The organism is Methylobacterium sp. Leaf94, from assembly GCF_001426045.1.
Classification (GTDB): Bacteria; Pseudomonadota; Alphaproteobacteria; order Rhizobiales; family Beijerinckiaceae; genus Methylobacterium.
The window spans coordinates 1-57,421 of record NZ_LMRM01000034.1 but is presented as its reverse complement, the minus strand read 5'-3'; the positions used below and the strand labels follow the sequence as shown (position 1 = coordinate 57,421).

Here is a 57,421-nt window from a genome sequence, read left to right as displayed (position 1 = left end):
GGGGGTGCTGGCGGGCTGGTACGCCATGCGCAGCGGCAGCCAGCCGATGCGGCTGTTCCTCGCCACCGGCGTCCTCGGGGGCTTCACCACCTTCTCGTCCTATGCCCTCGAAGGCATCCTCCTGTTGGAGCGCGGCGAGATGGCGGCGGCCATCATCTACATCCTGGGCTCGGTGGTCCTCGGGCTCGCCGGCCTGCTCCTCGGCCTGATGGTCATGCGGATGATCCTGTGAGACCGGCCGGGCCGTCGCGATGCTGAGCGCGCTGCTGCTCTCCTGGCGGTTCTGGGCCCTGCTCTCGGCCGTCTTCGCCGCGCTGACCGCCATCCTGGCGAAGGTCGGCGTCACCGGCGTCCCTCCCGACGTGGCGACCTTCGTGCGGACCGTGGTGATCCTCGCCCTCACCGGCGCGATCCTGTTCGCCACCGGGCAGGTGCCGGGCCTCGCGGCGATCCCGGGCCGCAGCGTCGGCTTCCTCGTGGCCTCGGGCCTCGCCACGGGCGCCTCCTGGCTCTGCTACTTCCGCGCCCTCGCCCTCGGGGATGCGGCGCGGGTGGCGCCCCTCGACAAGCTCAGCGTCGTGCTCGTCGCGATCCTCGGGGTGATTCTCCTCGGCGAGAGCCTCACCCTGCCGAACTGGATCGGCGTCGTCCTGATCGCGGCCGGGGCCATTCTGGTGGCCTACCGGGGCTGAGAACCGCCCGGCCCCGCGCTGTCGCAGGATCAAGCCCCGGCCAGGACGCTGCTTTTCCCGACGTATGGAATTCTTCCAAATCGAAGACAGTAGATCCTCCGCCGAGCGCAAGATTCAACCTATTCCAATGTTTCGAGAATTGCTTGCCAAGCGGAGACTCAGCTTTCAAACCTCTCTCCAGAACGCGGATCGCGAGAGGAGAGCGGAATCATGGAACGCACGCTGGACTGGCTGCGCGGCACCGTGCGGATCGCCTGGTGGGACGGCTCGGCCCTCGACCTGCGGCTGCATCGCTTCGCCGACCTCATCGACGCCCTGGCGGGCGCTCCGGAAACGGATCCCGCCCTGGTGCCGGCCCACTGGCGGGAACGCCTGTCCGACCGGACCTCGGGAGCCCGGGCATGAGCGGGCAGGACGAGCGGATGGATGCCCCACCGCACCCCGCGCCGGCCTGCGCCGAGCCCGCGTCGCCCGAGGCCCATCTCGACGAGGCCCTGCGCCGCGCCTTCTGGCAGAGCCTGAACCGGGCGCCCCTGCCGGCCCTGTCGGCGCTGGAGGTGGCGGCCCGCGTCGTCGGTGCCCTCTATCGACAGGTGGCCCAGGCCCATGAGGGGCCGCAGGGCTGCCGCTGCGGCTGGGAACCGGATCCCGATTGCGACCTCATCGTGCTGGAGGCCAACCTCGCGGCGGCCCTGATGCAGCCGCCCGAGCCCGATCTCGCCCGCATGATCCCCCTCGGGCGCGCCTGATACGGGCTCCGCTCGATCAACGTGGAGCCCGTATCCGGCAAGCCCTCGCGGCGTTTGAGCGAAGTCCAAATCCGCCATCCGGAAGGGATCAACCGGCCAGCCCTCAGGTCCAGGATCTGGTATGAGCCGGGATGGTTACGATTCCCTCATACTCCCGGCCGACCATGGTGGTGCGAGCCCGATCTCGGCCTCGCGTCGGCGCACCGGGAGTGTGGGATGGACGGGTTCTATCGCGGCATCGAGACGAGCCTCCTGGCCTTCAGTCTCGTCCTCGGGCTCGGTGCCCTGGTCCTCTCGCACCGTGCCCTGCCGCGCCCGACCGTGGCCCAGCTCGCGGTCAGCCTGCCGATGATCTCGGTCTCGGCGCTGCCCTGAGCATTCATCCGGGCCGTACACCGAATCCCGCTCAAGGATTCATGATCGGCCGGTCCTCGCGACTGCAACCCTTCCGGCCCCTCGCGACTTAACAGTTCAAGAGGCAACGCACGCCGTTGCACGATCCTGACACGTTGAGGGCACATCCCCCGAGGGATGTGCGAGCGAGACTTTTCGATGGTAGCGAATCGACTGCGCGTATCCGCCATCGCGGGTACTCTTGTCTTGGCCGGGACATTCCTGACGGGTGCCGGTTTCTCGGGCGCTTTCGTCTCCGGCGCCCTTGCGGCTCCGGTCGCCGACCAGGGTCCGGGCAAGGCCTCCGTGGTTGCACCCACCGTCACCCCCGTCGCGGCCGTGACCGAATCGGAAGACGAGTCGGTCAATTGCAGCCGCTCGCGCAAGCGCCTCTGGGTCGAGGGCGAGGGCTGGATCGTTCGTCGCGTCACCACCTGCCGCTAGCGCGAGACCGGGGGCGCCGCGGCGAACCCGACCCTGCCGCGAGGCAGGGTTTTTCGTATCGTGAGCCTTGTCCCCTGCCTGCCGAGGCTGCTCCGTCCCGCTCGGGGGCCCGCCTAAGCACTCTTCGACGCTGAAGGCCGCCGGGATTTCGGGAACGACGGAGGCGTCCGCCGGTTCTCGTTCGAATCGGCCAGCGTGGGAGTCCGGCGTCGCATGACCACTCGTTCGAAGATCCTGTGGCGCAGGGGAATCTCCCTCGGCATGGCCGGCCTCGCCGGTGCTCTGGTGCTCTCCGGCCTGGCCGGCACGGCGCAGGGCCAGGACCTCGCCTACGGCAGCTATCCCTATGACGGCTACGAGAACGGCTATGGCGGGCCGCTGATTCATGGCGACTATGTCGGTGCGCCGCTCACCCGTTTCCCCCGCCCGAGCGAACTCGTGCCCAGCGCCTGGGGCTACGGGACCTACGGCATCCCCACGGTGGCGGGGATCCGCAGTGCCTCGGTCGGCACGCCGACGGTCTACGTCATCGAGGGGCAGCCCTCCGCTTCCCGCGCCGCAGCCCCCGGCCGCTCCCGGGTTCTGACGCGCGGCCGACAGGGGCGCTGGTCGGACGCTGCCGGGCCCACGCGAGCCAGGGGCCCCGGCGGCCCGTTTCAGGCTGCCGCCCCGGTTGCCGAGACGAGCGGAGGGGCCCGCGTCATTCCCGTCCGGGTTTCGCCGGCCCAGATCACGCAGCGTTAGGGCGCAGCGCCGGAAGAAGACTCCGCGCCGACTTTCGCAAGCGGTTAATCTGTTCGTGCCACCTTCTGGTCAAGAACCGTGAAGGTGGTCAGGCCGCGCCATGCATATCGTCCTCGTCGACACCAGTCGGGTCGTCCTCAAGATGATCGCGGCGCTGCTCGAGCCCAACGGTCACACCGTCTCGGCCTTCACCGATTCCGCCGAGGCCCTCAACTTCGTGGAGAATACCGGCTCGGTCCGGGTGCTGATTACCAGCCTCGAGGTCCGGCCGCTGGGCGGCCTCGAACTGTGCTGGTCCGCCCGCCTGCTTGCCGAGGCCAATCGCCCCCTCTACGTCATCACCATGTCCTCGGCCCGGAACGCCCGGAACTTGGCCGAGGCCCTCGATAGCGGCGCCGACGACTTCATCGAGAAGCCGCCGGGACCGGAGGAGCTGCATGCCCGCCTGCGGGCCGCCGAGCGCCTCACCACGATGCAGAGCGAACTGATCCGCCTCGCCGACACGGACTCGCTGACGGGCCTGCTCAACCGGCGCGCCTTCCTGCAGAAATCGCGGGATGCCGCGGAGCGCGTGGGGGATCACGGCAGGATGTCGGCCATTCTCCTCGACATCGACCACTTCAAGGGCATCAACGACGAGTACGGCCATGACGTCGGCGATGCGGCGATCCAGGCCGTGTGCCGGGAACTCGCCCTCGATGGCATCGTCGGCCGACTCGGCGGCGAGGAGTTCGGCATCATCCTGCCCCACCGCTCCGGCACGGAGGCCGAGGGTGTGGCGACCCGCCTGCGCCGCTCGATGGAGGCCCTGCGCATCCGCGGCGGCCGGGTCCCGATCCGCCTCACCTGCAGCTTCGGCGTCAGCGAATGGTTGGAGGGCGACACCATCGAGGGTCTGCTCAAGCGGGCCGACATCGCCCTCTACGAGGCCAAGACGACGGGACGCAACCGCGTCGTGAGCGCCGCCTCCGACCTCGTGCTGGCCCGCGCCGGCTGAGCCGAAACCTGTCTCGAATCGAGGGGGAACCCGGCAGCTCCCCTGTGCCGTTGCGAAACGCCCGCATTCCCGACCCGGTCGCGCGATGCGGCCGTTTACCAAAGTACCGCCGGATTTCCCGTGGGTTTTGGTCAATGTTCGGGGGATTGCACCAGAATCCAGATTGAGCCTTGGCCAGTAAAACCCTGGAACGAAACTTGATCTGAACCTCCCAGGGAACGCCGCGGTGTGTCGCGGTGGGACAATGGGGAGGGTAGCGGCATGAATGACGCCGTGGGAGTTTTGATCGTCGGCGAGCCCCTCGGGCTCGAGCCCGCGTTTCGCGCCGTCATCGAGCATGAGCCGCGCCTGCAGACCTTGAGCGAAGGGGAACTCTCGCCCGGGTCGGACGGACCGTCACGCAAGGTCGCTTTGCTGTTCGTCGGGGCGGAGCCCGAGCCGGGCCTTGCCGGCCGGATCGCGGCGCTCAAGGGTCGGGCGCCGGGCCTCGCCGTCCTCGTCGGCTTCGAGGTATTGCGGGCGGGCCTCCTGACCCGGCTGGTGGAGGCGGGCGCCGATGCCTTCATCGCCCGCTCGGCGACGCCGCGCGACATCTGCCGCGCCCTCCTCACCCTTGCCGCCAGCCCGACCGAATCGTCCTGGGACGAGGCGGCACCGGTGGCGCCGGCCCCCGCCGATGGCCTGACGCCGCGCGAAGCCGAGATCCTGCGCTTCCTCAGTGCCGGTTTCAGCAACAAGGAGGTGGCTCGCCGCCTGAACCTGAGCGTGCGCACGGTGGAGACCCACCGCCTCAACCTGCGCCGCAAGACCCAGACCGGGCGCCTCAAGGACCTCGTCGCCCTGGCCCGCCACCTCGGCCTCACGCCGGTGGTCGATGCCGCGCCGGTCCGTTCGACGGGCGGCGACCGCCCCCGGGGCCTGCACGCGAGCGAGTCCGTGGCCCGGCTCTGAGCCGGGCCGCGACGCCCCTCAGGCGGGCAAGACGTTTCTCAGGCGAGCAAGACGTTTCTCAGGCAGGAGTCAGACTTTCGTTGACTGCGGAGAGGGGACGCTTGGGCTTCTGGGCCACGTCGCCGCCGCGCATGGCCTCCTCCAGCGGCTCCGGACCCTTGCGCAGGAGCTTGGCCAGATAGTAGCTGCCGAACCCGAAGATGAAGGCGTAGGCGATCAGGAAGGCGACCAGGGAGGTCGTCACGGCGTTGACCGTCAGGGGCGAGTGGGCGTCCGCCGTGCGCAGCTGCCCGTAGACGATGTAGGGCTGGCGCCCGATCTCGGCGGTGAACCAGCCGAACAGGACCGCGCCGAAGCCGGACGGTGTCATCAGCATCGCCGCGTTGAGGAACCAGCGGTTCGAGAAGAGCGTGCCCTTCCAGCGCAGGTAGAGGCTCCACAGGCTCAGGCCCAGCATCGCCATGCCGATCGCGACCATGATGCGGAACGAATAGAAGACCGGCCAGACCGGCGGACGCTGGTCGCGCGGCACGTCCTTCAGGCCCGGCACCACGCCCGAGAAGTCGTGGGTGAGGATGAAGCTGCCCAGCCGCGGGATGCCGATCTCGAAGTCGTTCTTCTCCGCCTCCATGTTGGGGATCGCGAAGAGCAGCAGGGGCATGTTGTCCTGCCGGTCCCAGTTCGCCTCGATCGCCGCGAGCTTGGTCGGCTGCAGCTTGAGCACGGCCAGCCCATGGGTGTCGCCGACGAAGATCTGGATCGGCGTGAAGATCACCGCGAACCAGAGCGCCATAGAGAGTGAGAGCCGGGCGCCCGCCACCTTCTCGGCCGGCTCCTTGCGCGCCCGCAGGATCATCCAGGCCGACATGCCCGCCACCGCGAAGGCCGTGGTGAGGAAGCAGCCCAGGACCATGTGGGCGTAGCGGATCGGGAAGGAGGGGTTGAAGATCACCTTCCACCAGTCGGTGGCGATGGCCCGGCCGTTCTCGACGACGAAGCCGTCGGGGGTCTGCATCCAGGAATTGGCGGACAGGATCCAGAAGGCCGAGATCAGGGTGCCGATCGCCACCATGCAGGTGGAGACGAAGTGCAGCCGGTCGCCGACCCGGTCCCAGCCGAACAGCATGATCCCGAGAAAGCCGGCCTCCAGGAAGAAGGCGGTGATCACCTCGTACTGGATCAGCGGCCCGAGCACGTTGCCGGTGAAGTCGGAGTAGCGCGACCAGTTGGTGCCGAGCTGGTAGCTCATCACGATGCCGGAGACGACGCCGAGGCCGAACGAGACCGCGAAGACCTTCACCCAGAACCGGTAGAGGTTCCGGTACATCGGGTTGCCGGTCCAGAGCCACTGCGCCTCCAGGCGGGCGAGGAAGCTCGCCAGCCCGATGGTGAAGGCCGGGAAGATGATGTGGAAGGCCATGGTGAAGCCGAACTGGATGCGCGAAAGCAGGAGCGCGTCGACGTCCATGGCAAACCCTCATGCGATGTGGGGCCCCCGATGGGAGGGGACCCTGGAACAGCTATAGCGTGAAGACGCCGAAGCTGCATCCGGTTCGCGGCGGGCGACCGGGTCGCAGGGTTGTGCGGCCTCGGGGCGGCTCAGCGCCGCGGCAGCAGGCGGCGCGGCGCGCGGGCCAGGGTCGCGACCCCGAACAGCCCGAGAGCCACCACGCCCGTCAGGCCGGCGACGAGGAGATCGCGGTCGCGGCTCGTCCAATAGGCGCTGCGCGTCGTCTTGGTCCGGTCCGAGAAGCGCCCGTCGATGCCCACAGGGCCGGGCACCGGGGCGAACAGGTTGCCGGCCTTGTCGGGGGCCGGTTCGTCGGTGAGCTGGGCCGACCACATCGTGGCGGCCTTCGCATCCGCGTAGCCCGGCATCAGCGCCTGGGCGGCGGCCATCATCACCGTGCTGTGGCCGACCCAGACCTCCCGGCTCGGGTTGTCGGCCGTGGCGACGATGGCCTCGGCGCAGAGGCGCGGATCGTAGACCGGATCGGGGGCGTACTGGCCGTGGCCGGTGCGGTTGCGGGCCCAGTTGAACTGCGGGGTGTTGACGGCGGGCAGGTAGACCACGCTGAGGGAGACCTTCACGCGATCGTGGATCAATTCGGAGCGGAGGGCGTCGGTGAAGCCCGAGACCGCGAACTTCGCCGCGCAGTAGGGCGCCTGGAGCGGCGCGGCGCGGATGCCGAGGCCCGACGAGACCTGGATGATGGCGCCGCGGTCGCGCGGCTTCATGTGGCGCAGGGCCGCCAGCGTCCCGTAGACCTGGCTCAGGTAGGTCGTCTCGGTGACGCGCCGGTACTCCTCGGGCGTGATCCGGTCGGCCGGGTTCACGATGGTCGCCATCGCGTTGTTGACCCAGGCCCGGATCGGGCCGAACTCCCGCTCGATCCGCTCGGCGGCGGCATCGATCGCCTCCGCGTCCGCGACGTCGGCCGAGATCCCCAGGACGGGGCGGCCGTAGGCGGACAGGTCGGCCTCCGTGTCGCGCAGGCGGTCGGCATCGCGGGCGATGACAGCCACGGCCCAGCCCCGCCGGGCGAAGAGATGGGCGGTGGCGAGCCCGATTCCGGCGGTTCCCCCGGTGACGACCGCAACCTTCATGATGTTTCATCCTTGGTGAGCGCGTGGCGCCAACGGGTTCGGGGGCGACCTGGTGTCGGCGGGGATGCGTGCCCAAACGACACGGGGGAAGCGGGGTCGTCATGGCTGATGCCCTCCGCGACTCTCCCTCTCCCGCAGAGGGGGGGGAGGGGGATGCGTCGAGGCCAAGCTGTCTTCGAGCGTCGACTCAGGCGGCCTGACCCTGTGGGGATTCCGATGCCGTCGCGCGCCGCTTCCCGGCCGTCTTCCCGGCCCGCGCGCCCGAGAGATCCCGGCCCTTGCCGTCCTTCACCTCGGCGAGGCGTGCCTGGAGCAGGCCGAGCACGGCCGCCTCCTCGGGCTTCAGCCCGGCGAGGTCCTCGCGCAGCTCGTCCTCCACCGCGTCCTTGATCTGCAGCAGGAGCGCGCCCTCGAGGTAGCAGTCGAGCACCTGAGGGTGGATGTAGCACTTGCGGCAGATGGTCGGCGTGTTGCCGAGCCGGGCGGCGACGCCCTCGATGGCGGCGCGCAGGTTCTTCTTGGCCTTGGCCTCGCTGTCGAAGGCCTCGAATTCCTGCAGCGCCAGGGCGGCCAGGACGGTCCCGGCCCAGGTCCGGAAATCCTTGGCGGTGATGTCCTGGCCCGTGATCTCGCGCAGGTAGGCGTTCACGTCCGCCGAGGTCACGTCGCGCACGGTGCCGTCGGCGTCGCGATATTGGAACAGCTCCTGGCCGGGCAGGTCCTGGCAGGCCTTGACGATGCGGGCGACGCGCCGGTCCTTGAGGCCGAGGTCCCAGGTCTTGCCGCTCTTGCCCTTGAACCGGAAGGTCAGCGCCGAACCCTCGATCCGAGCGTGCCGGTCGCGCAGCGTCGTGAGGCCGAAGCTCTTGTTGGTGCGGGCGTAATCGTCGTTGCCGACACGGATCAGCGTGGTCTCCAGGAGGTGGACCACGGTGGCCAGCACCTTTTCACGGGGGAGGTCGCGCCGGCCCATGTCGGCATCCACCCGGGCGCGGATGGCCGGGAGCGCGTCGGCGAAGGCCATGACGTGCTCGAACTTGGTGAGGTCGCGGGCGGCGCGGAAATCCGGGTGGTAGCGGTACTGCTTGCGCCCCTTGGCGTCGCGGCCGGTCGCCTGGATATGGCCGTTGGCCCGCGGGCAGATCCAGACGTCGGTATAGGCCGGCGGGATCGCCAGGGCGCGGATGCGCGCCAGCGTCTTCGCGTCCCGCACCGGCTGGCCCCGGGCGTCGCGATAGGCGAAGCCCGTCCCGCTCTTCCGGCGCGTCAGCCCCGGCATCGTGTCCTCGACGTAGCGCAGGCCCGCCTCCTCGGCGGCGTCGCGCGGGTCGGCGACCGTGCCCTCTTCGTCGCGCGCCGTGGCCATGCTCCGGTTCCGTCCCTCACGGTGTCTCGTTGGCCGTCAACGGGGCCGCGCCATCCCCTGTTCCGCCATCCCCTGTTCCGCCATGGGCTGTTCCGGCGGGGGCGTGCTACAGCGCGTCCGATGGATCATCCCGCTTCCGGCACCAGGCCCCGGCGCCTCGTCCTCCTCGCCCCCGACGATGCCGGGTTCGCCGCCCGCGACCTCCCCCTGGTCGCGGCGGCCCGGGCCGCCGGGCTGTCCGCGACGGTGGTGACGCGGGTGGACGCCCATCGCGGGGCGATCGAGGCGGCGGGCGCCCGGGTGGTGCCCTTCGCGCTGGGGACCTCGCGCATCAACCCGATGGCGGCGGGCTACGAGGCGGGCCAGCTCGCCGGGATCCTGAAGGCCCTGGAAGCCGACCTCCTCCACGCCATCGGCCTCCGGGCGATCGTGGTCGGCGGCACGGCCGCGGCCATGTCGGGGATCGCGGCGCGGATCTACCAGCCCGACGACCTCGCGGCCCTGAACGCCCGCACGGATGCCGCCGGGCGCCTGACGCGCTTCGCCCTGCGCCAGGCGCTGCGGGGCCCCCTCGCCACCCGGACCACCCGATACCTCTGCGCGACCGCGGCCGAGGCCGCCGCCCTGGGGCTCGATCCGGCCGATACGGCGCTGGCACTGGCGGGCGCGGACGGGCTCGCGGCCGCCGCCGGCACCCTCTACGGCGAGTTCGCCCGGGCATGAAATGCCAGGAGGAGCGCGCCAGCATGAGCACGCCAGCATGACGCCGTCGGCCGATCCCCTCGCCTTCATCCGGGCCAACACCCGGCTGCGCCCGGTGCCGCACGCACCCGAGATCATCCTGCACGTGGCCGACGAGGCCACCGAGCTGTGGCAGAAGACCGAGGACGAGCTGGAGGCGATCGGCCTGCCCCCGCCGTTCTGGGCCTTCGCCTGGGCCGGCGGGCAGGCGCTCGCCCGCTACATCCTCGACAACCCCGGCCTCGTGGCGGGCCGCCGGGTGCTCGATTTCGCCTCGGGCTCGGGCCTCGTCGCCATCGCGGCGGCGCGGTCCGGCGCGGATCATGTCACGGCCAGCGACCTCGACCCCTTCGCGATCCCGGCCATCGGCCTCAATGCGGCGGCCAACGGCGTGGCGGGGCAAATCGAGGCGGTGTCGCGGGACCTCATCGGCACCGATCCGGGCTCCGCCGTGGTGCTCGCCGCCGACATCTTCTACGAGCGGGATCTCGCGGCCCGGGTCACGGACTGGCTGTCCGGCCTGCACGCGGGCGGCGCCACCGTGCTGGTGGGCGATCCCGGCCGCTCCTACCTGCCGCGCGACCGGCTCACCGAACTCGCCACCTACACGGTGCCGGTGAGCCGCTCCCTGGAGGATGCCGAGATCAAGCGCAGCAGCGTCTGGCGCTTCAGCGCCTGAACCGCCTTCAGAACCGGCCGCGGCGCTGCGCGTCGAGGCTCCAGGGGCCGGCGCCGGCGGCGGCGAGGTAGAGGAAGACGAAGCAGAACAGGATCGCGGCATCGCCCCCGTTGAGCGCCGGGAACGGGCTCTTGGGGTGGTGGGCGATGAAGTACGCGAAGGCCATCTGGCCCGAGAGCAGGAACGCCACCGGCCGCGTGAACAGGCCCAGGATGATGAGCGCGCCGCCCAGGGTTTCGAGGATGGCGGCGAACCACAGCAGCGACATCATCGCGGGGGCCGCTCCGCCCCCCATCCGCACGGGAAAGCCGAACAGCTTCTGCGTGCCGTGCTCCAGGAAGAGCAGGCCTGCCACGATGCGCAGGATGCTGAGGAGGCGCGGGGCCCAGGTCGTCGAGAGGCTGGCGAGGGACATGGGCGAGGGGTCTCCGGCGATGGGCCCGCCGCGCGGACGGCGCCCGCGCGAAGCCGTCGAGCCATAGCGCGGGGCAGGGGACGGGGCGAGCCTCGGAGGGCAATCCCGCGGGGATATCCGGCCGCGTGGCCCTGCCTACAGGCCGTCGTCGAAGTCCGGCGGGCCGAGGCGGCGCCAGGCGGCGGCGATGCGCTCGGGCTTGGTGTCGAGGGCCTCGGCGCAGGCGAGGAGCGTCGCCTCGTCACCCATGATATGATCGAGGATGCCCGCCAGGAAGCCGGGATCCTGTGCACTGGCCCGCAGGGTCTCGGGCGTCGCCCCGGTGGCATTGAGGAAGGCGAACAGGCGCTCGTCGTCGGTGGCCATCCAGGCGAGGGCCGCCAGGGCCACGCCCTCGGCGGAGTCGTCTCCGCCATTGGGTTTGCGTTTCGTCAACATGTATCCGCTAAATCTCCTGAGGCGGGGCATGCGTCGAACGACAATGGGCCGTCCACGCACCGGGAACAACGGGCCATGAAGAAGACCGTGCTCATCGTTGAGGACAACGAACTCAATATGAAGCTCTTCAACGACCTGTTGGAGGGCCATGGCTACGCGACGCTCAAGACGGCCAACGGCATCGAGGCGATCGAGCTCGCGCGAGCGCATCGCCCCGACCTGATCCTCATGGACATCCAGCTTCCCGAGGTCTCCGGCCTCGAAGTCACGAAGTGGCTCAAGGAGGACGACGACCTCAAGGCCATCCCGGTGATCGCGATCACGGCCTTCGCTATGAAGGGCGACGAAGAGCGCATCCGCGAGGGCGGCTGCGAAGCCTACCTGTCGAAACCGATCTCGGTGGCGAAGTTCCTCGCCACCGTCCGCCAGTATCTCGGCGACGCCAGGACCGCCTGACCCGTCCACCTCGCTCATAGCCTTCCCGATGGCCCGTAGTACGACCCTGCGCGAGGACCGATGTCGGCCCGAATCCTGATCGTCGATGATCTCTTTCCGAACGTGAAGCTCCTGGAGACGAAGCTCTCCATGGAATACTTCGACGTTCTGGCGGCGATGAACGGCCCCGACGCCCTGACGATCTGCGAGAAGGGTCTCTGCGACCTCGTCCTCCTCGACGTGATGATGCCCGGCATGGACGGGTTCGAGGTCTGCCGCCGGCTCAAGAGCAACCCCAACACGGCCCACCTGCCCGTCGTGATGGTCACCGCCCTCGACCAGCCCTCCGACCGCCTGCGCGGGCTCGATGCGGGCGCCGACGACTTCCTGACGAAGCCCATCGACGACACGGCCCTGTTCGCCCGCGTGCGCAGCCTCGTGCGCCTCAAGGCGGTGACGGACGAGCTGCGCTCCCGCGCCATGGCCTCGCGGGATTTCGGGATCGGCGACCCCCTGGCCCTCGCCGCCGCCGAGACCGGCCTCAACGCCTCGATCCTCCTCGTGGAGGACCGCCCCGGCTCGGCAGACCGCCTCGCGGCGGCCCTGGGCCAGCACCACACGCTCACGGTCGAGCCCGACCCGCACAAGGCCCTGGTGCTGGCGGCGGAGGGCACGTTCGACCTGACCCTGGTCAGCCTCGACATCCAGGGCTTCGACGGCCTGCGCCTGTGCAGCCAGCTGCGCTCCCTCGACCGCACCCGCCTGATGCCCGTGATGATGATCGCCGAGGAGCACGACCGCGCCCGGGTGATCCGGGGCCTGGAATTCGGCGTGCACGACTACCTGATGCGGCCCGTGGACCGGAACGAGCTCGTGGCCCGGGTGCGCACGCAAGTGCGCCGCCGCCGCTTCTCGGAGGCCCTGCGGGGCGCCGTCCAGGCCTCGATGGAACTCGCGGTCACCGACGGCCTCACGGGCCTGCACAACCGGCGCTACCTCGACAGCCATCTCGGCGCGCTGTTCGGCGAGGCGGCCCTGCGCAACCGTCCGGTGGCGGCGCTGATGCTCGACATCGACCGCTTCAAGTCGATCAACGACACCTACGGCCACGAGGCCGGCGACGAGGTGCTCAAGGCCTTCGCCGAGCGCATCCGCACCCATACGCGCGGCATCGACATCGTGGCCCGCTACGGCGGCGAGGAGATCGTCATCATCCTGCCGGATGCCGAGGCCGAGGGGGCCTACGCCATCGCCGAGCGCATCCGCGAGCGGATCGAGGCGGTGCCGTTCTCCATCCAGCGCGACACCCGCACCGTTCCGGTGACCGTCTCCATCGGCGTGGCCTGGCGCCGGGCGGAGGATGCCGGGCCGGCCGACATGCTCAAGCGGGCCGACCTCGCCCTGTACCGGGCCAAGAGCACCGGCCGGAACCGCGTCGAAGCGGCGGCGGCCTGAAGCCGGGCCGCGCGCCGCCCGAGGCCCTGAAGCCCGCTACTGCAGCTGGTGGCCCTTCTTGGCCATCTCGGCGCGCACCCGGACCATGATGTATTCCGAGACGTCCTGGGTCCAGGTCTGCATCGCCTGGACCATCTCGTCGAGCACCTGCGGCTGGGTCTCGACGTAGCGCTTGCCGGCGGGCGAGCGGAAGAAGGTCGCGATCTCGTTCAGCTCGGCCTCGGACAGGCGCGAGGCGTAGATCCGGGCGGCGGTCTCGATCATCGCCTGCTTCTGCAGCTCCATCTCGGGCTCGAGGGAGGCCAGCACCGTATCGAGGTCCTTGGTGATCTCGGGCCGGGTCACGGCGCCTTGGCGGATGCGGTCGCTGAAGGCCGGGATGATCGAGTCGAACGAGCGGGCGATGCCGGAATTCAGCATGACCTCGCGGGCGAGGGCCAGGTGGTTGGCCGAGTAGGCCGGCGTCTGCGCGGCGGGGGTGCTCGGCGCCGGCGCGGCGGGCGGCTTGGCGCCGGGCTTGGCCGCCGGCGGCTTCTGAGCCGGGGCTTGGGCGTGCACTGGGGCCAGGGCGCCCAGGGGGGCGCTGGCGAGGACGAGGGCGGCCAGGGCGGCGAGGCGGCGGGACATGGCGGACGCTCCGGGAGGGGTTCGGCGAAGGGGAAGACGGAAAGGGAGAGGATGGGGGCGATCGCCCTCAGACGATTCCGAGCCGGCTCACCACCGCCTGCCCGTCCCGTGCCTCGGCCAGGATGGCTCCGGTGGCGAGGCCGAGGAACAGGCCGTGCTCGACGACGCCCGGCACGGCCCAAAGGGCACCCGACAAGGCCTCGGGGTCCGGGATGCGTCCGAGATGGGCGTCGAGGATGTGGTGGCCGCCATCGGTGACGAAGGGCGCGCCGTCCCGGGCCCGCAGGACGAGCTCGCCGGTGCAGCCGCTCGCCCGCAGGGCGGCGCCCACGGCCCGGCGGGTGGCGCCGAGGCCGAAGGCGTTGACCTCGATCGGCAGGGGAAACGCCCCGAGGGTCTCGACGCGCTTGGCGGCATCCGCGATCACCACCATCCGGTGGCTGGCGAAGGCGACGATCTTCTCGCGGAGCAGCGCGCCGCCGCCGCCCTTCACGAGGCGCATCGCTCCGTCGATCTCGTCGGCGCCGTCGATGGTCAGGTCGAGTTCGGGCAGCGCTTCCAGGGTGGCGAGGCGGATGCCGGCGGCCTCGGCCGCGACCCGTGTCGCCTCGGAGGTGGGCACGCCGACGACGTCGAGGCCGGCCCGGACGCGGGCGCCCAGAAGCTCGACGAAGACGTTGGCGGTGGACCCGGTCCCGATCCCCAGCCGCATCCCGGGCGTGACCAATCCGACCGCGACCTCGGCCGCCGCGCGGCGCAGATCCGGCCCGCTCACGCGACGGCTCCGGCGGCTGGGAAGGGGCGGGTGTGCGGCATGGAACGGCTCGGGCGAAGGGCGAATCGGGCGAAGGGCGAAGCGGGCGAGGGGCGAATCGAACGGGGCGAGCCACCGGCCGGCGGACGCGCCCGGTGCCCCTAGCACGCCGGGCCGGAGGGTCCAACGCGGCGTGTCGGGGGCGGCGATCGGGTCAGGGCGCGGTCAGGGACGGGCGCTCTGGGGCGGCGTGGCGCTCGGGCCCACCCGGCCCGGGGCGGCACCGGTGGCCGGGGCCTCGTCGGCCCCCGGGCTCGCCGGGTTCGCCTGCGCGGTGCAGACCACCGCTTCCTTCTGCAGCTGCACGTAGCAGATGCTCATCTCGCCGGTGCGGTAATTGACCCGGAACACCCCCGCCTCGCGGGTGTGGCGGGAGGCGACCAGGCCGTATTCCGACGGGGCCTGGGCGCTCGCGCCCTCGCCGGCGCCGTAGCAGACGGTGACGCCGACGCTGCCCACCGCGCCCTCGCGCAGGCCGTACTGGCAGGAGGTCACCTCGCCCGTGACCTTGTCGACGCGATAGACCCGGTTGAGGTCGATCTGGGGGGCCGGCACGAACTCGAAGGAGGCCGCCCAGGCCGGCGCGGCGAGGGCCGGGAGCAGGCCGGCCGTGACGACGAGGGCCCGGGCGGGGCGGGCGGACATCGGACGCAGGATCGAACGCATCGGGAGCCTTCGTGAATGCTGAGGTGCGCGGAGCGGTGGGGGTCGGGCGGGAAACGACGCGACCCTAGCGCCGGCTTACGGCGCAACCGTGGCCCGACGGATCGCCGCGCGCGGGAACGCAGGACGCCGCGACGGCGCGGGAAGCAGATCGAAACTGCGCCGCGATCCCGCAGCTGGGCGGTGCCCGCGCGGTGATGCCGCTGGCGTCATTCCGCCAACATGCTAACGGGGTTGGCCATGTTCGACGCCGTCGCCGCCCTCCACGACATCCTCGAGAACCTGGACCGCGACGCCCGCGAGGCGACGCGCCTGCGGGCGGTCCTCGTGCCGGAGCTGCGCCGGGTGATCGAGCTCGGGCGCGCCGATGCCGAGGCGCGGCTCCTGGAGGAGCGCGACGGCATCGCCTGCGCCCAGCGCCTGAGCCGGCTCACCGACGCGGTGATCCGCACCATCCACGATGCGGTGGTGTGGCGGCTCTATCCGAACGACAATCCCTCCACCGGGGAGCAGCTCGCCGTGGTGGCCACCGGCGGCTACGGCCGGGGCACCATGGCCCCGGGCTCGGACATCGATCTCCTGTTCCTGCTGCCCTACAAGCAGACGGCCTGGTCCGAGAGCGTCGTCGAGGCGATGCTCTACGTGCTGTGGGACCTCAAGCTGAAGGTCGGCCACGCCACCCGCTCGGTGGAGGAGTGCCTGCGCGAGGGCCGGGCCGACATGACCATCCGGACCTCGCTCCTCGAGGCGCGCTACCTGTTCGGCACCCGCGCCCTGTTCGAGGAGCTCGTCACCCGCTTCGACACCGAGCTGGTGATGTGGACCGCACCGGAATTCGTCGAGGCGAAGCTGCGCGAACGCGACGCGCGGGTCTCGAAGGCGGGGGCCTCGCGCTACCTCGTCGAGCCCAACGTGAAGGACGGCAAAGGAGGCCTGCGCGACCTCAACACCCTGTTCTGGATCGCCAAGTACACCTACCGGGTCCGCGACCAGAGCGAGCTCGTGGCCGCCGGCCTCTTCACGCCGGAGGAGTATCGGGTGTTCGAGCGCTGCGACGAGCTCCTGTGGCGGGTGCGCTGCCACATGCACTTCGTCACCGGCCGGGCCGAGGAACGCCTGTCCTTCGGCCTGCAGCCGAAGATCGCCGAGCGCTTCGGCTACGAGCCGCGCGGCGGGCTCTCCGGCGTCGAGCGCTTCATGAAAGCGTATTTCCTGATCGCCAAGGAGGTCGGGGACCTCACCGCCATCGTCTGCGCGGCGCTGGAGGCGCGCCACGCCAAGCGCACCCCGGTGCTCGACCGCTGGATCGGCCGGTTCCGCGACCGCTTCCGCGCCACCGCCATCGAGGCGGAGGACTTCGTCGACGATCACGGCCGCATCAACCTGCGCGACCCGGACGCCTTCAGCCGAGACCCCGTGAACCTGATCCGGCTGTTCTGGCTCGCCGACCGGCACAACCTGCCGATCCACCCCGACGCCACCCGGGCGGCCAACCGCTCCCTGCGCCTGATCGGCCATTCCCTGCGGGCGGACGAGGAGGCCAACCGGCTCTTCCTCGACATCCTGACCTCGAAGAACTCGCCCGAGACCATCCTGCGGCTGATGAACGAGGCCGGCGTGCTCGGCCGCTTCATCCCGGATTTCGGCCGCATCGTCGCGATGATGCAGTTCAACATGTACCATCACTTCACGGTGGACGAGCACCTGCTGCGCGCCATTGGGGTGCTCTCGGCCATCGAGTCCGGGCGCACCGAGGAGGAGCATCCCCTCGCCACCCGCCTGATCAACACGATCAGCAACCGGCGCGCCCTCTACGTCACGGTACTGCTGCACGACATCGCCAAGGGCCGGCCGGAGGACCATTCCATCGCGGGCGCCGCCATCGCGGAGAAGCTCGGGCCGCGCTTCGGCCTGACGCCGGCCGAGACCGAACTGATGGCCTGGCTGGTGGAGCATCACCTGCTGATGTCGATGACCGCCCAGAGCCGCGACCTCTCGGACCCGAAGACCATCGAGAAGTTCGCCGGCGTGGTGCAGACCCTGGAGCGCCTGAAGCTCCTCACCATCCTGACGGTGGCCGACATCAAGGCCGTGGGGCCCGGCGTCTGGACCGCCTGGAAGGGCACCCTGATCCGCACCCTCTACGACGAGACCGAGGTGGTGCTGTCCGGCGGCCATTCCGAGATCGCGCGCACCGACCGGGTCCGCCTGATCCAGATGGCCCTGCGCGAGCAGCTCAGCGACTGGCAGGCCGAGCTGTTCGACGCCTACGCGGCGCGGCACAACCAGGCCTACTGGCTGAAGGTCGACACCACCCGCCAGTACAAGCACGCGGGCTTCGTCAAGGCGCTGACGGCCGAGGGGCGGACGGTGGCCACCGCCACGGAGACCGACCCGGTCCGCGGCGTCACCGAGCTGACGATCTACTCGCCGGATCATCCGCGCCTGCTCGCCATCGTCACCGGGGCCTGCGCGGCCTCGGGGGGCAACATCGTCGACGCGCAGATCTTCACCACCACGGACGGCTTCGCCCTCGATTCGATCTTCATCTCGCGCGCCTTCGAGCGGGACGAGGACGAACTGCGCCGGGCCGGCCGCATCACCGCCGCGATCGAGAAGGCGTTGCGCGGCGAGATCCGCATCGCCGACCTCGTGGCCGACAAGCACCCGCCGAGCGAGCGGGCGCGGACCTTCCTGGTGCCGCCGGACATGGCGATCGACAATGCCCTGTCGAGCCGCGAGACCGTGATCGAGATCACCGGCCTCGATCGCCCGGGCCTGCTCTACGAGCTGACCACGGCGCTCAGCCGGCTCAGCCTCAACATCACCTCGGCCCACGTGGCGACCTTCGGCGAGCGGGCGGTGGACGTGTTCTACGTCACCGACCTCACCGGCACCCGGGTGACCCAGCCCGACCGCCAGGTGGCGATTCGGACGGCCGTGATGGAAGTCTTCGCCAGCGACGTGGCCGCCCTCCGGGCCGAGGGACTCGATGCGCTGATCGACTCGCCGCCTCCGCGCGAGGCTTGAGTGGGGCCGGACGGCGCCGCGCGCTTGATTTCAGCGCGTCACCGCCTGATATCAGCGCCAACCCCGACACCGATAGTCTCTGACGAAACCACATGATGGCGAACGACATGCACGATGAGCGGCGCGACCCGGCCCAGGCGGTCGAGGAGACCCCAGGGGCCGCGCAGGCCGAGTCCGCCGGATCCGGCGAGGCGATGCAGGCCGATGCGCTGGCCTCCCTCGTGGCCGAGCGCGACGAGCTGAAGGACCGGGTGCTGCGCACCCTGGCCGAGATGGAGAACCTGCGTCGGCGCACCGAGCGCGAGGTTGCCGATGCCCGCGCCTACGCGGTGACCAACTTCGCCCGCGATCTCCTGAATTCCGCCGACAACATCCGGCGGGCCCTCGAGAGCATTCCCGAAGCGGACCGAGCGAGCGCCGACGGCGCCTTCAAGGCCCTGATCGACGGGATCGAGCTCACCGAGCGCGATCTCGCCAAGACCCTGGAGCGGCACGGCGTCAAGCTGATCGAGCCGAAGGGCCAGCGCTTCGACCCCAACCGCCACCAGGCCATGTTCGAGGTGCCCGACCCGGAGGTTCCCGCCGGCACGGTCGTGCAGGTCATGCAGGCCGGCTACATCATCGGCGACCGCGTCCTGCGCCCGGCGCTCGTGGGTGTGGCCAAGGGCGGCCCGAAGCCGGCCGCCGCCAATCCGGGCGACGCCGCCTGAGCGTGGCGCCTGCGACCCTCCCCCCTCTGCGGGGGAGGGTGCCTGCGCAGCAGGCGGGAGAGGGGAAACCCTCGCCGGCACCGTCGCTCCCCTCATCCGACCCGCTTCGCGGGCCACCTTCTCCCGCGGAGGGGAGAAGGACCCTGCGACCGGGTCGAACGGTCGCCCCTACCGCAGCTGCACGCTGTCCACGACCTCGCGGAACTTCGCCAGCACACCCTCGCGCTTCTCGGCCTTCACGACGCCGACGGCGCGCAGGTAGCCGTCCGGCGCGAAGCGGATCGTCTGCGAGATGACCACCGGCGTGCCGGACGCCGTGTCCACCGCACGCGCCACGATCTCGTGCCAGTCGACGCCGTTCTGGCGGTAGCTCTGGGCCCGCTCGATCACGAAGTCCTTCATCGTCTGGTTCGAGTAGAGCGCGGCGCGCGCGAAGGCGTCGCGCTGCTCGGTGGCCGGCGGCGGCTGCACCGCCTGGGCCAGAACCAGGATCGGCTGCTCCAGGCCGAGCATCTCGTCCTTCGTGCCCTGCGTCAGCAGCACCGAATTGCCGGCGAGGACGCGCACCGGACGAAAGCCGGCGTCGTTGCCGATGCGGAAGGGCAGGGCGGCGACCTGCTGCTCCAGGGTCAGCGCCGGCCGGATGTGGATGCCGGTCAGCAGCCGCTTCATGGTCTCCTCGGTCTCGGCATCGGGCGTCGCCTGCGCGATGATGATGCCGGTCACGGTCGGATCGCCGACGAGGAGCATCCACTTCTTGATCGCCGGGGTCCCGGCCGCTTCCACCGCCGGCTGCTCACCCGTGAACAGCACCGCGTCGACGTCGCCCGCCACCTTGATGGCCTGCCGGCTGCTGACGATGAAGCCCTGGGCCTTCAGGTTGGCGTCGGTGAAGTTGGTTTCGAGGTCGGCGAAGGCGTTGGCCGGCAACTCCACCACCGAGACCGTCGCGCCGCCCTCCAGCCGCTCCAGGCCCGAGAAGCGCTTGGAGGAGACCATGTCGGAGGGCGGATCGAAGCCGAAGCGCGAACTCGGCGGGAAGACCGGATCCGCCGCCAGCGCCGGCGCGGCCAGCCCCAGGGCGAGGACCAGGAGGGAAACCGGACGAACGAGGTTACGCAGACGCATCGAATCGATTCTCCGCAAGGCCCCGGTCTCGCACCGGGCAGGTCCGCCGGGTTGCCCCTTGCGGGGCAGCCGGCGCTGAGGCTGACCCGATGGGTCGACTCAACACCCCGCCGCTGTCAAGCGCCCGAGGGCTGCGTCACGCGTCGCAGGGTCAGGTTGCAGCGTCCGCCCGGCATGAGGAAATCCGGCAGCGGTCCGGGGGCGGTGCCCTGGAGCAGGTCCGGGGCCTCCGCGACGAGGCGGTCGATTCCGTGATGGATCAGCCGTGCGGGCCCGCCGATCACGAGCGCGTCACCGGCCCGGAGGCGCACCGAGCGGGTCGGGTCCGACCGCCGGAGGCCGCCGTAGCGGAACAGGGCGGTGGCACCCAGCGAGAGCGAGAGGACGGGCGCGTCGAGGGCGTCCTCGTCCCGGTCCTGGTGCAGGCCCATGCGGGCGTCGGCCTCGTACAGGTTGACGAGGCAGGCCTCGGGCGGAGCGCCATACCCCGACAGGGCGTCCCAGGCGGCCCGCGCCGTGGGCGGGATGTCCGGCCAGGGGGTCTCCGTCACGGGATGGCGCGCCTGGTAACGGTAGCCCGCCCGGTCGGAGACCCAGCCGAGGGGGCCGCAATTCGACATCCGCACCGAGAAGGGCCGGTCGGTGCGGGGCATCCGCGGCGTGTAGGGCGGGGCGACCCGCAGCGCCGTCGCGAGTTCGGCGGCGAGGCGCGCCTGCGCCGCCGCGTCGAGGTAGCCCGGCCAATGGAGCAGGCCGGGAACGAGGACGATCCCGGCCGGATCACGGGACGCCATCGGTGCCGCGGTCAGACCTTGTGGTCGATGTCGTGCTCCAGCACCGTCTTGCTCTCCACCGTGGTGTCGGCCTTGAGCTGGTAGACGAGCGGGATGCCGGTGGCGATCTCGAGGCTGGCGATGGTCTTCGTGGTCATGCCGTCGAGCACCATCACCAGGGCGCGCAGGGAGTTGCCGTGGGCCGCCACCAGCACGCGCTCGCCCGCCATGACGCGGGGCAGGATGAACTGGATGTAGTAGGGCAGGACGCGCGCGGCGGTGTCCTTCAGGCTCTCGCCGCCGGGCGGCGGCACGTCGTAGGACCGGCGCCACTGGTGCACCTGGGCGTCGCCCCAGCGCTCGCGGGCGTCGTCCTTGTTGAGGCCGGAGAGGTCCCCGTAATCGCGCTCGTTCAGCGCCTCGTTGCGGATCGTCTCGACCCCCTCGAGGTCCATCTCCTCCAGGATCAGCGCGCAGGTGCGCTGGGCGCGCTTCAGGTTGGAGGTGAAGGCCACGTCGAAGCCGTAGCCCTGCTCCTTGAGCCAGCGCCCGGCATTGCGGGCTTCCTCGACGCCGAGATCCGTCAGCTCGGGATCACGCCAGCCCGTGAACAGCTTCTTGAGGTTCCATTCGCTCTGGCCATGGCGAGCGAGGACGAGAAGGCGATCCATCGGGCGATGATCCTCTTGGTCTTTGAGAGGGCACGGCCTCGGCGGAGGCACGGGCGAAGGGCGATGTTGCAGCGCAGCGAGCGCGCATCGGGCGGCTCATGCGCGCGTGAGTCTGAACGTCAGATGACGAAACGTCTCCGCCGGGTGTGGGCTCCGTCGGAAAGCCCGGAGACGTCTGACACCGGGAGACCGTCCTGAAGTCCGCGTGTCTCTGAAGCCCGAATGTCTCCTAAAGCCCGAGGACGTCGTCCATCCCGTAGAGGCCGGGCGGCTTGGCGAAGGCCCAGAGCGCGGCCCGCACGGCGCCGCGGGCGAAGATCGCCCGGTCCTCGGCGTGGTGGCCGACGGTGATCCGCTCGCCCGGGCCGGCGAAGACCACGCTGTGGTCGCCCACCACCGTGCCGCCGCGCAGGGTGGCGAAGCCGATGTCGCCGGGCCGGCGCGGGCCGGTGTGTCCGTCGCGGGTGGAGACCCGGGTGTCGGCGAGCGCGACCCTACGCCCCTCCGCCGCGGCCTCCCCGAGGAGGAGGGCGGTGCCGGAGGGGGCGTCGACCTTCATGCGGTGGTGCATCTCGACGATCTCGATGTCGAAATCCTCCCCGAGGGCCGCCGCCATCCGGCGCACGAGGCCGGCGACGAGGTTGACCCCGAGGGACATGTTGCCCGAGCGCACGATGCGGGCATGGTGGGCGGCCGCCGCGAGCTTGGCGAGATCGGCCTCCTGCAGGCCCGTGGTTCCGACCACGTGGACGATGCGGGCCTGCGCGGCGAGCTCGGCGAAGAAGGTGGTGGCGACGGGCGCCGTGAAGTCGAGGACGCCCTCGGCCGCCGCGAAGATCGGCAGCGGATCGTCCGTCACCGCGACGCCGAGGGGCGCCAAGCCCGCGAGCGTGCCGGCATCCTGCCCCAGCGCGGGGGAGCCCGTGCGCTCGATGGCGCCCGACAGGGTGCAGCCCTCGGTCTCCGCCACCGCGCGGATCAGCATCCGCCCCATGCGCCCGTCGGCGCCCACCACCACGAGCCGCATCGTCCTCAGCCTCCAGAGCGTGTCGCCAACGGGCGCGTCCGCGTTGCGGTACAGCCTCCGGCCGGACCCGACAAGGATCAGCGCCCCGCCTGCGCCAGCAGGGGGCCGAGCACGTCCGTGACGCCGTTCACGGTGATCTGGGTGCCGACGCAGAGGAGCAGGAAGGCGAAGAGGCGCCCGAGCACCCGCGCGCCGACGGGGCCGATCCAGGTCACCACCCGGTCGGCCGAGCCGTAGGTGAAGCGCACCAGCACGGCGATGGCGAGCGCTGCCATGGACATGCCCACGTAGAAGCCGATCCGGTCGGGGCCCGGTGCCGGGCGGTTGGAGCCCAGCGCGATCGCCACCGCGATGGTGCCGGGTCCGGTGGTGAAGGGCAGGGTCAGGGGAAAGAACGCGATCTCGGCCAAGTTCCCGGCCGAGTTCCCGGCCGAGTTCCCGGCCGAGTTCCCGGCCGGTTCCCGGGTCGCCTCCGCCTGCTTGCGTGCCTCCCGCGCCTCGGGCGCCGTCAGCAGGGTCCAGGCCGAGGCCGCCACCACGAGGCCCCCGGCGATGCGCAGAGCGGCCAGGGAGACGCCGAAGAAGTTCAGGATCGGCGCACCGGCCCAGAGCGTCGAGAGCATGATCAGGGCGGCGTAGAAGCCGATGCGCCTGGCGAGCTCCAGGCGCTCGGCATGGGAGTTCAGGGCGGTCACCTGCGCGAAGATCAGCGACGAGCCGACCGGGTTCACGATGGAGAACAGCGAGGAGAAGGCGAGCACGAAGCTCTGCAGCGCCGCCTCGGGCGCAATCAGACTCAGCATCCGCTCAGCCCGGTGAGGGGGCGGGCACCAGCACGCGGGCCGGTGCGAGGCGGGCCACCTTGCGCACCCGGCGCACGGCGACGGGGCGGTAGAGCTGCTTGGTGGCGTCGACCACGTGCAGCCCGGCGAAGGGCAGCGACAGGCTGGTGCCCATCCGTTCCCAGGCCCCGGCCGTGCGCAGCAGCAGCCGGTTCTCCACCGGGGGCATGTAGAGGGTCTCGGCCCAGCCCTCGGGAGAGAACTGGGTGGTGCGCATCAGCCGGGCGAGTTGCGAGCGGCTGTAGGGCTGGCCATGCCCGAAGGGGGTCGCGTCGCGCCGGGCCCAGACGCCCCGGCGGTTCGGCACCACCAGGATCATGCGCCCGCCCGGCGTCAGCACCCGCCAGACGTCCTGCAGGAGTTCGGTCGGGCTCTCGACGGATTCCAGCGCATGGACGAGGATCACCCGGTCCACGGCCGCCTCCGGCAGGGGCATCATGGTCGGGTCGGCCAGCGCCGAGCAGGAGCGGCCGCTGCCGGGCCAGTTCACCACCCCCTGCGTCGCCGGCATGAAGGCCAGCGTCCGTTCGGCGATGACGTGGACGGGGCCGAGATAGGGCGTGGCGTAGCCGAGCCCGAGGACCCGCAGGCCGGAGACCGAGCCGAGGAAACCGTGGATCGCGCGCGCCACGATGCGGTGCGTCACCCCCCCGAGGGGGCTCGCATAGAAGGCACGCAGATCGGTGACGTCGAGGCGCATGGCTCGGGTTTCGGTACGATCGCGCGGCTCGGGTCGGGGTCGGCTCGGAGACGCGCGACGAGAAAGGCTCACCCGCATCAATGGGGGCCGACGCCCGGCCCGACAAGCCCGGATCGGCGGAAGGCCCGGGAAGGCCGGGGGAAACGGCCCCTGGACCTGTCTCCGCCCGCACCCATCTTCCTGTGCCGCACCGCTGATGGTCCGCCGCGCGCCGCGCCGGCGCGGCCATTCCCCGTCCGGAAGGAAGCCCCATGACCGCCCAGAAGCCCGAGATCCGCACCTTCCTGTGCCGCAGCGACAATATCGGGGTCCTGATCCGCGATCCCGCCACCGGCGCCTGCGCCGCCATCGACGTGCCCGAGGCCGGCCCCGTGCTGGCGGCCCTCGACGAGACCGGCTGGACCCTCACCGACATCCTCGTCACGCATCGGCACGCCGACCACGTGGAGGGCATCCCGGAGGTGAAGCGCCGCACCGGCGCGCGGGTGACGGCGCCCCTGAAGGCCGGTGACGCCGTGCCGGAGGTCGACGCCACGGTCGCGGAGGGCGACGCGGTCCGGGTCGGCGACCTCACGGCGCGGGTCTGGGAGACGCCGGGGCACTGCGCCGACCATGTCACCTACTGGTTCGAGGAAGCGGGCGCGGTCTTTGCCGGCGACACCCTGTTCACCCTCGGCTGCGGCCGGGTGATGGAGGCGGAGCCCGCCACCCTGTGGCGCTCCCTGGAGCGCTTCCTGCCGCTGCCCGACGAGACGCAGGTCTACAGCGGCCACGACTACGTGCTCTCCAATGCCCGCTTCGCGCTGGCGGCCGAGCCCGGCAACGCCGCCCTCGCCGTCCGGGCCGCCGAGGCCGAGCGTGCCAAGGCGGAGGGCCGCTTCCTGATTCCCGCCACCCTGGGGGCCGAGCGCGCGACCAATCCGTTCCTGCGCGCCGGCGAGCCGAGTCTCGCTCAAAGCGTGGATCTGGCCCCCGGCACCCACCCGTCGGTTGTCTTTGCCGCACTGAGGGCCTGGAAGAACCGGTTCTGAGTCGTTAAAGGGGCGTTACAGCGGGGCTGGTGCTGTCATTGATCTTGGCCTCGTTGGACGATCCGGGGGGAAAATCCGCTTCTCGCGAAGCGGCTCCGCCCAGGAGGGTCCGTCCTGTCCATCCACGAGCCCCGGTGTCCGATTTGATGCAGCCGCCCGGCCCGCCCTTCGCCTTCGGGCACGAGATCGACCTCGGCGAGAGCCGGGGAAGCGAACCTTCGGACGACCGGAAAGCCCCGGAGGGCGCCGTCCGCATCACGGTGCCGCGCGTCGCGCGTCCGGCACCGCGGGCTGCGGCTCCCCTGGCCGTCGATGCGCGGCTGCTCGCCGTCGCCACGGAGCACCTGCGGCGCCTCGGTCCCAAGCGGGTCACCGTGGTGGCCGTCGCCGCCGAAGCGGGCATGACGCATGCCAACGTCTACCGCTACTTCCCGTCGAAGGACGCGCTCCTCGATGCCGTGGCGGGGCGCTGGCTGCGCGACGTCGAGGCGGAACTCGCCCGCATCGCCGATGCGCCGGACCCGGCCGACGACAAGATCGAACGCCTGCTCACCGCCCTGGCCAGCGTCCAGCGCGAGACCCTGGTTCACGAGCCGAATCTCTTCGCCGTCCATCTCGATGCCACCGTGGGCGCCCGGCCCATCGCCCGGCGTCACCGAGTCCGGCTGCGCAGCCTGGTCGAGCGGGTTGTCGAGGAAGGGATCGGGGCCGGCGCCTTCATCGCCCGCGACCGCGAGCGGGCCATCGCCCACATCTTCGACGCCAGCTACCGCTTCACCCATCCGCTGGCGATTCAGCACGATGCCGACCTGCCGCGCGACCTCGTGGAAGCCCGCCTCGGCGCCGTGATTCTCGCGATCCAGAAGGTGCTGCGGACCGGCACGCTCTAGGCCTCTGTGACAGAATTTTTCGTCTGTCACTTGAGGCGCACTGCCGGGCAGGATCGCTCTCCGTTCGTCTAATTCCTTATCGCGCTTAAGCTTTTTCTCGCCCTCGCTGATGCGAAGGCGCCCCCGCCTTGGCCCGAACCCTGCTTTGACGTTCGTGCCTCGGTTGAAGCCCTGGGCCTTTTCGGCCACACACCGCCGCAGCAACGCGCCGGTGGTTTTCAAGCCTCCCAGCGCCGCGACCGCCACGCAAGGACCGGAGGTTCGTTTCCCCCATGGCACGCAGCAAGATCGCGCTCATCGGCGCTGGACAGATCGGTGGAACCCTCGCGCACCTCGCCGGCCTGAAGGAGCTCGGCGACGTCGTGCTGTTCGACATCGCCGACGGCGTCCCGCAGGGCAAAGGTCTCGACATCGCGGAATCCGCGCCCGTCGACGGCTTCGATGCGACCTACACGGGGGCCAGCGACTATGCGGCGATCGCCGGCGCCGACGTGGTGATCGTCACCGCCGGCGTGCCGCGCAAGCCCGGCATGAGCCGCGATGACCTGATCGGGATCAACCTGAAGGTCATGGAGGCCGTCGGCACCGGCATCAAGCAGCACGCGCCGGACGCCTTCGTCATCTGCATCACCAATCCCCTCGACGCGATGGTCTGGGCCCTGCAGAAATTCTCCGGCCTTCCCACCCACAAGGTGGTCGGCATGGCCGGCGTGCTCGATTCCGCCCGCTTCCGCCACTTCCTGGCCGACGAGTTCAAGGTCTCGGTGGAGGACGTCACCGCCTTCGTGCTCGGCGGCCACGGCGACGACATGGTCCCGCTGGTGCGCTACTCCACGGTGGCCGGCGTGCCGCTTCCCGACCTGGTCAAGCTCGGCTGGACCACCCAGGAGAAGCTCGACGCCATGGTCGAGCGCACCCGCAAGGGCGGCGGCGAGATCGTCAACCTGCTCAAGACCGGCTCGGCCTTCTACGCCCCCGCCGCCTCCGCCATCGCCATGGCCGAGAGCTACCTGCGCGACAAGCGCCGCGTGCTCCCCTGCGCCGCCTACCTCAACGGCGAGTACGGCGTCTCCGACATGTATGTCGGCGTCCCGATCGTGATCGGCGCCAACGGCGTCGAGCGCGTCCTCGAGGTCGACTTCAACGGCGACGAGAAGGCGATGTTCGACAAGTCGGTCGGCGCCGTGAAGACCCTGATCGAGGCCTGCAAGGGCGTGAACCCCGCGCTGGCCTAGTTCGACCGTCATTCCGGGCCGCCGACGCGGCGGGCTGGATCGCAACCTGTGTTTCTGGATCCCGGGTTCCGCTCTGCGGCCCCGGGATGACGTTGAGGGTCTCATCCATGAACATTCACGAGTACCAGGCCAAGGCGGTGCTGAAGGAATTCGGTTTGCCCGTCTCGCGCGGCGTGCCGATCTTCAAGCCCGAGGAGGCCGAGGCGGCCGCCAAGGAACTCGGCGGCCCGGTCTGGGTGGTGAAGTCGCAGATCCACGCGGGCGGTCGCGGCAAGGGCACCTTCAAGGGGGCGCCCGCCGGCGCCAAGGGCGGCGTGCGCGTCACCAAGTCCCTCGACGAGGTGAAGCAGTTCGCCGGCGAAATGCTGGGTCAGACCCTGGTCACGATCCAGACCGGCGAGGCCGGCAAGCAGGTCAACCGGCTCTACATCGAGGAGGGCGCCCAGATCGAGGCGGAGTTCTACCTCTCGATGCTGGTCGACCGCGAGACCGGCCGGGTCGCCTACGTCGTCTCGACGGAAGGCGGCATGGACATCGAGACGGTGGCGCACGACACGCCGGAAAAGATCGTCACCTTCTCCGTCGATCCCGCCACGGGCGTGATGCCCCATCACGGCCGCCTCGTCGCCAAGACGCTCGGCCTCACGGGCGCCCAGGCCAAGGAAGCCGGCGACCTCACCACCCGGCTCTACCAGGCGTTCACCGCCAAGGACATGAGCATGCTGGAGATCAACCCGCTGGTGCTCACCGGCGACGGCCATCTCAAGTGCCTCGACGCCAAGATCTCCTTCGACTCGAACGCCCTCTACCGCCACCCCGACATCGTCGCGCTCCGCGACGAGACCGAGGAGGACGCCAAGGAGATCGAGGCCTCGAAGTACGACCTCGCCTACATCGCCCTCGACGGCACCATCGGCTGCATGGTCAACGGCGCCGGCCTCGCCATGGCGACCCTCGACATCATCAAGCTCTACGGCGAGGAGCCGGCGAACTTCCTCGATGTCGGCGGCGGCGCCTCGGAGGAGAAGGTCACGGCGGCGTTCAAGATCATCACCGCCGATCCGCAGGTGAAGGGCATCCTCGTCAACATCTTCGGCGGCATCATGAAGTGCGACGTGATCGCCAACGGCGTGATCGCGGCGGTGAAGGCGGTCGGCCTGCAGGTGCCCCTGGTGGTGCGCCTGGAGGGGACCAACGTCGAGAAGGGCAAGGAGATCATCCGGAATTCCGGCCTGAACGTGATCCCCGCCGACGACCTCGACGACGCCGCGCAGAAGATCGTCGCCGCCGTGAAGAGTGGTCATTGAGACCATGAGGGCGCTGTTGCTCATCGCTGGCTTGCTGGCTGTCTCATCGCCCGCTCGGGCAATGAGCACGGATGAGATCGCAGCGCTCTTCTTCGACGCCTGCATGGGGGGCGGACCGCATGACCAGACCGTCGAGACCCTTGGGCGATTGCGCGGTTGGTCGAAGGTACAGAGTCCCAAAGAGCAGAGCCCGCTTCCGTCTCAAGCGATTACCGGCAGCACTTGGACCGTTTCATCGCAGGGGACGGAGGTGACGCCACCAGTGGTGCAAGTCAGCGAAATGGCAGTCGTCAATAGACCTGAGACCCCCGGCGGACCTGCTTGGATGTGCATGGTCACCGACAAAGGTGATCGGTTGGATGAAATTGCCGCCCGCGTCCAGAAGCAGTTGCAGATGTCCGCCCCAACCCGTGGCATGCGGGATGCCGGTGGTTTCACGACACAATGGGTATTGACCGAAAACCCACTGGACGCTGTCTCGCTCACCCAGTCATCAAGGCGTTCTGGCCCCGTTACAATGATTGTCCGGGCTCAGACCCCGGCGCAGGAGAAGCGCTAGATCCATGTCCATCCTGATCGACGCGAACACCAAGGTCCTCTGCCAGGGTTTCACCGGCAAGAACGGAACCTTCCACTCCGAGCAGGCCATCGCCTACGGCACCAGGATGGTCGGTGGCACCAGCCCGGGGAAGGGCGGCTCCAAGCACCTCAACCTGCCGGTCTTCGACACGGTGGCGGAAGCCCGCGAAGCCACGGGCGCCGACGCATCCGTCGTCTACGTGCCGCCGCCGGGGGCGGCGGACGCGATCTGCGAGGCGATCCAGGCGGAGATCCCGCTCATCGTCTGCATCACGGAGGGCATTCCGGTGCTCGACATGGTGCGGGTCAAGCGCGCGCTCGAAGGCTCGAAGTCCCGCCTCGTCGGCCCGAACTGCCCCGGCATCGTCACCGCAGGCCAGTGCAAGATCGGCATCATGCCGGCCAACATCTTCAAGCCGGGCTCGGTGGGCATCGTCTCCCGCTCCGGCACGCTGACCTACGAGGCCGTGTTCCAGACCACGAATGCCGGCCTCGGCCAGACCACCGCGGTGGGCATCGGCGGCGACCCGGTGAAGGGCACGGAGTTCATCTCCATGCTCGAGCTGTTCCTCGCCGACGACAAGACCGAGTCGATCGTCATGATCGGCGAGATCGGCGGCTCGGCCGAGGAAGAGGCGGCGCAGTTCCTGGCCGACGAGGCCAAGCGCGGCCGCAAGAAGCCCATGGTCGGCTTCATCGCCGGCCGCACGGCGCCTCCGGGCCGTCGCATGGGTCACGCGGGCGCCATCATCTCGGGCGGCAAGGGCGGCGCCGAGGACAAGATCGCCGCGATGGAAGCGGCCGGAATCCGGGTCTCGCCTTCGCCGGCGCGCCTCGGCAGCACCCTCGTCGAGGTTCTGCGCGGCTGACACGCGCGGGACGCGGGCCTCGCGTTGGTCGACGTTCAGGTCCGCGACCCCATCTGACGAACGAGCGACGCGAGCCCGAAGGGGCCCGCGTCTTTCCCGGTACATCCGATCCCGGCCGCGATCCGCGCGGATGGGGTCGGGCAGGGGGCCTTCCCGGCGGAGGACCCCGCACAGCGGCAGGATGACCCGAACGATGGCACGCCAGGACGCGCTCGAAACCTCGTTCCTCTACGGCGGCAACGCCGCCTACATCGAGGAGCTGCAGGCGGCCTACGCCCGTGATCCGAATGCGGTCGATCCGGAGTGGCAGACGTTCTTCCGGTCCCTGAACGAGGACAAGGGGCTTGCGGAGAAGAACGCGGCCGGCGCGTCGTGGGAGCGGCCGAACTGGCCGATCCACGCCAACGGCGAGATCGTCTCGGCGCTGGACGGCAACTGGGCCACCGTCGAGAAGGCGATGGGCGACAAGATCCGCGCCAAGTCCGACACCGCGTCGGCCCCGACCAAGGGCGCCGTCATCGCCTCCGCCCCCGGGATCTCGGTGGAGCAGGCGACGAAGGATTCGGTCCGCGCGATCATGCTGATCCGCGCCTACCGCATGCGCGGCCACCTGCACGCCAAGCTCGATCCTCTCGGCCTCGCCCCCCGCGGCGACCACGAGGAGCTGCATCCGCAGCATTACGGCTTCGAGGAGAAGGACTGGGACCGTCCGATCTTCCTCGACAACGTGCTCGGCCTCGAATTCTCGACCATTCGCGAGATCGTCGAGATCCTGGAGCGCACCTACTGCCAGACCCTCGGCGTCGAGTTCATGCACATCTCCAACCCGGAGGAGAAGGCCTGGATCCAGGAGCGCATCGAGGGCAAGGGCAAGGAGATCACCTTCACCCCCGAGGGCCGTCGCGCGATCCTGAACAAGCTGATCGAAGCGGAGGGCTTCGAGAAGTTCCTCGATCTCAAGTATACCGGCACCAAGCGCTTCGGTCTCGACGGCTCGGAGGCGATGATCCCGGCCCTCGAGCAGATCATCAAGCGGGGCGGCGCCCTCGGCGCCGAGGAGATCGTCGTGGGCATGGCCCATCGCGGCCGCCTCAACGTGCTCACCAACGTGATGGCCAAGCCCTTCCGGGCGGTGTTCAACGAGTTCAAGGGCGGCTCGGCCAACCCGGCCGAGGTCGAGGGCTCCGGCGACGTAAAGTACCATCTCGGTGCCTCGTCGGACCGCGCCTTCGACGGCAACAACGTCCACCTTTCGCTCACCGCCAACCCGTCGCACCTCGAGATCGTCGATCCCGTCGTGCTCGGCAAGGTGCGCGCCAAGCAGGACCAGCGGGCCAAGCCCACGGTGGAGCGCACCCGCGTGGTGCCGCTGCTCATCCACGGCGACGCGGCCTTCGCGGGTCAGGGCGTGGTGGCCGAGTGCCTCGGCCTGTCCGGCCTGAAGGGCCACCGCACCGGCGGCTCGATCCACTTCATCATCAACAACCAGATCGGCTTCACCACCGATCCACGCTTCTCGCGCTCCTCGCCCTATCCGTCCGACGTGGCGAAGATGGTCGAGGCGCCCATCTTCCACTGCAACGGCGACGACCCGGAGGCCGTCACCTTCGCGGCCAAGATCGCGATCGAGTATCGCCAGAAGTTCGGCAAGCCGGTCGTCATCGACATGCTCTGCTACCGCCGCTTCGGCCACAACGAGGGCGACGAGCCGGCCTTCACCCAGCCGAAGATGTACCAGCGCATCCGCAAGCACCCGACCGCGCTGGAGACCTACGGCAAGAAGCTCGTCGCCGAGGGCGTGGTGAGCCAGGAGCAGCTCGACGCGCGCAAGGCCGAGTTCCGCGCCGTGCTCGACGCCGAGCTGGAGGTCGCGACGAACTACAAGGCCAACAAGGCCGACTGGCTCGACGGTCGCTGGGCCGGCTTCAAGGCCGTGCGCGAGGACGTGGACGATCCGCGCCGCGGCAAGACCGGCGTGCCGGTGGAGACCCTGCGCGAGATCGCCCAGCGCATCACCACGCCGCCGCCCGGCTTCCACCTGCACCGCACGATCCAGCGCTTCTTCGACAACCGCGCCAAGGCGGTGGAATCGGGCCAGGGCATCGATTGGGCGACCGCCGAGGCCCTGGCCTTCGGCTCGCTCCTCATCGAGGGCCACCGCGTCCGCCTCTCGGGCCAGGACGTGGAGCGCGGCACCTTCTCGCAGCGCCACGCGGTGGTGATCGACCAGGAGAACGAGCAGCGCTACACCTCGCTGAACTCGATCCGTGAGGGCCAGGCCAGCCTGGAGGTCATCAACTCGATGCTGTCCGAGGAGGCGGTGCTCGGCTTCGAGTACGGCTACTCCGCGGCCGAGCCCAACGCCCTGGTGCTGTGGGAGGCACAGTTCGGCGACTTCGCCAACGGCGCCCAGGTGGTCATCGACCAGTTCATCTCGTCGGGCGAGCGCAAGTGGCTGCGCATGTCGGGCCTGACCCTGCTGCTGCCGCACGGCTACGAGGGCCAGGGCCCGGAGCACTCCTCCGCCCGCCTGGAGCGCTTCCTGCAGATGTGCGCCGAGGACAACATGCAGGTCGCCAACTGCACCACGCCCTCGAACTACTTCCACATCCTGCGCCGCCAGCTGCACCGCGAGTTCCGCAAGCCGCTGATCCTGATGACGCCGAAGTCGCTCCTGCGGCACAAGAAGGCGGTCTCGCCGATCGAGGCGATGGCGGACGGCTCGAGCTTCCACCGCGTGCTCTGGGACGATGCCGAGCGCGATGAGGACGGCATCAGGCTCGTGAAGGACGACAAGGTCCGGCGCGTCGTGCTGTGCTCGGGCAAGGTCTATTACGACCTCTACGACGAGCGCGAGAAGCGCGGCGTCAACGACGTGTACCTGATGCGCGTCGAGCAGCTCTACCCGTTCCCCCTGAAGGCGCTCGCGGGCGAAATGGGGCGCTTCCGGAACGCCGAGGTGGTGTGGTGCCAGGAGGAGCCGAAGAACATGGGCTCCTGGGCCTTCGTCGAACCCTACCTCGAATGGGTGCTGGGCCAGGCCCAGTCGCCGGTGAAGCGCGCGCGCTACGTCGGTCGCCCGGCCTCCGCCTCCACGGCGGTGGGCATGCTCTCGAAGCACCAGGCCCAGCTCCAGGCCTTCCTCAACGAGGCGCTGGCGGTCTGACCGCCGGCCCCTCCTCCACGCTACTCGCCCCCACGTTTCGCGATCCGAGGGCGCCGCCGAGCGGCGTCCCAAACCCTCCGGACGGACACTGAACCATGGCAACCGATATCGTCGTCCCGACCCTGGGCGAATCCGTGAGCGAGGCCACCATCGGCCGCTGGTTCAAGAAGCCGGGCGACGCCGTGGCGGCCGACGAGCCCCTGGTGGAACTCGAGACCGACAAGGTCACCCTCGAGGTGAACGCGCCGGCCGCGGGCCAGCTCGGCGAGATCCTGGCCAAGGACGGCGAGACGGTGGAGCCCGGCGCGCTCCTCGGTTCGATCGTCGAGGCCGGGGCCGGCGGCGGCAAGGCCGCGGCGCCGAAGAAGGCCGAAGCCAAATCCGAGAGCAAGGCCGAGACCAAGACCGAGAGCAAGCCGGCGGAAGCGCCCGCTCAGGAGTCGTCGGCCGGCTACGGCAACCACGGTGACGCCGTGCCCCAGGCCACCCGCGAGTCCGGCGACCACGGCCCCGCGGTCGCCAAGATGGCCCGCGAGTCCGGCATCGACCCTGCGACCCTGAACGGCAGCGGCAAGGACGGCCGCGTGACCAAGGGCGACATGCTCGAGGCCACGTCGAAGGCTCCCTCCGCTCCGGCCCCGGCCCCCGCGCGGGAGGCCAAGCCCGCCGCCCCGCGGGCGCCTTCGAAGCCCGACGACGCGGCGCGCGAGGAGCGCGTGCGCATGACCAAGCTGCGCCAGACCATCGCCCGCCGTCTCAAGGACGCGCAGGACACCGCCGCGATGCTGACGACGTTCAACGACGTCGACATGTCGGCCGTGATGGCGATGCGGAGCCAGTACAAGGACATCTTCGAGAAGAAGCACGGTACGAAGCTCGGCTTCATGGGCTTCTTCACCAAGGCGGTGATCGGCGCCCTCAAGGACGTGCCGGCGGTGAATGCCGAGATCGACGGGCAGGACCTCGTCTACAAGAACTACTACCACATCGGCATCGCGGTCGGCACCGATAAGGGCCTCGTGGTGCCGGTGGTGCGCGACGCCGACGACCTGTCGATCGCCGGCATCGAGAAGAAGATCGCCGGCTTCGGCAAGAAGGCCCGCGAGGGCAAGCTCTCCATCGAGGAGATGCAGGGCGGCACCTTCACGATCACCAACGGCGGCATCTACGGCTCGCTGATGTCGACCCCGATCCTGAACGCGCCGCAATCCGGCATCCTCGGCATGCACCGCATTGAGGAGCGCCCCGTGGTGCGCGCCGGCAAGATCGAGGCGCGGCCGATGATGTACCTCGCCCTGTCCTACGATCACCGCATCGTCGACGGGAAGGAGGCCGTGACCTTCCTCGTGCGCGTCAAGGAGGCTCTGGAAGATCCGGCACGCCTCGTGCTCGACCTCTAAGGCCCGGCAGCTGCCGTCCGCCGGCCGCGTTCCCGCGCGGCCGGACGCTTCCGCGCGCTTCGTCCATCGATGGTGGGGCATGACCCGCCGCCCAATCCAGCGAGTCAGATTCCCATGTCCTACGATCTCGTCGTCATCGGCACCGGCCCCGGCGGTTACGTCTGCGCCATCCGCGCCGCCCAGCTCGGCCTCAAGACGGCCGTGGTGGAAAAGCGGGCCGCCCATGGCGGCACCTGCCTCAACGTCGGCTGCATCCCCTCGAAGGCCCTGCTCCACGCCTCGGAAGCGTTCGAGGAGGCGGGCAAGCACTTCGCCGACATGGGCGTCATGGTCGGCGCGCCCGAGCTCGACCTCGCGAAGATGATGACGTTCAAGCAGGACGGCGTCGACGGCAACACCAAGGGCGTCGAGTTCCTGCTCAAGAAGAACGGCATCGACGCCTATCGGGGCACCGCCCGGTTGGCCGGTGCGGGCCGCGTCGAGGTGCTGTCCGAGGATGGCGGCAACCAGCTCCTGGAGACGAAGAACGTCGTCATCGCCACGGGCTCGGACGTCACGAAGCTTCCCGGTGTCACCATCGACGAGACCATCGTCGTGTCCTCCACCGGCGCGCTCACCCTGGAGAAGGTCCCGGGCAAGCTCCTCATCATCGGGGCCGGCGTCATCGGCCTCGAGCTCGGCTCGGTCTGGCGCCGCCTCGGCTCCGAGGTCACCGTGGTCGAGTATCTCGACCGGATCCTGCCGGGCATGGACGGCGAGGTCGGCAAGCAGTTCCAGCGCATCCTCGGCAAGCAGGGCATGCAGTTCAAGCTCTCGTCCAAGGTGACGGGCGTCACGGTCAAGGACGGGGCCGCCACCGTCATGGTGGAGCCCGCCGCCGGCGGCGAGGCCGAGACGCTGCAGGCCGACGTGGTGCTCGTGGCCATCGGCCGGGTGCCCTACACCGAAGGCCTCGGCCTGGAGACGGTCGGAGTCGGCCTCGACAACAAGGGCCGCATCCAGACGGACAGCCACTACGCCACCAACGTCACGGGCATCTACGCCATCGGCGACGTCATCGCCGGCCCGATGCTGGCCCACAAGGCCGAGGACGAGGGGGTGGCCGTGGCCGAGCTGTTGGCCGGCCAGTCGGGCCACGTGAACTACGGCGTCATCCCGAACGTGGTCTATACCTACCCGGAGGTCGCGTCCGTCGGAAAGACGGAGGAGGAACTCAAGAAGGACGGCATCGCCTACAACAGCGGCAAGTTCCCCTTCACCGCCAACGGCCGCGCCAAGGTGAACCACACCACGGACGGCTTCGTGAAGATCCTGGCCGACGCGACCACCGACCGCGTCCTGGGCGTCCACATCGTCGGGGCCGATGCCGGCAACCTGATCGCGGAAGTCGCGGTGGCGATGGAGTTCGGCGCCTCCGCCGAGGACGTCGCCCGCACCTGCCACGCCCATCCGACCCTCACCGAGGCGGTCAAGGAAGCCGCCCTCGCGGTCGGAAAGCGCGCGATCCACATCTGAGACCTACGCTGTCCCTCGACGAAGACGGCCGCCGCTTCGTCGAGGGCGTCACGCCCTGGGTCGCTCCGCCCTCACGGGGCCGATCAGGGGGCTTGGCAGGCCATCACCTCGGCGGCCTGGGCCACGCTGAGGGCGCGCTCGCGAACCTGCCGCGGGAGGCCCGGCCGCTCGGAGACGGCGGCCGCGTCCCGCTGAAGGCGGACGTTGCAGGCGCAGGACCGATGCCCGGCCGCGTCGAAGCAGGCATCATGGCGCAGGCAGGCGGCATCGAGGTCGTCGGTGGGCGGCAGGCCCTCGCCCCGTTGGCCGGTCCCACAATAATTGCCGTGGAACAGGGCCTTGCCCGCCAGAACCTGCGCGAGATCGGCCTTGGGCAGGGGCGGCTCATCGGGTCGGTCGACCGGGGTCAGGTCGTTGGCCGGGCCACCGGCTCGGTCGGCCGAGCCGCGAAGCGCCCTGGGAATGCCGGAGTTCGGGCCGGGCTGGTTCAGGGGCTCGCCGGCCCGTCCGTTGGAATCGGCCAGGTCCGGCAAGGGCGGTGGCGGTCCTGGGCGCACCTCTTCCGCCTCGACGGCCGGTGCCTCCGGCGTGGTCTGGGCCGGTGCTTCCCGGGCCGTCAACAGCAGCAAGGCGGCGATCGCTGCGGCGAGGGTGCGAAACCTGTCGGTCAAGGCTCGATCGTCTCCTGTCCCCCCAGACTCCTCCAGCGACGGCCCGGGGCGGGGATGATCCGGTCTCGGATGGATCGTCCCCGTGGGCCACGGAGGGGTCCCCGTCGGTCGGCAGATACGGCGAAGGTGGTGATTCCGTTCCACCCGCGATGATCCGCCCGTCGGCTCCGCGGTGCAGGCGATCGGCTCCCAGAGGTGATTGACAGGCCGGGGCGCGTGCGACCTCTGACGGGGTCAGCAGGCACCGGGAGAAGAATCATGAAGGTCGTGGCGGATCTGTGCATCGTTCCGATGGGCGTCGGCCCCTCGGTCTCGCCCTACGTGAAGGAGATCAAGGCGATCATCGACGCCAGTCCCCTCCATGCCGAGATGCATGCCAACGGGACCAATATCGAGGGCGAACTCGGCGATATCTGCGCCCTCATCGAGGCCTGCGAGGCCAGATTGAGCGAGATCGGCGTGCAGCGGGTCTTCTTCACCATGGCGTTCTCGTCGCGACGCGACAAGGACCAGTCCATGGCGGACAAGCTGAAGGCTGTTCTCTGACCATGACCCGCCACGGCGGGGATCGTCACGGCTTCGCTGGATCCGGTTTCGGTCGATCGAGCTTCTCGCCCGCCTCGCATTCCCGCAGGAAGGTCTCCCGGTGGGCGCTGGCGACCCTGTTCTCGTCGGCCTGCGCCGCGCAGACCGCCTCGTCGCGCGCCTGCCCGGTGGCGGCCGGGGAGGGGGGCGGCGTCTGAGCCGAGGCCGGGGTCGCCAGCCCGAGGGCCAGGAGCAGGATGTGACGATGCCGGGTTGCCATGGGGGGTCCTTCCGTCCTGTGCGCCGTCCTGTTCGGTCCGCATGCCTGGGCAACGCGGCCGGGAGGCCCTTGATCCGCCGGCCGCCCGGACGGCGATGGTGTGTTGTCGTACGGAGAGGCAAGAAACGGAGAAAGAATTAACTGCCCCTCGGTGATGACTGGACTCTGGCGGCGGTCGTCCTCCTTGCTCCGACCGCCTCACCGCAGACCACCGATAGATGTCAGGGTCCTGACGATGCCTGAGCGACCCGTCTTGCTGCAGCGATTTCGATGGACGCATTCGGCCAGATGGCTGAGTGCCATCAACTTGCTTGCTGTAATCGGGCTCTGCGCCGTCTCGGCCTTCATGCTCTGGCAGATGCGCCTCGATGCGGCCCGGCGCTCGGAGGTGACATCGCGAAGCCTCGTGCAGGTCCTCGGGCGGGATATCGCCCGGAACATCGAGCTCTACGATCTTTCCCTGCGGGCCGTCGTCGACGGCCTGAAGCTTCCCGAGCTTGCCCAGGCCGATCCCGAACTCCGGCAGATGATCCTGTTCGATCGCGCCGCCACGGCCGAGAATTTCGGCCACACCCTCGTGTTCGATAGAACCGGGAAGCTCATCATCAGCTCGAAATCCCTCGCCCCCGAGCCTCTGAACTACGCCGACCGCGAATATTTCCAGTACCACGTCGCCCATCCGGGCAACGAGCTGCACATCAGCCAGCCCCTGGTTTCGCGTCTCACGGGCAAACGCGTCCTCATCATCAGCCGGCGCCTGTCGGACCCGGATGGCAGCTTCGCGGGGGTCGTCCTCGGTTCGATCTACCTCGACTACTTCCGTCAGCTGTTCGCCGCCGTCGGCGCCGATCATGCCGGCACCGTCACCCTCTACGGTCCGGGTGGCACGATCATCATGCGCGAGCCCTACGACGAGGCCACCATCGGGCGGAGCGTCTCGGCCACGGACAGCTACCGGAGGTTCTTCGATGCGCCGGAGGGTCGCTTCACCGGCCCTGCCATGGTCGGCGAGGGCAGCCGCGACTTCGTGTTCACCAAGGTCGGCGACCTGCCGCTTCACCTCAGCATCGCCGTGGCGCCGGCGGAGATCTATGCCGATTGGTGGCACCGCGCCCTGGTCCTCGGGGCGGTGGTGCTGAGCCTGTGCGCGACCACCATCGTCCTGACCTGGCTGTTCGGGCGCGAGCTGCACCAGCGCAGGGTGGCGGAGCAGGCGGCCCTCGACCTCAACGTCCAGCTGGAGAAGCTGGCCACCACCGATGCGCTGACGGGCCTCGCCAACCGGCGACGGTTCGACGATGCGCTGGAACGCGAATGGCGCCGCGCGGTCCGCAACCAGCTGCCCCTCTCGCTCCTCGTCCTCGATGCCGACTACTTCAAGGGCTACAACGACCGCTACGGGCACCAGCGGGGCGACGAGGCCCTCCGGCTGATCGCGCGCTCCATCGAGGCCAGCATCGTCAATGCCTCCGACACGGCCTGCCGCATCGGGGGTGAGGAATTCGCCGTGATCCTGCCCGAGACCGACGCGGCCGGGGCGGAGATCGTCGCCCACCGCATCCGCGAGGCCGTGGCGGGCTGGAAGATCCCGCATGCGAGCAGCCCCCTCGGGGTGCTCACGGTCAGCCTCGGCTTGGCGCAGATCCCCGAGGTCCGGGCAGCCGATCCCGCCGCCTTCGTCGAGGCGGCGGACCAGGCGCTCTACGCGGCCAAGGCGAACGGGCGCAACCAGGTGCAGGTGCGGCGCCGGGACAAGGCCGGCCTGCGCCTCGCCGCGGGCTGAACCCGGGCCCGGCGGTCGCGGAGACCTATCGCGGCTTGGTCGCCGGGGCGCCGAGTTCCCGGGCGATGCCGTCGAGCCCTTGGTCGTAGACGCCCTCGATGTCGGCCCGGGCCTCGGCCTCGCCCATGCCGGCCGGGTCGAAGGTGGCGCTCCACACCACCGTCGCGCCGGTGCCGTTCGGCCGGACCTGCAGGGTGGCGTTGTAGGCCCCTACGGGCAGGGGGCCCTCGATGAAGGCGTAGCTGTAGCTCATCCCCGCTTCGTCGCGCCGGGTCTCGGCCTCGACGAGGGTGCCGAGGCCTCCGGCGACGACGAGGCGGCGGACGGGCTCGTTGTCCTCGCGGTCGGCGTCGTCCCGGGTCCCGGAGGAGTCGCAGGCGACCACCTGCGGGTGCCACAGGGCGATGGAGCAGAAGCCGCCGATGAGCGCCCACACGGCGGCGGCCGGGGCCGGGATGTCGCGACTGCGGGAGACCTCGATCGCGCCGGCCGGGCCGGCGAGGAGCGTGAGGGCGATTCCCAGGATGGCCTGCCGCATGATCGTCCCCCCCTGCCCGCTCAGCGCAACCGGCCGGCGGGCGGGAAGGTTGCGCCTCGCCTCAGGGGAGGGCACCGATGTCGCGCAGGTAGGCGGCGCTCGCCGGGTGCAGCCAGCCCCGGGGCACGGCCTCGACCAGGTTGCGCGGGTCGCTGTCGCCGCCCTGTGGGTCGCTTCGCGCGAGGCTCGCCTGGCTCCGCGCCAGGGCCGCCACGAAGCGCGCCACCCGCGCGCCGTCGATGTCCGGCCGGGCGAGGACGAAGCTCCAGGAGCCCACCGTCTCGATGGGCGCATGCTGCCCGGCGAAGACGTCGGCCGGAACGGTGCGGCGGCGCAGGGATGTCCCGCGTGCCAGGATGCGGTCGATCGCGTCCGGGGCCGGCCCGAAGAAGCGGGCGCCGCCGGGGGCCTCCGCCAGCGTCCGGAAGCCCGGCCACCCGAGCCCCGCCCCCCAGAGCGCCGCGGCGCGCCCATCCTGCACCATGACCGCCCCGTCGCCGGCCCGGTCGAGGAGGATCGGCTCGATGTCGCGGTCGGGGTCGATGCCCGAACCTGTCAGGACGGTCCGGCCCATGACGGTGAGGCCGGAGGCGTGGGTGCCGAGGACGACGCGCCGCCCCCGCAGGTCCGGCACACCGGGGATCGGGCTGGCCGCCGGAACGACGAAGAGGCCCGGCGAGGCGTTCACCGGCGCGACCACGGTGATCCGAGGCCCCGCCTCGGGCTCGGCCCTGAGGGCGTCATAGGCGTAGTCGCCCTGGACCAGGGCGAGATCGACGGAGCCGCCCTTCAGGAGACCGACATTCTCGGCCGAGCCCTTGGAGGGCCGCAGGGCGACGGACAGGGCGGGATCGACCGTGCGGAGCGCCTCCACCAGGGCCTGGCCGAAGGCGGGGAACGAGCCGCCGGGCGTCGCCGTCGCCAGCACGAGCCCGCCTGGCGTGCCGGCCGATCGCACCCGCTCGGACGGAACCAGCGTCGCCGCCGTGGCCGCGATGAGGAATGAGCGCCTGAGCATGGGTCCATCCGCCGGGTCACGGGCCGCATTCAAGCGGAGGCCACGGAGCCTGCGCAAGGGGGCGCCGCACCGGAGCCGCACCCGCGCCGAGGGAGCCAAAACCGGTCTCGGGCGCTTGTTCCGATGAGACGGGGCCCGCTGGGCCCCTCGCCCCATGCCAGCTGACGAGATCCCCATGCGGACCCGATCGAAACTCGGCCTCGCGGCCCTGGCCGTCGTTCTCCTCGGCGGCGCGGCCTTCGTGCGCTTCGTCGTCTATCCCGAGCAGGCCACGATCGAGGCCTCGGCCGGACAGGGCGCGAACCCGACCCTGCCGGCGCCCAACCCGACCCTGATGCCCACCGTGAACATCGCCCGCGTCGCCCGCTGGGAGAAGGGCACCAAGCCGCAGGCCGCGGATGGTCTGCAGGTGGCGGCCTACGCGGACGGGTTCGACCATCCGCGCTGGATGTACCTGCTGCCCAACGGGGATGTGCTGGTGGCCGAGGCCAACAAGCCGCAGACCGACGACCCCTCGACCGGCGTCGCGGATTGGGTGGCCGACAAGGTGAAGAGTCTGGCCGGCGCCGGCGTGAAGAGCCCCGAGCGCATCGTCCTCCTACGGGACGCGAACGGCGACGGCGTCGCCGAGGAGCGCCATGTGCTCCTGAAGGACCTGCACTCGCCCTTCGGCATGGCGCTGGTCGGGTCGGACCTCTACGTCGCCAATGCCGATTCGCTGGTGAAGGTGCCCTACCAGGCGGGCCAGACCGAGATCACCGCGACGCCGGAGAAGGTCGTCGACCTGCCGTCCGGCATCAACCATCACTGGACCAAGAACGTCATCGCCAGCCCCGACGGGCAGAGGCTCTACGTGACCGTCGGCTCGAACAGCAATGTCGGCGAGAACGGCCTCGACAAGGAGACCGGCCGCGCGGCGATCTGGGAATACACGATACCCACCAAGCAGATGCGCGCATACGCCACCGGCCTGCGCAACCCCAACGGCCTCGGCTTCGAGCCGGTGACGGGCAAGCTCTGGACGGCGGTGAACGAGCGCGACGAGATCGGCAGCGACCTCGTGCCCGACTACATCACCTCCGTGCAGGAGGGCGGCTTCTACGGCTGGCCCTACAGCTACTGGGGCAACCATGTCGATGCGCGCGTGGAGCCGCAGAGGCCCGACCTCGTCGCCAAGGCGATCGCGCCCGACTATGCGGTGGGCACCCACACCGCCTCCCTCGGCATCGCGTTCTCGCAGGGGAGCCGTCTGCCGGAGGCCTGGACGAGCGGCCTGTTCGTCGCCCAGCACGGTTCGTGGAACCGCCGGCCGAAGAGCGGCTACAAGGTGATCTACGTGCCGTTCCAGGACGGCAAGCCCAGCGGGCAGCCGGTCGACGCGCTGACCGGCTTCCTCAACGCCGACGAGAAGGCCCAGGGACGCCCCGTCGGCGTGATCCTCGACAAGACCGGCGCCCTGCTGGTCTCGGACGACGTCGGCAAGACGATCTGGCGGGTGAGCGCCTCCACCCGGACCCAGTAGGCGCCTCCAGCCGCCGTCCCGCTGAGCAGCGGAAGTCCTGATGACAGAGACCAAGACCGATCCCTCGCGGCGCGTCCTCGTTGGGCGGCCTCTCCGCCGGCATGGTGGCCGTCCTGGAACATTCCGCGGGGGCACAGGAACAGGTCGCGCAGACCGACACCGCCCCGAACCCGCCGCGCAGCCATCCGAAGACCCCCTTCGAGACGCAGCAGCAGGCCTGGCCGGGGCTGGCGGGTCGGATGGTGCCGCGCCCGAACCATGGCGAAACCAGTTACACGGGGTCCGGGCGCCTCGCCGGCCGCAAGGCGCTGATCACCGGCGGCGATTCGGGCATCGGCCGTGCCGCGGCCATCGCCTATGCCCGCGAGGGCGCGGACGTGGCCATCAACTACCTGCCGGCCGAGGAGCCGGATGCGGTCGAGGGGTGGGACTCATCCGGCAGGCCGGCCGCAAGGGGTGATGCTGCCAGGCGACATCCGCGACGAAGCCTTCTGCCGGCGTCTGGTGGCGGACGCGGCGCGCGAACTCGGCGGCCTCGATATCCTCGTCAACAACGCGGTCTACCAGAAGGCCCAGGTCTCGATCCTCGACATCACCACCGAGCAGCTCGACCAGACCTTCCGGACCAACGTCTACGCGATGTTCTGGATCACCAAGGCCGCCCTCGCCCATCTCGGGCCCGGCGCGGCGATCATCAACACCGCGTCGGTCGACGCCTGCGAGCCTTCCGAGACCCTGCTCGACTACGCGGCCACCAAGGCGGTGATCGTGAACTTCTCGAAGGGCCTGGCCAAGCAGCTGGCGAAAAGCGGCATCCGGGTGAATGCGGTGGCTCCGGGACCGTTCTGGACCCCGCTCCAGGTCTGCGGCGGGCAGCCACCGGAGAAGCTGCCGAATTTCGGCAAGGACACGCCGATCGGGCGGCCGGGTCAGCCGGCGGAGCTCGCCGGCATCTACGTCCTGCTCGCCTCCAACGAGGCGAGCTACTCCACCGGCCAGGTGTTCGGCGCCGTCGGCGGGCGCGGCGGCCCCTGAGGCGGATGGTACGTCCGGTCCGGTTGCGCTGAACAGCCCGCCGAGCTGGCGCGCGACGCCGACCAGGTCGGTCGCGTCGATCCGGTCATCGGCGGCCGCGTGCGGAAGCGCCTCGCCTGGTGCGGGCACCACTTAGAGGCCGGCACCTGGGTTCTGCCGGACCTCTACGGGACCACCGCGATCCGTGCCTCTGCGCGCGCCCGAGGGCTGCGACCCAGACCGGTTCCGCAACCTTGACGCGTTCGACCTCCGTCCCATAACGGGGGCGGCGCGGCGGTCATCCCTGCCACGGCGAGGGCGTTACCCGGACTCTGAGCGAGACTCCGGCGGACCAACTCGCCAATGGCATGGCCAACCCGGCCCCCGTCCAAGACTGACCCTGGACCTCGCCGATATCCCCGCCCTGCCGCGTAGCGGTCTCATCCCGCGGGACGAGCACGCGATCAACGGTGGGCTCCAGCCTGGCGGGGGCCAAGCCCGATCGATGCGGCAAGCGCTGATCTGGTCTCGGAACCGGCATTCCGGCGACACTCAGATGGCTCGTGGCACCTGACGTAATCGGCGAAGCGGGGCGAACGGGTGGCCCGACCTGATCGTCGTCTTCCCACGGGACGATGCGAAGTGCACCAGCGTCAGAAGGTGCCATCGTCATACTCAGCGAGTCGACCCCAATGGATGGTGTCGATGTTCTCGCGCAACACCTTGGCCGGATTTCCTCCGACGATGCATCGGGCCGGAACGTCCTTGACGACGACGGCACCCGCCGCGACGATGCAATGGTCGCCGATCGTAATCCCGGGCATGATGATGCTCCGCGCGCCGATCTGACAGAATCTTCCGATATGGGTGTCCACGTGCATCTTGCGGATGTAATCGTGCGATAGGATCGTGGCTCCGAAAGAGACCGCCGTACCCTCTCCGATATAGACCCCTTTCGGATTTGAATGGTCCAAGTAGGCCTTGGTCGATATCAACGTGAGAGGGTGAATATTCATTTTCCAGATTTTTGTGAGATACAGCCATCTCAATTTAATAATCAGCCTGCGCGCCTTATTGCGGAGAATGATTGGAAGAGTAACTACGTTTGACGTCGGTTTTGCCATTTTTATTCTCGGCTTATCGAAAATCTGAGTTATTGTATCGGCGCGAGTATATGGAGAGTGGTTCTGACATCAGGAGAGCATCGTAGCCGCATCTGTGCGTTGCTTCGGCAGCAACCAGCATTCCATCGACGTGCGGGCGTAGGATTTCAACCGACCGCATGACGCGCGCGGCGTCGAAATCGGCCGACCGGTCTCTCGGCCACAGGGTCGGAGGCGGATCCACGATTCGCGTCGATTCCAATTGTCTTCCGCCAGCATATCGTGAATTCGACCGACGCCAAAGGCGCCGCTTGCTCGATGACAGAACGGCTGCCCTCCAATGCGTCATGCGACCGAATTGCTCGCCCACGATCCGAGCAATTGGCTCCGCGCGACACATCCAGGCAAGGCTGGCACTGACTGGACCTGATCTGCGGGCAGTCTCTGCCGGCCCGCTAAGACAGGCTCTGTCCCACGCTCTCGGGCTCATGTCCCGGTGCCCTCAGGGGGGCTCAGGCCAGACCAGCCGAAAGCCGCGACGGCACTCACGATTTGGATTCCGTCGCGAAATGGGTTTGGGTGCACTGCACGCGCGCCCCGCGAATCGCTCGAATTGAAATTGGAACAGTGTCGAGAGTGGCGGATAACTTCGCTTGGAAATACTTAGGATCACCACGATGCGTACAGAAATCATTACATTGTGTAACCTCGCAGATTGGCGATCTGGCAATGCAAAAAAAAGCACAGTTTTGCAAAGAATTAATCGAACATCGCCTGGAAAGCACAATGACATGTACCGTGCAAATTTAAGTTCTAGAGTAAGCGAATAATATAGCCAACTATTTTCATAAATTTTAAAAATTTGGTCGGTGGTATGCATTTCCGACTATGAGGTGTCTGCACAGATTTCAGAGCTTTCCTCTCCACACGGACTCGGATCGTTATGCAAAATAAATGTACCAGTTATGTTGGTTTCGATTGACAAAGTGTTGATTTTGAATAGCCCCTCCCATCCACATTCAGGAGCGAGAGCCAGCGTTCTCGATTCAAGCAAATGAGAACTAGAGATACGTTGGGATTGTTGGCCGAAGCCGGAAACACATCCGGCTTCGACTACCTGAGATTGTTTTTGTCCATCAGTGTCCTGGCTTGGCATAGTGCTGGCATCGTCTATGGTCGAGATCAATCTTTTTTCCTTGCGGGCTCCCCGCTCGGGTATTTGACATTCCTCATCTTGCCTATGTTCTTTGCGCTCAGCGGGTTCCTGGTTGCATCCAGCTTGGTGCGCAGCCGAACGCTCATTGAATTTCTCGGACTGAGGATCTTGAGATTGGTTCCGGCCCTGGCTGTCGAGATCTGCCTGTCGGCGTTGGTGCTCGGTCCGATCATGACCTCATTCAACACTCAATCATACTTTACGGATTATGAGTTTGTTTCTTACTTTCTGAATATCGTTGGCTTGATTCACTTCCAGCTTCCTGGTGTGTTCTTGTCGAACCCGATCCCTTCCATCGTGAATGGATCCCTGTGGACCGTACCCTTCGAGTTGGAATGCTACATCGCACTGGCAGCGCTTTGGGTTTTGCGACTGCGTGGGAGTGGGCCAGCGGCTCTGGTCGCATTGGTGCTCTGGTCCGGGCTTCTCGGAACGCGCTTGCTCATGGGCGCCTATGAACCGATCGGACCAGATGCACTGAACGGACGCCTCTTGGTTGCCTATTTCCTTGCAGGCGTGTGCCTCTACCAGTACCGATACCGGATACCGTCCGACGTTCGCCTGTTTGTCGTCGCCTTCGCCGTGTCTCTGGTCATGATAAAGTCGAAGTCGGCAATTCTTCTTTCTCCGTTGTTCGTTGCCTATGCGACCGCCTACGTCGGTCTGCTTCGTCCGAAAAAGCTTCCGCTGATCTTCTCTGGCGATTATTCGTACGGCATCTATCTGTATGCGTTCCCGATCCAGCAAACGGTGTACGCCCTGGTGCCGCAGTCTCACGGATGGGTGCCGCACTTTCTGTTATCGCTGGCAGCCACGGCCGCTCTCGCCGCGTTCTCCTGGCATACGATCGAGAAGCCTCTGCTCAGATTGAAGCGCAACCTCCGATTTGAATCGGACGTCATCGCAGCGGAGTTCAGTCCGGGATCCGGCCATAAAACGTTCCGTTGGCGGCTCCCCAAGGTGGGTCTCGGCAGACCTAATGATGTCAGCGACCCGGACGCCGCTGCCGCGCCTGAACGCCCTCGCCATCGAACCTGACCGGTATCTGTCGGAGAGGTGTGCCATCGGCTTGGATCGTTCGGGATCCAGAGGGCGGCTCCGATGTGATCCGATGCCTTATTGTCCAGGAGCAGCGCCGTAGGCTCTCTGTCAGCCGATCTGCGTGAACGCGTCGTGTGCTGGCACGCGACCATCATGCGGCGAGGACGCACCTGGGCCAAGCTCATGGACGGTCATCAGTGCTCGCACATCATCGCAACCGGGGCCGACCCGTTTCGATCTGGCAACGCCTGAACAGGTCCTGCATGCGTTGTGCGCCCGACCGACCCTGGCCTGCGAATCGGGGCGAGCCGCTTGGCCCGCTGCTGCGCGCGCCATGGTCGACCATCACGGCGTCACGCGTAAAAACAGCGGTGCCGCCGACGAGCGGTACTGGAAGGGCGTGACAGTACAGCTGTTGGCCAGGGGCTTAACGGCGACCGTGCACTTCGACGCATGATCGGGCCCGCTTCCAGCGCCCTGGCGAGGAAACCACGGTGCAAGCCTTGAAGCAGGGTGGCGCGATCGTGCGCGACACCCTGCCGGCTCACAAGCCCGGCAGCATCCGCGAGCGCATCGAGGCGGCTGGTGAAGCGACTGCTCTACGTGCCGGCCTGCGCGCCCGATCTCAACCTGATCGAACAGGCGTTTGCCAAGCGCAAGACGCTGCCGCGCAAGGGTTCCGGACGCCCCATCGAGGGCGTGTGATCGCCCATCGGACATCTCGTCGAGACCGTCACATCGGACGAGCGCGCCAACGTCTTCGTCGCAGCACGATACGGAAAGGGTTAAACCCGAAGCGCCCGATATCCGTCAGCCAAATATAAAAATCGGAAAACGGGTATCGAGCACTTTTCATGTCGCGAGCAAACGAGGCGAAGCCTAAAACAGTTGGCTTGCAACATCATTGAGCTTCATAGCGACGATCTGGAACTTCGCGATACTGGGTTAACCGCCGGGTTTTACGATCGATCCCTAGATATCCATAGTAAGGCCGGCGATCATATGTTCGATCGCGTTCTACACAGAGGGGATATCCCCGATACCATGGGCGGCGATCCACACGAACCACCACATCGTCCCAATGCATTCGATCGCAGTCGATACCAAGAGCCGAATAGGTCGAGCGACGTGCAACGTCAGGCGCAGTAAAATCAGCGGCTACCCCAGTCATTGGAAGGCTGCCGACGATCAACGCAACTGAGGCAATACTGATGAGACGCATAGATTGAGCTATACGCGATGACGTCGCTCAACGTCAAGCTCGGAATCAAAGGTCCAAGCCTGGGCACTGATCATCGATCAGGGGTTCGGTCACCACTGGCAAGGGATGGGAAAACGCAGCTCTCCCGCGTGCCGCACAGATGCGTACGGCCGTAGCCAGAAGAAAGGTTCGTTCGTCGTCGTCTGAGAGACTGCATCCATGAGATGCAGATCGATCAGATTCGATCACGTTGTGGAATCAACAATGTCGTCTCTTTCGGGAGCGGCACCCGTGCCGTCGGCCCATTTTCGTCAATCGGAATCGGTCATGGCCGGCGCCCAGACCGACCGCTCGTCCCCCACCATGCCGCCGCCCAGACCCACGACGATCCCCGTTGCAGAACCGCGACGCGGTTCGCCGCCCTCAGCGTCCTCGCGGACGCTACCGGCAAGCGCAGCCGTTACGCCAGCTCCGACGAGCCGCGATAGCACCTGCCGCTGTTGGTGGAGCGCTCCTGACTTCAGCCGCCAGCTTTAGACCCTACGCAGTCTCACGCTTTGAGATGCCGTCTGCATGACGTGGTCTGCCGAGCCTGATCGCTACAGGTCAAACCCGCTCCACCAACTACACAGACCAAACATCGAGCTGGATGCCGTCCAAATCTCAACCCGATCTTGCCCCGGGGTTCCTATCAAATCGGACACGACATCGCGCCTCGAAAGGCCCGGCATCGGCCAGCGCTTCTTTTCGTAGTGATATTCAAGGCTCGCGATTCTAATCCCGATCTTCCCGGCGCCCCTTGGTGCGTAAAGGATGAATTTTTACAACGTTCGGACCTTGTCGTGGAGTCGAGGCGATCTCACATCTTTCGAGGATCGATCGATTGATGATGGGTTAATGGTTTGCTAACAGCGCTGAAGGCTAGAAGCTGAACAATGGAATTCGGTGATGCGCGTCGTTCCGGTCGCTGCGTTGGTGCTGTCGATCATGATGGGTGGGGATGCGTCGGCAGCTTCGTGCAGCTCCGCCTTCGGCATGGCATCATCGGCCGACAGCGACGCATTCAAGGCGGATCCCTTCTCGATCCTCAAGGGTGATGCGAAGGGTGGCGCCCTCGCTCGCTCGACCCGCGAACTCGTCCTCGCGAATACGGACTTCGCTGATGTCATCCTTTCGCTGGGCGTTGCGGCCAATGGCGATCAGCGAGCCGCGATGGGCGCGGGCCTGGGCCAGGCGACTCTCGCATGTGCGCGCACGCAGCCTGAGCTCGCTCAACAGCTGCAACTGGCCCTTCTCTCCCGAGGCAGCCCCGAGCTGACGGAAGCCTTCAAGGCAGTGGTGGGTGAAATCCCGACCACGGCCGTCAGCATTCCTGCGGCGGCTTCGTCACCGCTCGGCGGTGGTGAAGCGAGCCTGATCGGCGGCGGGCAAAACTCCGTGCCGCAGGGCGTTGTTCAGGCGGCCGGCGGAGGTACGGGCTTCGCCATCAGGCTCGTGTCGGTTGCGCCTACTGCCCGCGCGCCGAGCTTCTTCTCGCGGATCGGCAGCATTCCGACTGGGGGGCCTTCTGGCGGAGGCTCGACGAGCGGAGGATCGTCCCCGGCCCCGGTCGCTACGGTTCCTGGTCCGGTCGCCGGCGCGGGGATGCCGGCCCTCGTGATCATGGTTCTTTCGGCCTTGGCCTTTCTTCGCCATCGCGTCCGTTCGCGCGCGGCCTGAGCGGCCGCCCGGATAGTGGTGTGTGGCCGATCACTGACCATGATCGAGGCAGTCGGCGCGATCGCAGAGGCAGCCTCCTCGACGTGCCTCGATCCGTGCGTTTGACCCATTAGGGCAAATCGACTTCACGCCCTTGGGCATTGCTTGCCATCTCGCTGACATTTTTTGCTGGCTGAGAAATTTGGTGAGCATGAATGGTTCAACGCGATGTCCCAGGACAGTTCACTGGTCAAGCCTGGGAACTCAGAAGTCGTCGATCAAAATTTCTTGATCGTCGGAAGGTGTCCGTTCGCCCTCAGACGATCACCAAAAATATCGATGATCCGCGGACTGCTTACGTAGAAATTTCGAGCTTGGTTGCATTTCGGCGCTTGTAAATCTGCTCCGAACTCATCTGCCAACTTCTCAGATGGGCGATGCTGCTAGGACAAATAGCCCTCTTCACAAATTCAAGTCTGTCGGTTACCGAAATTTTAAGGGCCCGCCTGGTCGCTCCGCCAGTTTCCGCCTCGTTGAAGGGACCACATGGCCAACTCCGCGCCCACGATCTCCGGCACAACCACTTTAACGCTGAGGGAGGGCAGCGCTTCGACTTACGCGCGCAGCGGCAACCTTTGGTTCTCGGACGCGGATACCACCGACCAAATCACCGTCGGGCTGGCAGGCCAGTCCGTGGCCTACCGTTCGAGTGCCGGAGCTGACCTGACGGCAAGTTTGAGCGACGCGCAGCGCGCCAGTCTTCTCCAGGCGTTCACCATTCCCGGCGGGAATCTCGGGCGCAACAGTGGGTCGCAGAGCTGGACCTACACGCTCGGCGACAGCAGCCTCGACTTCCTTGCTGCGGGCGAAACGATCACGGTCACGTCGGTGGTTCAGGCCTCTGACGGCAACGGTGGGATCACAGCGCAGAATGTCGTCGTCACACTGACCGGTACCAATGACGCGCCGACCATTGCGGCCGTTGCCAACGGCGACCCCACGATCACGGCTGCGGTCTCCGAATCTGCGGGGATGACCGGGAGCGGCACGGTTTCGGTGCGCACGGGAAACATCGGCTTCTCCGATCTGGATTTCACCGATGCCCATACCGTCACGGTGAGTCCGAAGGCGGGTGGCTATGCGGGCGCCGTCTCGGCAGTCGTATCTGCGGATTCCACCGGCGGACGATCAGGTCGGGTCGACTGGACCTACACCGTGGCCGACAAGGCTCTCGATGTTTTGGCTGTGGGTCAGCAGGTCACGCAACTCTATACGATCACTGTCTCGGACGGAAAAGGCGGTCTTGCCAAGCAGGACATCGCCGTCGTCCTGACCGGGTCCAACGACGTCCCGACGATCAGCGGCGGAACATCGGCGGTTTTTTCCGAGGGCAGCGCGACGAGCTACGCCAAGAGCGGAACCGTCCTGTTCTCGGACATCGACGCCACCGACCAATTGACAACATCGATCGTAAGCCAGTCGCTGCAATGGAAGACGTCGGCCGGCGTCGACCTCACTGCAAAGCTGACGACCGATCAGATTTTCGCGATCACGAAGGCGTTCTCGCTGCAACTCGGGGACCTTGGCAGCAACAAGGGATCGGCCACTTGGTCCTTCGCCGTTGCGGACAGTGCCCTGGACTTCCTGGGCCGACTCGATGTCCTGACCCTGACGACGACAGTTCAGGCGGACGACCACAATGGTGGGATCGTTGCCAAGCCCATAACGCTCACGATCAGCGGCATCAATGATTCCCCGACGATCGAGGCGCTGAGCGCCGGCGACCCCAAGGTCACAGCGAATATCACGGAAGCCGCCGGTGCCTTGAACTCGGCAGCCGTACTGGGAACCCAGGGAACGTTCGCGTTCACTGATCTCGATGTCAACGACCTTCATACGATGAGCTTCAAGCCGGTGGGTGCCGGTTACATCGGAAAATTCACTCCGACCCTGATCTCGGACTCGACCGGCGGTCAGGCTGGTGCCATCAACTGGACCTATACGGTTGCCGACAAGGCGCTCGACTATTTGGCGGCCGGTCAGAATCTGACGCAAGTCTACGCAATTACGATCGCCGACGGTAAGGGCGGCACTGTCGTCCAGAACGTGACTGTCAACATGACCGGCGTGAACGACGCTCCGGTGTTGACCGGTGTCGCCAGTGGGACGACGATCTACGAGCCGCTCGTGGCGGCATCCGGATCCGTGATCAGTCGGGGCGGTACGATCAGCATTGCGGACCCCGATGCGACCGATCGCCTGTCAGTCAGTGTCGGCGCCTACCAGATCCACTACTTCGATGTTTTCGGAAACGATGTTTCCGCGCAGCCCAGCGAGTCGCTCACCGATGCCCAGCGCAGCGTGATCGCTCAGGTTCAGGGACTCGGGCAGTATCTCACGATCACGCCCACGACCTCCGGGGGCTCGGGGACGATCACCTGGAGCTACGCGATCGATCCGGCGAAGCTCAGCTTCCTGGGTGCAGGCGAAAGCGTGAAACTGAGTTCGGACGTCGTGGTCCAGGACGTGGCCGCATCAGGTCAAGCATCGGGACCGCCGGTGATCCAGCCGATCAGTGTCACGCTGGTTGGCGCTGACGCAGCGACATCCGTGAAGGACCACGTCGCTTCGATCGTCGACAAGAGTTACCTCGCCACGATTGGCTCTGATTTTTCGGTGGGAAGCCAGTCTGCCGCCGGGGCGCTGCGCGCCTGGAGTGCGCTGACCGGTCAGGATGGCGTAACGTTCCGCGCTCCGATCACGGTCGAGATCAATCAGAATGGCGCCAGTTTCGACAGCATCGACTTCCGTGGAAAGCAGGTCATTGTCAAAGCCGACAACGTCACCTTCACGAACTGCTACTTCGACACATCCGCTTTGATTGGGCAGAGCCCGCTCACGATCATGGCTGGATATGCCAACACCGTCGTCGACCACTCGACGTTCGATGGCCTGAAGCGGAACTATTCTGTTCCGGATTTGATCGTCTCGAATGGCATCAATACGACCCTATCGAACAATCTGATCCTCAATGCACCGGTCGATGGCGTCTATATCGAGAACGGACGCGTTGTCGGAAACTACATCGCGGGTGGTGGCTATTTCCCACCCGGCCACTCAGACGCGATCTGGATCGGCAAAACCACCGGCTCGGTCGTGATCGAGAACAACGTGATCGACTGGCGTACGCCGGCCGATGCGCGTGTGGCGCCCAACAATGCGATCCGCATCTCCGGCGAGGCCGGAAACGTCAACGACGTGACGATCCGGAACAATGTCCTCCTGGGCGGCAACTACACCATCACGGTGACCGCCGGCGCGACCTGGACCCATACGGCCGATCAGGTCGGAACGATCACGAACGTCCGCATCTACGACAACGTCATCGATTACGGTGTCACAGGCTCGATTGATCCGGAGGATCGTCCGACCGATCTTTATATCGCCCATAATTCCGCGACCACCGGCTCTGGCGTCTTCTTCGGATCCGAGGCGACCGGTGCGATGCCGAACCTGGGACAGATGTCGGTGATGAGCGGCGGCGCGTCTCCGTCGGTCGTGACGTCTTTCGGAGGGGCCTACATCATTGGGGGCCTTGGGTCCGACATCCTAAATGCTCAATCCGGTGCCCTGAACGTCATCCAAGGCGGTCTCGGTCGCGACTTCATCGCGGGTGGTCCGGGTCAGAACATCTTTCTCTATAAGTCGATCGCGGACGGAAACGACTGGATCAAAGTCTTCAACGCCGCGACGGACAAGATCGATCTTTCTTCTCTCGTGGAATTGGAGAGCCAGCAACTCCATGCCACCGATTGGTTGTGGCTCGATGGCGGCGCCTTCACGGGACGGGCGCACCAGATCACGTACACCTACAATGCCGCCCTCGATCGAACGGTCGTCGCGATTGATATCAATGGCGACCTCAAGACGGATTTTCAGATCCAGATTTCCGGTCGGCAGACGCTCACCCAATCCAATTTCGTGCTCGAGCACACGGATAAGCCTGCGAGTGTCCTCGGCGCGTTGTGGTCCGGTAGCGGATTCAATCTTGCGACCACGACCCTGACGCTTCCGTTCAACGCCGCCGAGGCGCCACTCGTCGTGCGTGACGGTGTCGTCGCGCTCCAGGACAGCGACGGAACGCTCCTGCCCATTTCCGGCATGGGCACCTACGTGTTCCTCGACCGGACCGTCGTCGAGAATGACGGGTCGCCGCTGATCGATGATCTGTGGTACCTCGCATCGTACCATGTCCCCGACGTCGGCTACACCCAGGGCGGATGGCAGGCCGGGTACGACCCGAACCCGTATTTTTCGACCAAGGGGTACCTCGCGCTTCACCCCGATCTCGTCTCAGCTGGCCTCAATCCCCTCGACCACTGGTCGTCGTTCGGCTGGCAACTCGGCTACGACCCGAGCGCGAGCTTCGATGTCAAAAGCTACCTCCTGCGCTACGCAACCGTCATCACGCCCGGCGTCGATCCGCTGACAGACTACATCACCGTCGGCAAATCGGCAGGCCGTGTGGCGTACGGGGCGATCGGCGATTCCATTGCGGGCACGGGGTTCGACCCGGAGTACTACCTCCTGGCCCACCCGGATGTGGCCGCGAGCGGTCTCGATCCCTACAGCCACTACCTGAGCGTCGGTTGGCACGAAGGGTACAATCCCAACGCATTCTTCAATGTGTCGTATTACTTGGCCCAATACCCGGACGTGGCAGCATCCGGAGCCGACCCGCTGCAGGATTACCTGGGCGTCGGCTGGCAAGCTGGACGCAATCCAAGTGCGGACTTCGACGGAGCGATCTACCTGGCGATGAATCCCGATGTCGCCGCATCGGGTCTCAATCCTCTGGTGCACTTTCTCCAGATCGGCGCGAACGAGGGCCGAGTGGCCTTCCCGGTCGGTTCGGTGACGGGTGATGCCGCACCGAGCGCCGCCAACGACGTCGCCACAGTGTTCTCATCGGGCCTGACCGTCTCCGCAACGGCCAGCGTGCTCGCCAATGACGTCGATGCCAACGGCGATGTGCTGTCGATCATCGCCGTCGACCACGACGGGTTCAACGTCGGGCAGGTGGTCCACGGTCGCTACGGCGATCTGACGATGGCGAAGGACGGATCGTACCAGTACGTCACGACGACCCTTGATGGTCCGTTGGGAACGCCGCTCTACGATACGTTCAACTACGCACTGACAGACGGTCACGGCGCGAACTCCAGTGCGACGTTGACGCTTCGTGTCGATCGCGCCGGGACTGCCGGTGACGACGCTCGGAACCTGACGATCCATTCGGGCGAAGGGGCGTCCGTCGACGCGGCGACCGGCGTCCTCGCCAATGATAGCGATCCGGACGGGGCCCTCGCCGTTGTGGGTGTCGGCGGCGTTCCGGTCGGCTCAACGATTCAAGGCTTATACGGCACCCTCGTCATGGCTCCGGACGGCAGCTACGCCTACACGCGGACCACCGACACCCTGCCGGCGAACGCACAAGACAGTTTCCATTACGCGGTTGCGGATGGAAGCGGCCAACTCAACTCCGCCTGGCTCACGATCAGTCTGAGCGAACCTCCGGTCGTGAACCTGTACACGCCGACAATCTCCGGTACGACCGCGGGCACCGTGATCGAGGATGCGGGCGATGCGGCGCAGACGACCGGCACGTTGGTTTATTCGGATGGGGATCTGGGGGACCTGCTGACGACGTCGATCGTCGGTCAGAGCGTTTCGTACGCGGACGCGTCGGGGGTGGATCGGACGGGTCTGCTGAGCCCTGCGATGGTGGCGGCCCTGANTGCTGACGACGTCGATCGTCGGTCAGAGCGTTTCGTACGCGGACGCGTCGGGGGTGGATCGGACGGGTCTGCTGAGCCCTGCGATGGTGGCGGCCCTGAAGGGCGGGTTTGCGATGCCGACCGGGGCCGTGGGCGGCAATGCCGGCAGCAGCACCTGGAGCTACAGCCTGGCCGACGACGCCCTGCACGGTCTCGGCCGCGGGGAGAGCGCCACGGTCACCACCACGGTGCAGGTCGACGACGGTCACGGCGGCACCGCCAGCCAGGACGTGGTGGTCACCCTCAAGGGCAGCAACGACGCGCCCACCTTCACCTCGGCGCCCGCGCGCGTCGCCGTCCTGGAGACGGCCGGGTCGACCGGTTCGGCCACGGCCCTGACCCTGCAGGGCACGGCCGGCTTTGCCGACCGCGACCTGACCGACGCCCACAGCGTCAGCGTCTCGATGCAGGGGCGCGGCTTCATCGGCGCCATGAGCGCGGCCATCGTCGCCGACACCACGGGCGGCGGAGCGGGCCGGCTCGTCTGGACCTGGAACGCGCCCGACAAGGCTCTGGACTTCCTCGCTGCCGGCCAGACCCTGGACCAGATCTACACGMTCACCCTCTCGGACGGGCAGGGCGGCCTAGTGCGCCAGGACGTGACCGTGACCCTGGTGGGCAGCGACGACCTGCCCACCATCACGGGCAGCGCCGGGGCCACCTGGTACGAAGGGGCGGCGGTCAACCACAGCCGGTCGGGCACCCTCGCCTTCGCGGATGCCGACCTGAGCGACCATCTCACCGTCTCGGTGGCCGGCCAGAGCCTGAGCTACGTCACCGCCGCGGGCGTCGACCTGAGCGCCAGCCTGACGCCCGACCAGATCGCCGCGCTCAAGGCCGCCTTCACGATGCCGACGGGGGACCTGGGCGCCAACAAGGGCAGCGCGACCTGGACCTACGCGATCGCCGACACGGCCCTCGACTTCATCGGGCAGAACGACGCGCTCAAGCTCGTCACCACGGTGGTGGCCGATGACGGGCACGGCGGCAGCGCCCAGCAGGCGGTGACGATCACCCTCAAGGGCGTCAACGACGCGCCGACGATCAAGGGCTACGCCCCCGGGGACGCGGCCATCGCCGGCACGGTGACGGAGAAGGCGGGCGTGTTCGGCGATGCGGGCCTGCAGCAGACGGGGGGCGCCTTCGCCTTCGCGGATGCCGACCTGTCGGACGCGCACAGCGTGCGCATCACCCCCAAGGCGGGCGGCTACCTCGGCACGCTGGCGGCCAGCGTGGTCTCGGACACGACCGGCGGCGGGACCGGCTCGGTGGGCTGGACGTTCCAGGTGGCCGACAAGGCCCTGGACGGCCTGGCCGCCGGCCAGAGCGTGACCCAGACCTACACGATGCAGGTCGGGGACGGGAAGTCGGGGGCGGCGAGCCAGGACGTGACGGTGACGCTGACGGGCAGCGCGGACCAGTTCGTGTTCCAGGGCCTGACCAAGAAGGCGCTGCCGAGCTTCGGCGCGGGCGACACCCTGTCGTTCCAGCACACGGCGCTGGGCGGGCACACCGAGGCGGGCGTGCTGCCGGACGACTACTTCGTGACCGGCACCGCCGCGACTCTGGCCGGCCATGGCCAGTTCCTCAACGACGTCGCTCACAAGCAGCTCCTGTGGGACGCCGACGGTACGGGGGCGGGCGCGGCCGTGGTGGTGGCCACCTTCGCAACCCCGCAGACCAACCTGCACGCCCACGACATTCTTCTCGTGTGACTCCGAGCTTCCCGTGTGGCGCCGGGGGAGCTGGTTCGTCCCCGCCCCCCGGGTCGGCCCGGCCCCGGGCCCGGGCGGAGCCGAGCCCACACCGGCGCTCCGGGGACGCCCGATCAGCGCAGCCGGACCTGGTTGTTCGCCAACGTCGCTCCCCGATCCGTCTTGAACAGGGGCGC

49 protein-coding genes and 2 pseudogenes (1 of these 51 cut by a window edge) are annotated in these 57,421 nt (G+C 68.2%); 32 read left to right on the top strand and 19 right to left on the bottom strand.

The window, feature by feature from the left end; translation table 11 throughout:
- The 9 genes from crcB to ASG63_RS15730 all read left to right on the top strand — a co-directional run.
- On the top strand, window positions 1-232 hold the 3' portion of the coding sequence (crcB, locus tag ASG63_RS15765; protein WP_056218272.1) for a fluoride efflux transporter CrcB. It extends 137 nt beyond the left edge of the window; only the last 232 of its 369 coding nucleotides appear in the window; its start codon lies beyond the left edge, outside the window; its stop codon occupies window positions 230-232.
- A 22-nt stretch (window positions 233-254) separates the two neighbouring features.
- Window positions 255-692 carry an EamA family transporter gene (locus ASG63_RS15760; RefSeq protein WP_056219378.1) on the top strand — a complete coding sequence of 146 codons (438 nt, stop codon included), beginning with the start codon at window positions 255-257 and terminating at the stop codon, window positions 690-692.
- A gap of 210 nt (window positions 693-902) precedes the next feature.
- Window positions 903-1,097, top strand: a complete 195-nt coding sequence (locus ASG63_RS15755; protein WP_056218269.1) for a hypothetical protein — start codon at window positions 903-905, stop codon at window positions 1,095-1,097.
- Complete coding sequence (locus ASG63_RS15750; RefSeq protein ID WP_082514032.1) at window positions 1,094-1,441, top strand: hypothetical protein; 348 nt, start codon at window positions 1,094-1,096, stop codon at window positions 1,439-1,441. The genes ASG63_RS15755 and ASG63_RS15750 overlap by 4 nt, the downstream gene beginning before the upstream one ends.
- 216 nt (window positions 1,442-1,657) lie before the next feature.
- Window positions 1,658-1,816, top strand: coding sequence for a hypothetical protein (locus tag ASG63_RS26015; RefSeq protein WP_200917574.1), 159 nt, complete (start codon window positions 1,658-1,660; stop codon window positions 1,814-1,816).
- A gap of 177 nt (window positions 1,817-1,993) precedes the next feature.
- A complete protein-coding gene (locus tag ASG63_RS15745) occupies window positions 1,994-2,278 on the top strand; it encodes a hypothetical protein (RefSeq protein ID WP_244472726.1) in 285 nt (94 codons plus the stop codon).
- 213 nt (window positions 2,279-2,491) lie between these two features.
- Window positions 2,492-3,022 (top strand): hypothetical protein, encoded by a 531-nt coding sequence (locus ASG63_RS15740; protein WP_056218265.1) that lies wholly within the window; start codon window positions 2,492-2,494, stop codon window positions 3,020-3,022.
- Between the two features lie 100 nt (window positions 3,023-3,122).
- On the top strand, window positions 3,123-4,019 hold the full coding sequence (locus tag ASG63_RS15735; protein ID WP_056218262.1) for a diguanylate cyclase domain-containing protein: 897 nt from the start codon (window positions 3,123-3,125) through the stop codon (window positions 4,017-4,019).
- Between the two features lie 261 nt (window positions 4,020-4,280).
- Complete coding sequence (locus ASG63_RS15730; RefSeq protein WP_056218260.1) at window positions 4,281-4,970, top strand: response regulator transcription factor; 690 nt, start codon at window positions 4,281-4,283, stop codon at window positions 4,968-4,970.
- Window positions 4,971-5,028: 58 nt separating this feature from the next.
- Here ASG63_RS15730 and ASG63_RS15725 read toward each other — a convergent pair whose 3' ends face one another.
- The 3 genes from ASG63_RS15725 to ASG63_RS15715 form a co-directional block, all read right to left on the bottom strand.
- The gene (locus tag ASG63_RS15725) at window positions 5,029-6,438 is read right to left on the bottom strand and encodes a cytochrome ubiquinol oxidase subunit I (RefSeq protein ID WP_056218257.1); all 1,410 of its coding nucleotides are present in this window, start codon (window positions 6,436-6,438) and stop codon (window positions 5,029-5,031) included.
- Window positions 6,439-6,569: 131 nt separating this feature from the next.
- Window positions 6,570-7,577 carry an SDR family oxidoreductase gene (locus ASG63_RS15720; RefSeq protein ID WP_056218254.1) on the bottom strand — a complete coding sequence of 336 codons (1,008 nt, stop codon included), beginning with the start codon at window positions 7,575-7,577 and terminating at the stop codon, window positions 6,570-6,572.
- Window positions 7,578-7,764: 187 nt separating this feature from the next.
- Window positions 7,765-8,943, bottom strand: a complete 1,179-nt coding sequence (locus ASG63_RS15715) for a DNA topoisomerase IB (protein ID WP_056218251.1) — start codon at window positions 8,941-8,943, stop codon at window positions 7,765-7,767.
- 120 nt (window positions 8,944-9,063) lie between these two features.
- On the opposite strand from ASG63_RS15715, the gene ASG63_RS15710 reads away from it, so the two are divergent.
- Both ASG63_RS15710 and ASG63_RS15705 read left to right on the top strand, forming a co-directional pair.
- Entirely contained in the window at window positions 9,064-9,666 is a 603-nt protein-coding gene (locus tag ASG63_RS15710) for a hypothetical protein (RefSeq protein WP_056218248.1), read from the top strand.
- Between the two features lie 37 nt (window positions 9,667-9,703).
- On the top strand, window positions 9,704-10,363 hold the full coding sequence (locus ASG63_RS15705) for a class I SAM-dependent methyltransferase (protein ID WP_056218245.1): 660 nt from the start codon (window positions 9,704-9,706) through the stop codon (window positions 10,361-10,363).
- A 7-nt stretch (window positions 10,364-10,370) separates the two neighbouring features.
- Here the strand turns inward: ASG63_RS15705 and ASG63_RS15700 are convergent, their stop codons facing one another.
- On the bottom strand, window positions 10,371-10,778 hold the full coding sequence (locus ASG63_RS15700) for a DoxX family protein (RefSeq protein ID WP_056218242.1): 408 nt from the start codon (window positions 10,776-10,778) through the stop codon (window positions 10,371-10,373).
- Between the two features lie 135 nt (window positions 10,779-10,913).
- The gene (locus ASG63_RS15695) at window positions 10,914-11,216 is read right to left on the bottom strand and encodes a DUF3572 domain-containing protein (protein ID WP_056218239.1); all 303 of its coding nucleotides are present in this window, start codon (window positions 11,214-11,216) and stop codon (window positions 10,914-10,916) included.
- Between the two features lie 75 nt (window positions 11,217-11,291).
- Between ASG63_RS15695 and ASG63_RS15690 the strand changes: the two genes are divergently transcribed.
- On the top strand, window positions 11,292-11,672 hold the full coding sequence (locus tag ASG63_RS15690) for a response regulator (protein ID WP_055946254.1): 381 nt from the start codon (window positions 11,292-11,294) through the stop codon (window positions 11,670-11,672).
- Window positions 11,673-11,732: 60 nt separating this feature from the next.
- Window positions 11,733-13,106 (top strand): PleD family two-component system response regulator, encoded by a 1,374-nt coding sequence (locus ASG63_RS15685; RefSeq protein ID WP_056218237.1) that lies wholly within the window; start codon window positions 11,733-11,735, stop codon window positions 13,104-13,106.
- 36 nt (window positions 13,107-13,142) lie between these two features.
- Here the strand turns inward: ASG63_RS15685 and ASG63_RS15680 are convergent, their stop codons facing one another.
- The 3 genes from ASG63_RS15680 to ASG63_RS15670 form a co-directional block, all read right to left on the bottom strand.
- Entirely contained in the window at window positions 13,143-13,733 is a 591-nt protein-coding gene (locus tag ASG63_RS15680; RefSeq protein ID WP_056218234.1) for a DUF2059 domain-containing protein, read from the bottom strand.
- Window positions 13,734-13,800: 67 nt separating this feature from the next.
- Window positions 13,801-14,508 carry a ribose-5-phosphate isomerase RpiA gene (rpiA, locus tag ASG63_RS15675; RefSeq protein ID WP_056218231.1) on the bottom strand — a complete coding sequence of 236 codons (708 nt, stop codon included), beginning with the start codon at window positions 14,506-14,508 and terminating at the stop codon, window positions 13,801-13,803.
- A gap of 204 nt (window positions 14,509-14,712) precedes the next feature.
- Window positions 14,713-15,213, bottom strand: coding sequence for a hypothetical protein (locus ASG63_RS15670; RefSeq protein WP_407067272.1), 501 nt, complete (start codon window positions 15,211-15,213; stop codon window positions 14,713-14,715).
- Between the two features lie 237 nt (window positions 15,214-15,450).
- Between ASG63_RS15670 and ASG63_RS15665 the strand changes: the two genes are divergently transcribed.
- Window positions 15,451-18,240 (top strand): [protein-PII] uridylyltransferase, encoded by a 2,790-nt coding sequence (locus ASG63_RS15665; protein ID WP_056219367.1) that lies wholly within the window; start codon window positions 15,451-15,453, stop codon window positions 18,238-18,240.
- A gap of 92 nt (window positions 18,241-18,332) precedes the next feature.
- On the top strand, window positions 18,333-18,950 hold the full coding sequence (gene grpE, locus ASG63_RS15660) for a nucleotide exchange factor GrpE (RefSeq protein ID WP_056218229.1): 618 nt from the start codon (window positions 18,333-18,335) through the stop codon (window positions 18,948-18,950).
- A gap of 168 nt (window positions 18,951-19,118) precedes the next feature.
- Here the strand turns inward: grpE and ASG63_RS15655 are convergent, their stop codons facing one another.
- The 6 genes from ASG63_RS15655 to ASG63_RS15630 all read right to left on the bottom strand — a co-directional run bounded on the left by ASG63_RS15655 (window position 19,119) and on the right by ASG63_RS15630 (window position 24,091).
- Window positions 19,119-20,078 carry a hypothetical protein gene (locus ASG63_RS15655; RefSeq protein ID WP_056218226.1) on the bottom strand — a complete coding sequence of 320 codons (960 nt, stop codon included), beginning with the start codon at window positions 20,076-20,078 and terminating at the stop codon, window positions 19,119-19,121.
- Window positions 20,079-20,194: 116 nt separating this feature from the next.
- On the bottom strand, window positions 20,195-20,872 hold the full coding sequence (locus ASG63_RS15650) for an alpha-ketoglutarate-dependent dioxygenase AlkB (RefSeq protein WP_056218223.1): 678 nt from the start codon (window positions 20,870-20,872) through the stop codon (window positions 20,195-20,197).
- A gap of 11 nt (window positions 20,873-20,883) precedes the next feature.
- Window positions 20,884-21,522: a 2,3-bisphosphoglycerate-dependent phosphoglycerate mutase gene (locus ASG63_RS15645; protein WP_056218219.1), complete on the bottom strand. Its 639-nt coding sequence runs from the start codon at window positions 21,520-21,522 to the stop codon at window positions 20,884-20,886.
- 229 nt (window positions 21,523-21,751) lie between these two features.
- Window positions 21,752-22,549, bottom strand: a complete 798-nt coding sequence (gene dapB, locus ASG63_RS15640; RefSeq protein ID WP_056218212.1) for a 4-hydroxy-tetrahydrodipicolinate reductase — start codon at window positions 22,547-22,549, stop codon at window positions 21,752-21,754.
- Between the two features lie 77 nt (window positions 22,550-22,626).
- Window positions 22,627-23,352, bottom strand: a complete 726-nt coding sequence (locus ASG63_RS15635) for a MarC family protein (RefSeq protein ID WP_056218209.1) — start codon at window positions 23,350-23,352, stop codon at window positions 22,627-22,629.
- A gap of 4 nt (window positions 23,353-23,356) precedes the next feature.
- Window positions 23,357-24,091: a methyltransferase domain-containing protein gene (locus ASG63_RS15630; RefSeq protein WP_056218206.1), complete on the bottom strand. Its 735-nt coding sequence runs from the start codon at window positions 24,089-24,091 to the stop codon at window positions 23,357-23,359.
- Window positions 24,092-24,342: 251 nt separating this feature from the next.
- Between ASG63_RS15630 and gloB the strand changes: the two genes are divergently transcribed.
- From gloB to lpdA, 9 genes are all read left to right on the top strand, one after another.
- On the top strand, window positions 24,343-25,122 hold the full coding sequence (gloB, locus tag ASG63_RS15625) for a hydroxyacylglutathione hydrolase (protein WP_056218203.1): 780 nt from the start codon (window positions 24,343-24,345) through the stop codon (window positions 25,120-25,122).
- Between the two features lie 146 nt (window positions 25,123-25,268).
- Complete coding sequence (locus tag ASG63_RS15620; protein ID WP_082487423.1) at window positions 25,269-26,012, top strand: TetR family transcriptional regulator; 744 nt, start codon at window positions 25,269-25,271, stop codon at window positions 26,010-26,012.
- 272 nt (window positions 26,013-26,284) lie between these two features.
- The gene (mdh, locus tag ASG63_RS15615; protein WP_056218199.1) at window positions 26,285-27,247 is read left to right on the top strand and encodes a malate dehydrogenase; all 963 of its coding nucleotides are present in this window, start codon (window positions 26,285-26,287) and stop codon (window positions 27,245-27,247) included.
- A gap of 107 nt (window positions 27,248-27,354) precedes the next feature.
- A complete protein-coding gene (gene sucC, locus ASG63_RS15610; protein WP_056218197.1) occupies window positions 27,355-28,554 on the top strand; it encodes an ADP-forming succinate--CoA ligase subunit beta in 1,200 nt (399 codons plus the stop codon).
- Between the two features lie 4 nt (window positions 28,555-28,558).
- Window positions 28,559-29,113: a hypothetical protein gene (locus ASG63_RS26150; protein WP_056218194.1), complete on the top strand. Its 555-nt coding sequence runs from the start codon at window positions 28,559-28,561 to the stop codon at window positions 29,111-29,113.
- 4 nt (window positions 29,114-29,117) lie between these two features.
- The gene (gene sucD, locus ASG63_RS15600; RefSeq protein ID WP_056218190.1) at window positions 29,118-30,002 is read left to right on the top strand and encodes a succinate--CoA ligase subunit alpha; all 885 of its coding nucleotides are present in this window, start codon (window positions 29,118-29,120) and stop codon (window positions 30,000-30,002) included.
- Window positions 30,003-30,195: 193 nt separating this feature from the next.
- A complete protein-coding gene (locus ASG63_RS15595; RefSeq protein WP_056218187.1) occupies window positions 30,196-33,168 on the top strand; it encodes a 2-oxoglutarate dehydrogenase E1 component in 2,973 nt (990 codons plus the stop codon).
- A 95-nt stretch (window positions 33,169-33,263) separates the two neighbouring features.
- Window positions 33,264-34,568, top strand: a complete 1,305-nt coding sequence (odhB, locus tag ASG63_RS15590) for a 2-oxoglutarate dehydrogenase complex dihydrolipoyllysine-residue succinyltransferase (protein WP_056218184.1) — start codon at window positions 33,264-33,266, stop codon at window positions 34,566-34,568.
- 114 nt (window positions 34,569-34,682) lie between these two features.
- Entirely contained in the window at window positions 34,683-36,083 is a 1,401-nt protein-coding gene (gene lpdA, locus ASG63_RS15585; RefSeq protein WP_056218181.1) for a dihydrolipoyl dehydrogenase, read from the top strand.
- An 83-nt stretch (window positions 36,084-36,166) separates the two neighbouring features.
- On the opposite strand, the gene ASG63_RS15580 is transcribed toward lpdA, so the two are convergent.
- A complete protein-coding gene (locus tag ASG63_RS15580) occupies window positions 36,167-36,754 on the bottom strand; it encodes a hypothetical protein (protein WP_443189799.1) in 588 nt (195 codons plus the stop codon).
- 258 nt (window positions 36,755-37,012) lie between these two features.
- Between ASG63_RS15580 and ASG63_RS15575 the strand changes: the two genes are divergently transcribed.
- Complete coding sequence (locus tag ASG63_RS15575; protein ID WP_056218179.1) at window positions 37,013-37,300, top strand: MTH1187 family thiamine-binding protein; 288 nt, start codon at window positions 37,013-37,015, stop codon at window positions 37,298-37,300.
- Window positions 37,301-37,325: 25 nt separating this feature from the next.
- Here ASG63_RS15575 and ASG63_RS15570 read toward each other — a convergent pair whose 3' ends face one another.
- Window positions 37,326-37,559, bottom strand: coding sequence for a hypothetical protein (locus ASG63_RS15570; protein ID WP_056218176.1), 234 nt, complete (start codon window positions 37,557-37,559; stop codon window positions 37,326-37,328).
- 307 nt (window positions 37,560-37,866) lie between these two features.
- On the opposite strand from ASG63_RS15570, the gene ASG63_RS15565 reads away from it, so the two are divergent.
- Window positions 37,867-39,342, top strand: a complete 1,476-nt coding sequence (locus ASG63_RS15565) for a sensor domain-containing diguanylate cyclase (RefSeq protein WP_056218173.1) — start codon at window positions 37,867-37,869, stop codon at window positions 39,340-39,342.
- Between the two features lie 25 nt (window positions 39,343-39,367).
- Here the strand turns inward: ASG63_RS15565 and ASG63_RS15560 are convergent, their stop codons facing one another.
- Complete coding sequence (locus ASG63_RS15560; RefSeq protein ID WP_056218170.1) at window positions 39,368-39,880, bottom strand: SRPBCC family protein; 513 nt, start codon at window positions 39,878-39,880, stop codon at window positions 39,368-39,370.
- A 61-nt stretch (window positions 39,881-39,941) separates the two neighbouring features.
- The gene (locus ASG63_RS15555) at window positions 39,942-40,898 is read right to left on the bottom strand and encodes a TAXI family TRAP transporter solute-binding subunit (RefSeq protein ID WP_056218167.1); all 957 of its coding nucleotides are present in this window, start codon (window positions 40,896-40,898) and stop codon (window positions 39,942-39,944) included.
- 175 nt (window positions 40,899-41,073) lie between these two features.
- Between ASG63_RS15555 and ASG63_RS15550 the strand changes: the two genes are divergently transcribed.
- Together ASG63_RS15550 and ASG63_RS15545 are read left to right on the top strand one after the other, a co-directional pair.
- On the top strand, window positions 41,074-42,420 hold the full coding sequence (locus tag ASG63_RS15550; protein ID WP_056218164.1) for a PQQ-dependent sugar dehydrogenase: 1,347 nt from the start codon (window positions 41,074-41,076) through the stop codon (window positions 42,418-42,420).
- A gap of 101 nt (window positions 42,421-42,521) precedes the next feature.
- Window positions 42,522-43,455: pseudogene (locus ASG63_RS15545) on the top strand (SDR family oxidoreductase).
- Between the two features lie 632 nt (window positions 43,456-44,087).
- On the opposite strand, the gene ASG63_RS15540 reads toward ASG63_RS15545, so the two are convergent.
- On the bottom strand, window positions 44,088-44,558 hold the full coding sequence (locus ASG63_RS15540; protein WP_082501434.1) for an acyltransferase: 471 nt from the start codon (window positions 44,556-44,558) through the stop codon (window positions 44,088-44,090).
- Window positions 44,559-45,615: 1,057 nt separating this feature from the next.
- Between ASG63_RS15540 and ASG63_RS15535 the strand changes: the two genes are divergently transcribed.
- The 4 genes and pseudogenes from ASG63_RS15535 to ASG63_RS27065 all read left to right on the top strand — a co-directional run bounded on the left by ASG63_RS15535 (window position 45,616) and on the right by ASG63_RS27065 (window position 57,245).
- Complete coding sequence (locus tag ASG63_RS15535; RefSeq protein WP_056218157.1) at window positions 45,616-46,791, top strand: acyltransferase family protein; 1,176 nt, start codon at window positions 45,616-45,618, stop codon at window positions 46,789-46,791.
- 2,152 nt (window positions 46,792-48,943) lie between these two features.
- The gene (locus tag ASG63_RS15530) at window positions 48,944-49,714 is read left to right on the top strand and encodes a hypothetical protein (protein WP_056218154.1); all 771 of its coding nucleotides are present in this window, start codon (window positions 48,944-48,946) and stop codon (window positions 49,712-49,714) included.
- 525 nt (window positions 49,715-50,239) lie between these two features.
- A pseudogene (locus tag ASG63_RS27070) lies at window positions 50,240-55,490 on the top strand (VCBS domain-containing protein); the annotation flags it as partial.
- An 84-nt stretch (window positions 55,491-55,574) separates the two neighbouring features.
- Complete coding sequence (locus ASG63_RS27065; RefSeq protein ID WP_056218147.1) at window positions 55,575-57,245, top strand: VCBS domain-containing protein; 1,671 nt, start codon at window positions 55,575-55,577, stop codon at window positions 57,243-57,245.
- Window positions 57,246-57,421 lie beyond the last annotated feature (176 nt).

Bases quoted from the DNA above. Each gene is read 5' to 3' on its own strand.
- lpdA (WP_056218181.1), top strand. From the start codon at position 34,683: ATGTCCTACGATCTCGTCGTCATCGGCACCGGCCCCGGCGGTTACGTC.
- grpE (WP_056218229.1), top strand. From the start codon at position 18,333: ATGATGGCGAACGACATGCACGATGAGCGGCGCGACCCGGCCCAGGCG.
- ASG63_RS15705 (WP_056218245.1), top strand. From the start codon at position 9,704: ATGACGCCGTCGGCCGATCCCCTCGCCTTCATCCGGGCCAACACCCGG.
- ASG63_RS15680 (WP_056218234.1), bottom strand. From the start codon at position 13,733: ATGTCCCGCCGCCTCGCCGCCCTGGCCGCCCTCGTCCTCGCCAGCGCC.
- ASG63_RS15650 (WP_056218223.1), bottom strand. From the start codon at position 20,872: ATGGCGTCCCGTGATCCGGCCGGGATCGTCCTCGTTCCCGGCCTGCTC.
- mdh (WP_056218199.1), top strand. From the start codon at position 26,285: ATGGCACGCAGCAAGATCGCGCTCATCGGCGCTGGACAGATCGGTGGA.
- ASG63_RS15725 (WP_056218257.1), bottom strand. From the start codon at position 6,438: ATGGACGTCGACGCGCTCCTGCTTTCGCGCATCCAGTTCGGCTTCACC.
- ASG63_RS15755 (WP_056218269.1), top strand. From the start codon at position 903: ATGGAACGCACGCTGGACTGGCTGCGCGGCACCGTGCGGATCGCCTGG.
- ASG63_RS26015 (WP_200917574.1), top strand. From the start codon at position 1,658: ATGGACGGGTTCTATCGCGGCATCGAGACGAGCCTCCTGGCCTTCAGT.
- ASG63_RS15595 (WP_056218187.1), top strand. From the start codon at position 30,196: ATGGCACGCCAGGACGCGCTCGAAACCTCGTTCCTCTACGGCGGCAAC.
- ASG63_RS15530 (WP_056218154.1), top strand. From the start codon at position 48,944: ATGCGCGTCGTTCCGGTCGCTGCGTTGGTGCTGTCGATCATGATGGGT.
- sucC (WP_056218197.1), top strand. From the start codon at position 27,355: ATGAACATTCACGAGTACCAGGCCAAGGCGGTGCTGAAGGAATTCGGT.
- ASG63_RS15560 (WP_056218170.1), bottom strand. From the start codon at position 39,880: ATGCGGCAGGCCATCCTGGGAATCGCCCTCACGCTCCTCGCCGGCCCG.
- ASG63_RS15685 (WP_056218237.1), top strand. From the start codon at position 11,733: ATGTCGGCCCGAATCCTGATCGTCGATGATCTCTTTCCGAACGTGAAG.
- ASG63_RS15710 (WP_056218248.1), top strand. From the start codon at position 9,064: ATGGATCATCCCGCTTCCGGCACCAGGCCCCGGCGCCTCGTCCTCCTC.
- ASG63_RS15645 (WP_056218219.1), bottom strand. From the start codon at position 21,522: ATGGATCGCCTTCTCGTCCTCGCTCGCCATGGCCAGAGCGAATGGAAC.
- ASG63_RS15695 (WP_056218239.1), bottom strand. From the start codon at position 11,216: ATGTTGACGAAACGCAAACCCAATGGCGGAGACGACTCCGCCGAGGGC.
- ASG63_RS15555 (WP_056218167.1), bottom strand. From the start codon at position 40,898: ATGCTCAGGCGCTCATTCCTCATCGCGGCCACGGCGGCGACGCTGGTT.
- ASG63_RS15635 (WP_056218209.1), bottom strand. From the start codon at position 23,352: ATGCTGAGTCTGATTGCGCCCGAGGCGGCGCTGCAGAGCTTCGTGCTC.
- ASG63_RS15620 (WP_082487423.1), top strand. From the start codon at position 25,269: ATGCAGCCGCCCGGCCCGCCCTTCGCCTTCGGGCACGAGATCGACCTC.
- ASG63_RS15720 (WP_056218254.1), bottom strand. From the start codon at position 7,577: ATGAAGGTTGCGGTCGTCACCGGGGGAACCGCCGGAATCGGGCTCGCC.
- ASG63_RS15730 (WP_056218260.1), top strand. From the start codon at position 4,281: ATGAATGACGCCGTGGGAGTTTTGATCGTCGGCGAGCCCCTCGGGCTC.
- dapB (WP_056218212.1), bottom strand. From the start codon at position 22,549: ATGCGGCTCGTGGTGGTGGGCGCCGACGGGCGCATGGGGCGGATGCTG.
- ASG63_RS15740 (WP_056218265.1), top strand. From the start codon at position 2,492: ATGACCACTCGTTCGAAGATCCTGTGGCGCAGGGGAATCTCCCTCGGC.
- sucD (WP_056218190.1), top strand. From the start codon at position 29,118: ATGTCCATCCTGATCGACGCGAACACCAAGGTCCTCTGCCAGGGTTTC.
- ASG63_RS15735 (WP_056218262.1), top strand. From the start codon at position 3,123: ATGCATATCGTCCTCGTCGACACCAGTCGGGTCGTCCTCAAGATGATC.
- gloB (WP_056218203.1), top strand. From the start codon at position 24,343: ATGACCGCCCAGAAGCCCGAGATCCGCACCTTCCTGTGCCGCAGCGAC.
- ASG63_RS15700 (WP_056218242.1), bottom strand. From the start codon at position 10,778: ATGTCCCTCGCCAGCCTCTCGACGACCTGGGCCCCGCGCCTCCTCAGC.
- ASG63_RS15550 (WP_056218164.1), top strand. From the start codon at position 41,074: ATGCGGACCCGATCGAAACTCGGCCTCGCGGCCCTGGCCGTCGTTCTC.
- ASG63_RS15690 (WP_055946254.1), top strand. From the start codon at position 11,292: ATGAAGAAGACCGTGCTCATCGTTGAGGACAACGAACTCAATATGAAG.
- ASG63_RS15540 (WP_082501434.1), bottom strand. From the start codon at position 44,558: ATGGCAAAACCGACGTCAAACGTAGTTACTCTTCCAATCATTCTCCGC.
- ASG63_RS15570 (WP_056218176.1), bottom strand. From the start codon at position 37,559: ATGGCAACCCGGCATCGTCACATCCTGCTCCTGGCCCTCGGGCTGGCG.
- ASG63_RS15670 (WP_407067272.1), bottom strand. From the start codon at position 15,213: ATGCGTTCGATCCTGCGTCCGATGTCCGCCCGCCCCGCCCGGGCCCTC.
- ASG63_RS15715 (WP_056218251.1), bottom strand. From the start codon at position 8,943: ATGGCCACGGCGCGCGACGAAGAGGGCACGGTCGCCGACCCGCGCGAC.
- odhB (WP_056218184.1), top strand. From the start codon at position 33,264: ATGGCAACCGATATCGTCGTCCCGACCCTGGGCGAATCCGTGAGCGAG.
- ASG63_RS26150 (WP_056218194.1), top strand. From the start codon at position 28,559: ATGAGGGCGCTGTTGCTCATCGCTGGCTTGCTGGCTGTCTCATCGCCC.
- ASG63_RS15745 (WP_244472726.1), top strand. From the start codon at position 1,994: ATGGTAGCGAATCGACTGCGCGTATCCGCCATCGCGGGTACTCTTGTC.
- ASG63_RS15655 (WP_056218226.1), bottom strand. From the start codon at position 20,078: ATGCGTCTGCGTAACCTCGTTCGTCCGGTTTCCCTCCTGGTCCTCGCC.
- ASG63_RS15750 (WP_082514032.1), top strand. From the start codon at position 1,094: ATGAGCGGGCAGGACGAGCGGATGGATGCCCCACCGCACCCCGCGCCG.
- ASG63_RS15630 (WP_056218206.1), bottom strand. From the start codon at position 24,091: ATGCGCCTCGACGTCACCGATCTGCGTGCCTTCTATGCGAGCCCCCTC.
- ASG63_RS15575 (WP_056218179.1), top strand. From the start codon at position 37,013: ATGAAGGTCGTGGCGGATCTGTGCATCGTTCCGATGGGCGTCGGCCCC.
- ASG63_RS15665 (WP_056219367.1), top strand. From the start codon at position 15,451: ATGTTCGACGCCGTCGCCGCCCTCCACGACATCCTCGAGAACCTGGAC.